Source organism: [Micrococcus luteus] ATCC 49442 (assembly GCF_010367585.1).
Taxonomy (GTDB): Bacteria; Actinomycetota; Actinomycetes; order Actinomycetales; family Micrococcaceae; genus Arthrobacter; species Arthrobacter luteus_A.
Genome location: NZ_JAAAXP010000001.1, coordinates 1,831,599 through 1,889,269 on the forward strand (window position 1 = coordinate 1,831,599; position 57,671 = coordinate 1,889,269).

Annotated in this window: 44 protein-coding genes and 1 tRNA gene (2 of these 45 cut by a window edge); 22 read left to right on the forward strand and 23 right to left on the reverse strand. The window is 65.6% G+C overall.

Going from position 1 to position 57,671, the window contains the following annotated elements:
• From GUV69_RS08205 to GUV69_RS08215, 3 genes are all read left to right on the forward strand, one after another.
• On the forward strand, positions 1 to 190 hold the 3' end of the coding sequence (locus GUV69_RS08205; RefSeq protein ID WP_244292654.1) for an acetyl/propionyl/methylcrotonyl-CoA carboxylase subunit alpha. The gene continues 1,628 nt to the left of window position 1, outside the view; the window shows 190 of its 1,818 coding nt (coding positions 1,629-1,818); the start codon falls outside the window, past its left edge; the stop codon is at positions 188 to 190.
• Between the two features lie 18 nt (positions 191 to 208).
• On the forward strand, positions 209 to 661 hold the full coding sequence (locus GUV69_RS08210; protein ID WP_164201355.1) for a YybH family protein: 453 nt from the start codon (positions 209 to 211) through the stop codon (positions 659 to 661).
• A gap of 131 nt (positions 662 to 792) precedes the next feature.
• On the forward strand, positions 793 to 1,524 hold the full coding sequence (locus GUV69_RS08215; protein WP_164201356.1) for a glutamine amidotransferase: 732 nt from the start codon (positions 793 to 795) through the stop codon (positions 1,522 to 1,524).
• Between the two features lie 137 nt (positions 1,525 to 1,661).
• Here GUV69_RS08215 and GUV69_RS08220 read toward each other — a convergent pair whose 3' ends face one another.
• Positions 1,662 to 3,074, reverse strand: coding sequence for an MFS transporter (locus GUV69_RS08220; protein WP_164201357.1), 1,413 nt, complete (start codon positions 3,072 to 3,074; stop codon positions 1,662 to 1,664).
• 275 nt (positions 3,075 to 3,349) lie between these two features.
• Here GUV69_RS08220 and GUV69_RS08225 point away from each other — a divergent pair, with 275 nt between their 5' ends.
• From GUV69_RS08225 to GUV69_RS08240, 4 genes are all read left to right on the forward strand, one after another.
• Positions 3,350 to 4,825 (forward strand): MFS transporter, encoded by a 1,476-nt coding sequence (locus GUV69_RS08225; RefSeq protein ID WP_164201358.1) that lies wholly within the window; start codon positions 3,350 to 3,352, stop codon positions 4,823 to 4,825.
• Between the two features lies 1 nt (position 4,826).
• Complete coding sequence (locus GUV69_RS08230; protein WP_164201360.1) at positions 4,827 to 7,034, forward strand: molybdopterin oxidoreductase family protein; 2,208 nt, start codon at positions 4,827 to 4,829, stop codon at positions 7,032 to 7,034.
• Positions 7,031 to 8,593 (forward strand): FAD-dependent oxidoreductase, encoded by a 1,563-nt coding sequence (locus GUV69_RS08235; protein WP_164201362.1) that lies wholly within the window; start codon positions 7,031 to 7,033, stop codon positions 8,591 to 8,593. Before GUV69_RS08230 ends, GUV69_RS08235 begins: the two co-directional genes overlap by 4 nt.
• 80 nt (positions 8,594 to 8,673) lie before the next feature.
• On the forward strand, positions 8,674 to 9,381 hold the full coding sequence (locus GUV69_RS08240) for a hypothetical protein (RefSeq protein WP_164201364.1): 708 nt from the start codon (positions 8,674 to 8,676) through the stop codon (positions 9,379 to 9,381).
• Between the two features lie 36 nt (positions 9,382 to 9,417).
• Here the strand turns inward: GUV69_RS08240 and GUV69_RS08245 are convergent, their stop codons facing one another.
• The 3 genes from GUV69_RS08245 to GUV69_RS08255 form a co-directional block, all read right to left on the reverse strand.
• Positions 9,418 to 9,969, reverse strand: a complete 552-nt coding sequence (locus tag GUV69_RS08245) for a flavodoxin domain-containing protein (RefSeq protein ID WP_164201366.1) — start codon at positions 9,967 to 9,969, stop codon at positions 9,418 to 9,420.
• 62 nt (positions 9,970 to 10,031) lie between these two features.
• Positions 10,032 to 10,217, reverse strand: a complete 186-nt coding sequence (locus GUV69_RS08250; protein WP_164201368.1) for a PspC domain-containing protein — start codon at positions 10,215 to 10,217, stop codon at positions 10,032 to 10,034.
• Between the two features lie 23 nt (positions 10,218 to 10,240).
• Entirely contained in the window at positions 10,241 to 11,659 is a 1,419-nt protein-coding gene (locus GUV69_RS08255) for an NAD(P)H-quinone dehydrogenase (protein WP_164201370.1), read from the reverse strand.
• Positions 11,660 to 11,776: 117 nt separating this feature from the next.
• Between GUV69_RS08255 and GUV69_RS08260 the strand changes: the two genes are divergently transcribed.
• Together GUV69_RS08260 and GUV69_RS08265 are read left to right on the forward strand one after the other, a co-directional pair.
• Positions 11,777 to 12,595, forward strand: a complete 819-nt coding sequence (locus GUV69_RS08260; protein WP_164201372.1) for a purine-nucleoside phosphorylase — start codon at positions 11,777 to 11,779, stop codon at positions 12,593 to 12,595.
• Between the two features lie 66 nt (positions 12,596 to 12,661).
• Positions 12,662 to 14,443, forward strand: a complete 1,782-nt coding sequence (locus tag GUV69_RS08265; RefSeq protein ID WP_164201374.1) for a phospho-sugar mutase — start codon at positions 12,662 to 12,664, stop codon at positions 14,441 to 14,443.
• A gap of 9 nt (positions 14,444 to 14,452) precedes the next feature.
• Here the strand turns inward: GUV69_RS08265 and nirD are convergent, their stop codons facing one another.
• On the reverse strand, positions 14,453 to 14,827 hold the full coding sequence (gene nirD / locus GUV69_RS08270; RefSeq protein ID WP_164201376.1) for a nitrite reductase small subunit NirD: 375 nt from the start codon (positions 14,825 to 14,827) through the stop codon (positions 14,453 to 14,455).
• 283 nt (positions 14,828 to 15,110) lie between these two features.
• Here nirD and nirB point away from each other — a divergent pair, with 283 nt between their 5' ends.
• The 6 genes from nirB (at position 15,111) to GUV69_RS08300 (ending at position 22,139) form a co-directional block, all read left to right on the forward strand.
• Entirely contained in the window at positions 15,111 to 17,741 is a 2,631-nt protein-coding gene (gene nirB / locus GUV69_RS08275) for a nitrite reductase large subunit NirB (protein WP_164201378.1), read from the forward strand.
• A 2-nt stretch (positions 17,742 to 17,743) separates the two neighbouring features.
• Positions 17,744 to 18,778, forward strand: a complete 1,035-nt coding sequence (gene cobA, locus GUV69_RS08280) for a uroporphyrinogen-III C-methyltransferase (protein WP_164201380.1) — start codon at positions 17,744 to 17,746, stop codon at positions 18,776 to 18,778.
• 14 nt (positions 18,779 to 18,792) lie between these two features.
• Entirely contained in the window at positions 18,793 to 19,938 is a 1,146-nt protein-coding gene (locus GUV69_RS08285) for a uroporphyrinogen-III synthase (RefSeq protein ID WP_164201382.1), read from the forward strand.
• A gap of 188 nt (positions 19,939 to 20,126) precedes the next feature.
• On the forward strand, positions 20,127 to 21,002 hold the full coding sequence (locus tag GUV69_RS08290) for an FAD-dependent oxidoreductase (RefSeq protein ID WP_164201384.1): 876 nt from the start codon (positions 20,127 to 20,129) through the stop codon (positions 21,000 to 21,002).
• 114 nt (positions 21,003 to 21,116) lie between these two features.
• Positions 21,117 to 21,842, forward strand: coding sequence for a deoxyribose-phosphate aldolase (gene deoC / locus GUV69_RS08295; RefSeq protein ID WP_164201386.1), 726 nt, complete (start codon positions 21,117 to 21,119; stop codon positions 21,840 to 21,842).
• Positions 21,843 to 21,893: 51 nt separating this feature from the next.
• Positions 21,894 to 22,139 carry a hypothetical protein gene (locus GUV69_RS08300; protein WP_164201388.1) on the forward strand — a complete coding sequence of 82 codons (246 nt, stop codon included), beginning with the start codon at positions 21,894 to 21,896 and terminating at the stop codon, positions 22,137 to 22,139.
• 84 nt (positions 22,140 to 22,223) lie between these two features.
• Here the strand turns inward: GUV69_RS08300 and GUV69_RS08305 are convergent, their stop codons facing one another.
• The 4 genes from GUV69_RS08305 to GUV69_RS08320 form a co-directional block, all read right to left on the reverse strand.
• On the reverse strand, positions 22,224 to 23,030 hold the full coding sequence (locus tag GUV69_RS08305) for a metal-dependent hydrolase (protein WP_164201390.1): 807 nt from the start codon (positions 23,028 to 23,030) through the stop codon (positions 22,224 to 22,226).
• A gap of 6 nt (positions 23,031 to 23,036) precedes the next feature.
• Positions 23,037 to 26,735, reverse strand: coding sequence for a transcription-repair coupling factor (gene mfd / locus GUV69_RS08310; RefSeq protein ID WP_164201392.1), 3,699 nt, complete (start codon positions 26,733 to 26,735; stop codon positions 23,037 to 23,039).
• A gap of 153 nt (positions 26,736 to 26,888) precedes the next feature.
• Positions 26,889 to 27,827 carry an AfsR/SARP family transcriptional regulator gene (locus GUV69_RS08315; RefSeq protein WP_244292655.1) on the reverse strand — a complete coding sequence of 313 codons (939 nt, stop codon included), beginning with the start codon at positions 27,825 to 27,827 and terminating at the stop codon, positions 26,889 to 26,891.
• 347 nt (positions 27,828 to 28,174) lie between these two features.
• Positions 28,175 to 33,004, reverse strand: a complete 4,830-nt coding sequence (locus GUV69_RS08320; protein WP_244292656.1) for a peroxidase family protein — start codon at positions 33,002 to 33,004, stop codon at positions 28,175 to 28,177.
• 260 nt (positions 33,005 to 33,264) lie between these two features.
• On the opposite strand from GUV69_RS08320, the gene GUV69_RS08325 reads away from it, so the two are divergent.
• Genes GUV69_RS08325 through GUV69_RS08335 form a run of 3 tightly spaced genes read left to right on the forward strand, consistent with a single transcriptional unit; the run spans position 33,265 to position 35,548 of the window.
• Entirely contained in the window at positions 33,265 to 34,776 is a 1,512-nt protein-coding gene (locus GUV69_RS08325; RefSeq protein ID WP_164201398.1) for an SDR family oxidoreductase, read from the forward strand.
• Positions 34,777 to 34,823: 47 nt separating this feature from the next.
• Positions 34,824 to 35,321 carry a DUF2505 domain-containing protein gene (locus GUV69_RS08330; RefSeq protein WP_164201400.1) on the forward strand — a complete coding sequence of 166 codons (498 nt, stop codon included), beginning with the start codon at positions 34,824 to 34,826 and terminating at the stop codon, positions 35,319 to 35,321.
• A 5-nt stretch (positions 35,322 to 35,326) separates the two neighbouring features.
• Positions 35,327 to 35,548, forward strand: coding sequence for an SCO4848 family membrane protein (locus tag GUV69_RS08335; protein WP_164201401.1), 222 nt, complete (start codon positions 35,327 to 35,329; stop codon positions 35,546 to 35,548).
• 79 nt (positions 35,549 to 35,627) lie between these two features.
• On the opposite strand, the gene sufU is transcribed toward GUV69_RS08335, so the two are convergent.
• The 9 genes from sufU to GUV69_RS08380 all read right to left on the reverse strand — a co-directional run bounded on the left by sufU (position 35,628) and on the right by GUV69_RS08380 (position 47,706).
• Positions 35,628 to 36,077: a Fe-S cluster assembly sulfur transfer protein SufU gene (gene sufU / locus GUV69_RS08340; RefSeq protein WP_164201403.1), complete on the reverse strand. Its 450-nt coding sequence runs from the start codon at positions 36,075 to 36,077 to the stop codon at positions 35,628 to 35,630.
• 22 nt (positions 36,078 to 36,099) lie between these two features.
• A complete protein-coding gene (locus GUV69_RS08345; protein ID WP_164201405.1) occupies positions 36,100 to 37,425 on the reverse strand; it encodes a cysteine desulfurase in 1,326 nt (441 codons plus the stop codon).
• 580 nt (positions 37,426 to 38,005) lie between these two features.
• A complete protein-coding gene (locus tag GUV69_RS08350) occupies positions 38,006 to 40,735 on the reverse strand; it encodes a helix-turn-helix transcriptional regulator (RefSeq protein WP_348272265.1) in 2,730 nt (909 codons plus the stop codon).
• Positions 40,722 to 43,460 (reverse strand): LuxR family transcriptional regulator, encoded by a 2,739-nt coding sequence (locus tag GUV69_RS08355; RefSeq protein ID WP_164201407.1) that lies wholly within the window; start codon positions 43,458 to 43,460, stop codon positions 40,722 to 40,724. Before GUV69_RS08355 ends, GUV69_RS08350 begins: the two co-directional genes overlap by 14 nt.
• A 118-nt stretch (positions 43,461 to 43,578) precedes the next feature.
• The gene (gene pth, locus GUV69_RS08360) at positions 43,579 to 44,169 is read right to left on the reverse strand and encodes an aminoacyl-tRNA hydrolase (RefSeq protein ID WP_164201410.1); all 591 of its coding nucleotides are present in this window, start codon (positions 44,167 to 44,169) and stop codon (positions 43,579 to 43,581) included.
• 78 nt (positions 44,170 to 44,247) lie between these two features.
• On the reverse strand, positions 44,248 to 44,832 hold the full coding sequence (locus GUV69_RS08365) for a 50S ribosomal protein L25/general stress protein Ctc (RefSeq protein WP_164201412.1): 585 nt from the start codon (positions 44,830 to 44,832) through the stop codon (positions 44,248 to 44,250).
• A gap of 231 nt (positions 44,833 to 45,063) precedes the next feature.
• The gene (locus GUV69_RS08370; protein ID WP_164201414.1) at positions 45,064 to 46,044 is read right to left on the reverse strand and encodes a ribose-phosphate diphosphokinase; all 981 of its coding nucleotides are present in this window, start codon (positions 46,042 to 46,044) and stop codon (positions 45,064 to 45,066) included.
• Positions 46,045 to 46,046: 2 nt separating this feature from the next.
• Positions 46,047 to 47,525 carry a bifunctional UDP-N-acetylglucosamine diphosphorylase/glucosamine-1-phosphate N-acetyltransferase GlmU gene (glmU, locus tag GUV69_RS08375; RefSeq protein ID WP_164201416.1) on the reverse strand — a complete coding sequence of 493 codons (1,479 nt, stop codon included), beginning with the start codon at positions 47,523 to 47,525 and terminating at the stop codon, positions 46,047 to 46,049.
• A 109-nt stretch (positions 47,526 to 47,634) separates the two neighbouring features.
• Positions 47,635 to 47,706, reverse strand: a tRNA-Gln gene (locus tag GUV69_RS08380).
• Positions 47,707 to 47,867: 161 nt separating this feature from the next.
• Here GUV69_RS08380 and GUV69_RS08385 point away from each other — a divergent pair.
• Complete coding sequence (locus tag GUV69_RS08385) at positions 47,868 to 48,494, forward strand: TetR/AcrR family transcriptional regulator (RefSeq protein WP_164201418.1); 627 nt, start codon at positions 47,868 to 47,870, stop codon at positions 48,492 to 48,494.
• A gap of 12 nt (positions 48,495 to 48,506) precedes the next feature.
• On the opposite strand, the gene GUV69_RS08390 is transcribed toward GUV69_RS08385, so the two are convergent.
• The 5 genes from GUV69_RS08390 to GUV69_RS08410 all read right to left on the reverse strand — a co-directional run bounded on the left by GUV69_RS08390 (position 48,507) and on the right by GUV69_RS08410 (position 54,781).
• Positions 48,507 to 50,333 (reverse strand): ABC-F family ATP-binding cassette domain-containing protein, encoded by a 1,827-nt coding sequence (locus tag GUV69_RS08390; RefSeq protein WP_164201420.1) that lies wholly within the window; start codon positions 50,331 to 50,333, stop codon positions 48,507 to 48,509.
• Between the two features lie 39 nt (positions 50,334 to 50,372).
• Entirely contained in the window at positions 50,373 to 51,335 is a 963-nt protein-coding gene (locus GUV69_RS08395; RefSeq protein WP_164201422.1) for a 4-(cytidine 5'-diphospho)-2-C-methyl-D-erythritol kinase, read from the reverse strand.
• Complete coding sequence (rsmA, locus tag GUV69_RS08400) at positions 51,332 to 52,204, reverse strand: 16S rRNA (adenine(1518)-N(6)/adenine(1519)-N(6))-dimethyltransferase RsmA (RefSeq protein ID WP_164201424.1); 873 nt, start codon at positions 52,202 to 52,204, stop codon at positions 51,332 to 51,334. The genes GUV69_RS08395 and rsmA overlap by 4 nt, the downstream gene beginning before the upstream one ends.
• Before the next feature lie 219 nt (positions 52,205 to 52,423).
• Entirely contained in the window at positions 52,424 to 53,593 is a 1,170-nt protein-coding gene (locus GUV69_RS08405; RefSeq protein ID WP_164201426.1) for a resuscitation-promoting factor, read from the reverse strand.
• A 282-nt stretch (positions 53,594 to 53,875) separates the two neighbouring features.
• A complete protein-coding gene (locus GUV69_RS08410) occupies positions 53,876 to 54,781 on the reverse strand; it encodes a TatD family hydrolase (protein ID WP_164201428.1) in 906 nt (301 codons plus the stop codon).
• Positions 54,782 to 54,945: 164 nt separating this feature from the next.
• Here GUV69_RS08410 and GUV69_RS08415 point away from each other — a divergent pair, with 164 nt between their 5' ends.
• The 3 genes in view from GUV69_RS08415 to GUV69_RS08425 are tightly spaced (at most 13 nt apart) and all read left to right on the forward strand, a layout consistent with a single transcriptional unit that may run on beyond the window.
• Complete coding sequence (locus tag GUV69_RS08415; RefSeq protein WP_164201430.1) at positions 54,946 to 56,055, forward strand: AAA family ATPase; 1,110 nt, start codon at positions 54,946 to 54,948, stop codon at positions 56,053 to 56,055.
• Between the two features lie 13 nt (positions 56,056 to 56,068).
• Complete coding sequence (locus GUV69_RS08420; RefSeq protein ID WP_164201432.1) at positions 56,069 to 57,505, forward strand: DUF58 domain-containing protein; 1,437 nt, start codon at positions 56,069 to 56,071, stop codon at positions 57,503 to 57,505.
• On the forward strand, positions 57,502 to 57,671 hold the beginning of the coding sequence (locus GUV69_RS08425) for a transglutaminase TgpA family protein (RefSeq protein ID WP_164201434.1). 2,374 nt of this gene lie beyond the right edge of the window; only the first 170 of its 2,544 coding nucleotides appear in the window; its start codon is at positions 57,502 to 57,504; its stop codon lies off the right edge, out of view. Before GUV69_RS08420 ends, GUV69_RS08425 begins: the two co-directional genes overlap by 4 nt.

Sequence of the window (57,671 nt, forward strand, 5' to 3'; positions counted from 1 at the left end):
GGGCACCATCGTCAAGGTTGCCGTGGCCAACGGCGACGTTGTGGCCGAAGGCGACCTTGTGGTGGTGCTGGAAGCCATGAAGATGGAACAGCCCCTCACCGCCCACCGTCCCGGAACCATTACCGGACTCGGTGCCGTGGCCGGTGAGACGGTTTCGGCCGGCGCCGTCATCGCCACGATCGAAGACTAGATCCCGCCGGAGGCACCCATGCTCGCACCCAGTTTTGAAGAAGAAGTTGACCGATACCACCTGGCGGTTCCGGAGATCACCCGCGGCAATCCCGGGCCGGTCAAGGACCTTTACTCCCGGCTTGACGACGTCACACTGGCCAATCCGTTCGGCGGGATAGCCCGCGGCTGGGCCCAGGTGGAGGCCCGGCTGGACCAGGCCTCCCGGCAGTTCCAGGACGGCGAGATGCTGGGCTTTGACACCATCACGTCCTATACCGCACGCGACACCGCCTTCCTTGTGGAGACCGAACACTTCCGGGCCCGCCTGGAGGGCGCCCCGCTGACCGAGGAGTTCGCGCTTCGGGTGACCAGCGTCTTCCGCCGCGAAGAGGGCTATTGGAAGCTGGTCCACCGGCATGCCGATCCCGCCGCCCGGCCGCAGTCCCGGCGGTCCTTCGTTCAGCCGACAGGTCAGCCTGCCGGACACTGACACCACTGTCCATCCCAACTAGGTAGCGCTATCTGTCGTTATGAGTGCTCAAAACGACAGATACCGCTACCTACTTGGGAGGGCGGGGCCGCGCTCTGGCGTTGCACTTCGGCCCGGGGCACACTTAGCGTGTGAAGCCTTTCCTGCTCCTGGCCTCCCGGGCCGAAGACGCCGCCGCCGAGGACGAGTATGCCGCCTACCTCCGGTACGGCGGCCTGGCACCTGAACAGCTCCGGCGCATCCGGCTGGAGGCTGCTCCCCTGCCGGACCTGGATCTCTCGGAATACTCCGGCGTGATTGTCGGCGGCAGTCCCTTTACCTCGAGTGATCCTGCCGACCACAAGAGCGCCACCCAGCACCGCGTGGAGCGGGAACTTGCCGCGCTGCTGGACCGGATCGTGGACCAGGACTTTCCGTTCCTCGGCGCCTGCTACGGGGTGGGGACGCTGGGAACCCACCAGGGTGCGGTCATCGACAGGACGTTCGGCGAGCCCCTGGGCGGCGTGGAGATCGAACTGACGGACGCCGGCGCAGCGGACCCTGTCCTGCGCGGGATGCCCCGCCGGTTTACCGCCTTCACGGGCCACAAGGAGGCCTGCACCTCGCTGCCCCCGCATGCGGTGCTGCTGGCGTCCTCCCAGGCCTGCCCCGTCCAGATGTTCCGGATCAAAGAAAACCTGTACGCCACGCAGTTCCATCCCGAACTGGATGTTGAGGGCCTGGTCACCCGGATCGATATCTACCGCCATGCCGGGTACTTCCCGCCCGAGTCCGCGGAGGACCTCATGGCGGCGGCCCGCCGGTTCACGGTCACGGAGCCCATGACCATCCTGAAGAACTTCGCGGCCCGCTACGCAAGCTGAGCCCCGCACGCAGGGTGCGCCCCGCCGTCGTGCGTTCCTGCCCGGTTGCCTGGCCCCCGGACGCAGAAATGCCCGGCGCGTTCCCCGGAATATCAGGGAACGCGCCGGGCATTTCCGGCACTAACCGGGCTGGAACGTCAGGCTACGTTGTTCTCGTAGTCCGTGTCCTTGGTTTCCTTGCTGACGAACAGCGCGAACAGCGTCAGGACCGACATCGAGGTGAGGTAGACGCCCACCAGCACCGGGCTGCCCTTCGCCATTTCCCACAGCCACACGGCGATGAACGGTGCAACGGCCGCGCCCAGGATGCTGGAGAAGTTGTAGGCGATGGCCGAACCGGTGTACCGGACGTTGGTGGGGAACAGCTCCGGCAGGATGGCGCCCATAGGTCCGAACGTGAGTCCCATCAGCGAGAAGCCGATGATCAGCAGGGCCATGGTGCCCACAAAGCCGCCGCTGAAGAGCGGGACGAACAGCAGGCCGAAGACAAAGATGCCGGCCGTTACGGCAAGCAGCATCTTGCGGCGGCCGTACTTTTCGGCGAGCGGCCCGGAGACCAGGGTGAAGATGCCGAAGAACACAACGCCGGCAATCAGCATCCAGAGGAAGTCGTTGCGGGTGAAGCCCAGCCCCGGAACGAATGCAGCGGCTGCTGCTTCGGACATGGGCTTGCCGGCCTTTTCTGCGGCTGCCTTGGCGGCGTCCAGGCTTGAGGCGCGGGTGCCGTAGGTCAGTGTGAACGTGGTCATCAGGTAGAAGAGCACGTACGTGGCGAGCATGATGAACGTACCCAGGATCAGGCTGCGCCAGCTGGTCTTGAAGACGCGGGCCAGGGGCAGCTTGGCAACTTCCTTGGACTCGAGGACCTTGGTGAAAGCAGGCGTTTCGATCAGCTTGAGACGGACGTACAGCCCGATGATGACCATAACGGCGCTGAGCAGGAACGGCACACGCCAGCCCCAGGCGAGGAAGTCGGCCGGTGACAGGGCGTAGCTGGCCACGAGGAAGATGACGTTGGCGATGATAAAGCCGATGGGCGCGCCAAGCTGGGGGAACGTGCCGTAGATGGCGCGCTTGTTGGCGGGGGCGTTCTCGGTGGCCAGGAGGGCCGCGCCGCTCCACTCGCCGCCGAGGGCCAGGCCCTGGGCGAAGCGCATCACCACGAGGAGGGCCGGGGCCCAGAACTGCCAGCCCGGAACGAGCGCCGTAGGCAGGCAGCCGATCAGGAAGGTCGCGATGCCCATGGTCAGCAGCGAGGCCACCAGGGTGCCCTTGCGGCCGAACTTGTCACCGAAGTGGCCAAAGACAATGGACCCCAGCGGGCGGGCGACGAAGGCCACGCCGAAGACGGCGAAGGAGCTCAGCAGCTGCGTGGTCTCGTTCTGGTTGGGGAAAAACAGCGCCGGGAAGACCAGCACAGCGGCGGTCGCGTAGACGTAGAAGTCATAGAACTCAACGGTGGTGCCGATCAGGCTGGCCACAATCACGCGGCCGCGCGAGTTCACCGCCTTGGGCGATCCTGGCTCCGCGGTGGTTTGTGTGGATGACATTATGAACACTTTCATGAGAACCGGCCCGGGCATGGGGGCAGCCCGGCGCGCGTTTAGTTAGAGTTCAATATTAGTTCCCGGCGTCCAGTCAATGGACAAAAGGTCCAGGATGTGGACTTGTGGGCTTTGTCTCAGTTCTGGCTACTCTACGCCGCCTCACACCGTTGCGGGACCCCCAGATAGGCAAATGTCACAGCGCGTTAACAAAGCGCGACCGTCCGCGAAACGCGCTGTCCCTACCTTGGAAGAACAACATCCCCAAGAGGAGGTACACCGTGACTGTTGATCGCAGCGCAGATGCCGGCACCGGCAATTCCGTAGATATAGACACCGACCCGTTGCACAAAGGCGTGTCTTCATCCGCCAGCGCACAGCCCGGCTCCACCCGCACAACCCATGCACCCGCCCTGGAATTCCTTCCCGGCCGCTGGATCGCCAACTGGAACGCCGAGAACAAAGAGCAGTGGGAGTCCGCCGGCCGCGCGATCGCCCGCCGCAACCTGAACTGGTCCATCTTCGCCGAGTTCCTCGGCTTCGTCGTCTGGCAGCTGTGGTCCATCGTGGTGGTCCAGCTCCCGGCAGCCGGCTTCACCTTCACTACCTCGGAAATCTTCTGGCTGATCTCGATGCCCAGCCTGGTGGGCGCCACGCTCCGCATCCCCTACACCTTTATGGTTCCCCGCTTCGGCGGCCGGAACTGGACCATTGTGTCCGCGCTCCTCCTCCTGATCCCCGCCATCGGCCTGGGACTCTGTGTCTCCAACCCGGAAACCCCGTTCGGCGTCATGCTGTTCGTGGCAGCCCTGGCCGGCTTCGGCGGCGGCAACTTCGCCAGCTCGATGGCCAACATCACCTTCTTCTACCCCGCCCGCGAAAAGGGCTGGGCGCTGGGCCTGAACGCCGCCGGCGGCAACATGGGTGCCGCCGTGGCACAGCTCGCCGTCCCGATTGTCATCACCCTGCTCGCCGTGGGCAGCGTGAACCTGCCGATGGCCGGCTGGATGTGGGTCCCGTTCATCCTGATCGCCGCATTTGGTGCCTGGAAGTACATGGACAACCTCACCAGCGCCAAGGGGGACGTGGCCGGTTCCGTGGCCGCCCTGAAGGAACCGCACCTGTGGATCATGGCCCTGCTCTACATCGGCACGTTCGGTTCGTTCATCGGCTTCGCCGGTGTGTTCCCGAAGCTCATCAAGGACTACTTCCCGGCGTTCTCCTCCATTGGAGTCGGCACCGTGGCACTGTCGCTGGCCTTCCTTGGCCCGCTGGTCGGTTCACTGGCCCGCCCCTACGGCGGCCGGATGGCTGACCGCATGGGCGGCGCCCGGATGACCGTGGCTGCGTTCGCGTCCATGGCCGTGATCACGCTGACCATGATCTGGACCCTTCCGCTGAAGAACTTCTGGCTCTTCCTTGTCCTGTTCCTGATGCTCTTCACCGCCAGCGGCTTCGGCAACGGCGCAACCTACCGGATGATCCCCATCATCTTCGCCACGAACAGCCGTGCCGCCCGGAAGGGTGCCGACTCGGTGGCCACCCAGCGGCTCGCCTCCTCAGCCCTCGGCCTCATCTCGGCCATCGGCGCCTACGGCGGCTTCGTGATCCCGCAGGTCCTCAACGCCTCCAACACCGCCAGCGGCTCCTACACCCCGGCGTTCTACGGTTTCGTCGGAGCCTACGTCCTGATGCTGGCAGTCTGCTGGTTCTTCTACATCCGCAACGCCAACCGAAACGCGATGGGACACGTCTAACATGACCAAAAGCGCCGACACGCACTGCCCTTACTGCGCCCTGCAGTGCGCCATGACGCTGACGTCTCCAGCGGAACTGACCCCGGCTTCCGAGCCGGGGTCAGTTCCCGTGCCCGCCGGGCCGGCTTCCGCACCGGGCCCCGTCCTTGAGGTAGCCGGACGCGATTTCCCCACCAACCGCGGCGGCCTGTGCCGGAAGGGCTGGACCTCAGCCACGCTCCTGAATCACGCCGGGCGCGTCACCGAACCGCTCCTGAAGGGCGCAGACGGCATCCACCGTCCCATCGGCTGGGACCAGGCCCTTGCTTTGGTCACCACAGCGGTCAGGGACACCCAGGCACGCTACGGAAAGGACGCCGTCGGCGTTTTTGGCGGCGGCGGCCTCACCAACGAGAAGGCCTACATGCTGGGCAAGTTCGCCCGCCTGGCCCTCGGCACTTCCCGCATCGATTACAACGGCCGGTTCTGTATGTCCTCAGCGGCGGCCGCCGGGATGCGGGCCTTCGGCGTTGACCGCGGCCTGCCGTTCCCGCTCACGGACCTGGACGCCGCCAGCACCATCCTGATGCTGGGCTCCAACGTCGCCGAGACGATGCCGCCGTTTGTGCAGCACCTCCAGGGCGCCCGCGACGCCGGCGGGCTGATTGTTGTTGATCCCCGCCGGTCAGCCACGGCAAAGTTCACGGCCGACGGCGGCGGACTTCACCTGCAGCCCCTCCCGGGCACCGACCTCACCCTCCTGCTGGGCCTCTCGCACGTGATCATCCACGAAGGCCTGGCGGACGAAGGCTTCATCGCGGCCCGCACCACCGGCTACGACGCCGTGGTCCGCAGCGTCAACTCCTTCTGGCCCGAGCGGGTCCAGTCCATCACCGGCGTCCCGGCGGAGCTCATCCGCGAAACCGCCCGCAGGCTTGCCGACGGCGCCCGCAAGGGCGGCAGCTACATCCTCACCGGCCGCGGCGTGGAACAGCACGTCGACGGCACGGACACCGCCACTGCAGCGATCAACCTCAGCCTCCTCCTCGGCCTGCCCGGCTCACGCCGCAGCGGCTACGGCACGCTCACCGGCCAGGGCAATGGCCAGGGCGGGCGGGAGCACGGCCAGAAGGCGGACCAGCTCCCCGGCTACCGCAAGATCACCGACCCCGCCGCACGCGCTCACATGGCCGGCGTCTGGGGCGTCCCGGAGGAGAGTATTCCCGGGCCGGGCCTTCCCGCCGTCCAGCTCCTGAAGTCTCTGGGACAGCCCGACGGCGTCCGCTGCCTTCTGGTGCATGCCTCCAACATCGCGGTGGCCTCCCCCGACGCGAACGCCGTCATCGCCGGGCTCCGCAGCCTGGACTTCCTGGTGGTGTGCGATTTCTTTATGTCCGAGACCGCCGCCGAGGCCGACCTCGTCCTGCCGGTCCTGCAGTGGGCCGAGGAAGAAGGCACACTGACCAACCTTGAGGGCCGTGTCCTGCGCCGCCGCCGGGCCATCCAGCCTCCCGCAGGCGCCCGCAGCGAGCTGTGGATCATGGCCCGGCTGGCCGAGGCCCTGGATGCCCCCTCCACCTACAGCGAGGACCCGGAAACGGTGTTCGAGGAGCTTCGCCTGGCCTCCGCCGGCGGCCTGGCCGACTACTCGGGCATCGACTACGCCATGCTGGACCGCGGCGAGGCGGCTTACTGGCCGTACCCCGCAGGCACCACCGGCACGCCGCGGCTCTTCCTGGACAGCTTTGCGCACCCCCACGGAAAGGCGGTTATGACCGCGGTGACGCCGCGCCGCCGTCGGACGCCTGCTGCCAATCCCGATCCGGCCGCGACAACCATGACCCTCATCACGGGCCGCCTCCTGGAGCACTACCAGTCCGGCTCCCAGACACGGCGAGTGTCCGAGCTGCTGGCAACCCAGCCCGAGGCGAAGGTGCAGCTGCACCCGGCCGCCGCCAGCGCGATGGGCATCACCGAGGGCTCCTTTGTTTCGGTGGCCAACGAACGCGGCGAGGTGGTCTGCCGGGCCGAACTGAGCACCGCGATCCGCCAGGAGACGGTGTTCCTGCCCTTCCACTTCCCGGAACTCGAAAGCGCCAACCGCCTCACGGAGGCCGCCACGGACCCCGTCTCGGGGATGCCCGAGTTCAAGTTCAACAAGGTCTGGGTCCGGGCCGCGGCTCCGTCCGATCTTCAGCACAACGTTCTTCAAACGACGGAGGCCTCATGAGCGAGCAGATTGTCATTGTCGGATTCGGCCCGGTGGCAGCCCGCCTGATCGATGAACTGCTGCCTGCGGTCCGCGACGGGCACGTCCGCCTGACGGTAGTGGGCGAAGAAGCAGAAGCCGCCTACAACCGCGTCCTTGTTGCCGATCTGGGCGTGGGCCGCACCACGGCCGATGCCCTGGCGCTGTCCGACGCCGCAGCCCTGATCGCCGACGGCGTAGACGTCCGCCTGGGCGTGAGGGTCCGCCGCGTGGACCGGGCCCGCCAGCAGGTGCTCCTCACGGACGGCAGCACGGCCCACTACGAGCGCCTCGTTTTCGCCACGGGTTCCCGCCCCGTCATACCCAACCTCACCGGCATCAACCCGGACCCCGCCTCCCCCGTCCTTCCGGCCGGCGTCACGGCGCTCCGGGACCTGCGTGACGCTTCGGTCTTGCGCGCAGCGGTCGACGGCGGCAAGCGCGTGGTGGTGCTCGGCGGCGGTGTCCTGGGCCTCGAGACAGCCCTCGCCGCGGCCGAGGAAGGTGCCACCGTCACCGTGGTCCACAACGGTCCGCACCCGCTGGGCCGCAACATCGACCGCGGCGGCGGCGCCGTTCTCGCGGCCAGCCTTCGCCGGTGCGGCGTGCGGATGGCCGGCAATGCCCGGTCCACCGGGGTAGAGCACAACGCTCCCGACGGCGGATTCTCGGCACTGCTCCTCGATGACGGTTCCGCAATCGACGGCGACCTCCTGGTGCTGTCGTGCGGCGTCCGGCCGCGGACCGAGCTCGCAGAGGGCTGCGGCCTGTCCACCGGCACGGGAATCCTCGTTGACCACCGGCTCCGTGCGCACCACGAGCCGCACATCTTTGCCATCGGTGACTGCGCCGAGGTGCGCTGCCCGGACCCCGCCTGCAATGAGTGCCGCACCGCGAAGGGCCCGTCCGGTCTGGTGGGACCGGGGTGGCGGCAGGCCGAATGGCTGGCCGAATACCTGACCCTGCTGGCCACCGCCACGCAGGACGAGGCCGACGCCCTGGCGGAGCTGCCCCAGGAACAGGCCGGCGTGATTGTGCTCAAGGCCCGCGGCATGAACATGGCAGTGGCCGGGGACAACGCGGCCGATCCGTGGGACGAGGAAGCCCTGACGGCCGGCGCTGTCAACGGCCGCCCGCGCCTGCAGATCGCCCAGTGGGCAGATCCCGAGCACGGCCGTTATGTCAAAATGACCACCCGCGGCGGCGTGCTCGAGGGCCTGGTGGCAGTGGGAATGCCGCGGACGGCCGCGGAGCTGGTGGGACTGTTCGAACGTGGTGCGGAGCTGCCGGCAGACAGGTCCCTGCTGCTGCGGCTGGACGGTCCGGACCAGCTGGCGTCCGCCGGCCCGGCCGATCCTGCAGGGACGGTGTGTCGCTGCGCCGGAGTCAGCGGGACGAAGATCCAGGGCGCCGTCGAAGAGGGCTGCTCCACCGTGGCCGAGGTGTCCAAGGCAACCCGCGCCGGCACCGGCTGCGGCGGCTGCCACGACGACATCAAGGGGCTCATCGAAAAACACTTCCAGGCGGCCCCCGCCGCCTGACTTGAGCTGAAGTCGGAAAGGCCGGACATGAGTGCGTAACGCGAATCGGCATGGTGGCGTGCGGAAGGTAGCATCGGGCCATGAATGCCGACGAAGACGACGACATCACCGAAGAACTGCTTGCCGACGCGCAGAAGCTGACCGGGCTGAGCCTGGAGCTGCTGGGCCTTGATCCGCATCCGGATGACATGACTGAAGACCAGCGGCTCCTGTTCGATCCGGAGGACCTGGCCGAAATGGCTGCCGTCCCTGCGGGCGAGCGCCAGAAGGCCGTGACGCAGACCCGGCTGCTGGCGGGCCTCCTCTGGAACTCATCCGGCGTTCTCCTCGATCAGCTCTTCCGCGACCTCGAAACGCTGCGCGGGCTGGATGCCGTCACCCCGTCAGATATCACCGGGTCCTCAGTGCTGTCCTCGCTGCCGCCCCAATTCGCGGCCAGCTACGACACGACGTTCACCCAGAAGTTCATCGTGGTCGCCTCCGACGTCGCCGCATCGCTGGGCCGCGGCTGGACCGCCCCCGGATGCCTCGCAGCAGAGCTGGCTGTCCGCTGCCTGCTTGACCAGGCGGAAATTACCGAGGACATCTACGAACTGGAGCTGCCCGAAGACTGGCGGGCACAGGTTGAGGAAGTCCTGTTGGAGGATGCAGACAGCCAGGCGCTGTACACGGGGCCGGACCCGGACGGCCCCGACGTTCCATCAGAAGACCGCGGCGATCTGCACGTCGAGCAGTGGTTCAAGCCCCTTTCACCAGGGGACGTGGTCCCGGCCTACGCCCGGTCCTGACGGGAACTGTCCTCAAGGGAACTGTCCTGACGGGCGCTAAGGCTGTGCCCCTCCCGTTGGTGCGGGCAGCCCCGCCAGGAAGTCTTCGGTGAAATGCTTCACCCCGTCCCACTCCGTGTAGACGTAATCGCGGGACGTATCCAGATCTGTGGAGCCCCTGTCCTTGGCAATCTTCTTCATCATCTGGCGTTTGAGGAAGTTGTAGCGGGTGTAGGACAGCGCCCCGGAGAACATTCCTACGTGGGCGGGATGCCAGTTCGTTTGTTCCTCGAACTCCGCCACATAGCCCTCCCCACCGTGCTCGTCTCCGTGGGCGGCCAGGCTGACTGAGATGAAGGCCGACGGCAACCGCTCCAGTTCTGAGCGGTTCTTCCGGACAAAGTCGACGACATATTTCTCATGCTTGCCTATGTGGACGGACGCTGCCACGATGACGGCATCCTGACCGTCCGGGAGGGAGTCTCCGGCGTGTTTGAGGTCCACGGTTTCCGCTTCGTGCCCGTGGGCCCCGATCAGCTCGGCTATGTACTCCACAATCCGGGCGGTCTGCCCCTCAACGCTTCCATACGGGATGTAGATCTTGGCCATGCTCCACTGTGTCCCCGCTGGAGCAGGGCAAACAGGGCCAAACGTCCCGCAGGAAACTGAGCCTAGGCCGGGGCCTTGGGAATCATGATCCACAGCGCGATGTAGACCAATTCACCGATCCCCACCAGGCCGAAGATGACAAAGCCGAGCCTGACCAGGAACTTCGGAACCCCGAAACGGGCAGACAGCGCGGCACACACGCCACCGATGAGTTTTCCGCTGCGGGGCCGCTCCAGTGCTGTAGTCATGAGGCCACGCTACCGCAGAACGGTCAGATGTGGACGTGCAGGCGCCGCGCCGCTTCCGAGATGGAACCGCTCAGCGAGGGGTACACCGTAAAGGTGCTGGCGACGTCGTCCACATGCAGTTTCTGCTTCACCGCGATGGAGATGGCGAAGATCAGTTCGGAGGCGTTCGGGCCCACCACAACTCCGCCGATGACGGTGCCGGAACCCTTGCGGGCGAAGATCTTGACGAAGCCGTCCTTGTTGTTGCGCATCTTGGCGCGGGCGTTGCTTTTCAGCGACAGCTTCACCACATCGCCCTGGTATTTCCCCGACTGGATCTCGGCCTCGGAGACGCCCACGTTGGCGATTTCCGGTGAAGTGAAGATGTTCGATGCCACCTGGTGCAGCTTGATGGGCGTCACGGCGTCACCCAGGAAGTGGGCGATCGCGATCCTGCCCTGCATCGCCGCAACCGAAGCCAGCGCGAGGACGCCGGTGCAGTCGCCCGCGGCGTAGATGTTCGGCGCACTGGTGCGGGAGACGCCGTCGACCTTGATGTGGCCGCTCTCTGAGAGCTCCACGCCGGCTTCTTCCAGCCCGATGCCGGCGGTGTTGGGGATGGACCCCACGCAGACCAGGCAGTGGCTGCCGGTGACTTTCGAGCCGTCCCCAAGGGTGACCACCACGCCGTCGTCCGTGCGCTCAACGCTCTCCGCGCGGGCCCTGGACAGGACGCGCACGCCGCGGCGTTCGAACACTTCCTCCAGCACCACTGCGGCGTCGGTGTCCGAACCGGGCAGCACCCGGTCGCGGCTGGAAATCAGGGTGACCTTGGAGCCCAGGCCGTTGTACGCGGAGGCGAACTCGGCCCCGGTCACGCCGGAACCCACCACAATGAGTTCCTCCGGCAGTTCGTCGAGGTCGTAAATCTGGGCCCAGTTCAGGATGCGTTCACCGTCGGGCCGCGCCGTGGGCAATTCACGGGGATGCGCGCCAACAGCCAGCAGGATGGTGTCCGCTTCGACGGTTTCAGTTCCGTCGGCCGTCAGCACTTCAATGGTGTGGTTGTCCACCAGCCTGCCCGAGCCCAGCAGGATGCGGATGTTCTGGTGCTGTTCCAAACCGGACGTGATGTCGCGGGACTGCTGGCGGGCCAGGCCCATCAGGCGGTCGTTGATGTGCTTGAGATCGGCCCGCATCACCGGCACGAAGTCCCCGCCGTCAACGTCGAACTTCACTCCCAGCTCCCCCGCCTCACCGACACGGGTCATCAGGTCCGCCGTGGCGATCAGCGTTTTGGAGGGCACGACGTCGGTGAGCACCGCCGAGCCGCCGAGGCCGGCACGTTCGATAATGGTGACCTGCGCTCCGAGGGAGGCCGCGACCATGGCGGCTTCGTATCCGCCAGGTCCACCTCCGAGGATTGCGATCCGGGGTGCGCTGAAGTCTGGGTGCGTAGTCACAATCAACCATTCTCTCCCCAATTGCGCCGGGACAACAATAAAGTGCCTGATTCATGGGGCGCATCACCGGCACCCGTGACGCTGTGCACATCGGTGGCGGCACGATAGTTTGTACCAGTGAGTAATGCAGACTTCCTGACCATGGACCCTTTTGACGCCGCCCGTGAAGCCGCTGAGTACATTGCCGAGAAGACCGGTGTGGCCAGCCATGACGTCGCCCTGGTGCTGGGATCGGGCTGGGCCGAAGCCGCCGACCTCATCGGCGAGACCACCGCGACCCTGGCCGCGGACGAGGTCCCCGGCTTCCACGCCCCGGCCGTGGTGGGGCATGTCGGCACCATCCGCTCCGTGCTCACTACGGAAGGCAAGCGCGCCCTTGTCCTGGGCGCCCGGACCCATTACTACGAAGGCAAGGGCGTCCGCGCTGTCGTCCACGGCATCCGCGCAGCCGCAGCGGCCGGCTGCAAGACCCTGGTCCTCACCAACGGCTGCGGCGGCATCAACGAAAGCTGGGTTCCGGGCACGCCGGTGCTCATCAAAGATCACATAAACCTCACCGGCACGTCCCCGCTGGAAGGCGCCACGTTCGTGGACCTGACAGATCTCTACAGTCCACGCATCCGGGCCCTCGCCCGTGAAGTGGATTCTTCACTGGACGAGGGCGTCTACGTCCAGTTCTCCGGACCGCACTACGAGACGCCCGCCGAGGTGCAGTACGCCAAGCGGATCGGCGCAGACCTGGTGGGCATGTCCACTGCCCTGGAAGCGATCGCGGGCCGCCATGCGGGCATGGAGGTCTTCGGCATTTCGCTGGTGACCAACCTGGCCGCCGGTATCAGCCCCATGCCGCTCAGCCACCAGGAAGTCCTCGAATCCGGTCAGGAAGCCGGGCCGCGCATCTCCAAGCTACTGGCAGGCATCATCGCCAAACTCTAAGCCAATGCGGGGCCGCCACCGAGTGTTCAGGACCGTTCCGGGAGCAATGACGATACCGTGGACCCCATGACGTCCTCCGATGCCGCCTCCTTGTACAGCCACGCCCGCGAATGGGCTGCCAAAGATCCGGATCCCGCCACAGCCGCCGCCCTCACGGAGCTGCTGCAGCTCGCCGAGGACGGTTCCCCCGCCGCCATGCAGGAACTGGCCGAGAGCTTCAGCGGCACCCTGCAGTTCGGCACCGCAGGCCTCCGCGCCGCCCTCGGACCCGGCCCGAACCGGATGAACCGCGTGGTGGTGCGCCGGGCCGCCGCCGGATTTGCTGCCTTCCTCGCTGATGCCGTAGGTGAGGCTGCGCCGGGAACACGGCCACGCGCCGTCGTCGGTTACGACGCCCGCCACAACTCGGACGTCTTCGCCGAGGAATCGGCAGCCATCTTCACCGCTGCCGGGATTGACACCTTCCTGATGCCTGCCGCGTTGCCCACTCCCCTGCTCGCGTTCGCCGTGCGGGCGCTAAATTGCGACGGCGGCGTGATGGTCACAGCCAGCCACAACCCGCCGCAGGATAACGGCTACAAGGTTTACCTTGGCCGCCACGCAGTGGAGGAAAGCGGCCGCGGCGCGCAGATCGTGGCGCCCTATGACGCACGCATCGCCGCGCGGATCGAGGCCGTGGGAGCGCTCGAGTCCATCGGCCTCGCCGCGGACGGCTGGACGGTGCTGGACCAGTCAGTTGCCGCTGACTACGAACGCGCGACGGCGGCGCTCGCCGACCCTGCCCGCTTCCCTTCCCGCGACCTGCGGATTGTCCTGACCCCCATGCACGGCGTCGGCGGTGAAACGGCCGTGGCGGTGCTGAAGGCGGCCGGCTTTGGTGATGTCACGCTCGTGGCGGAGCAGGCCGAACCGGATCCGGACTTTCCCACGGTGAGCTTCCCCAACCCGGAGGAACCGGGCGCCCTGGATCTGGCGCTGGAGACAGCCGCCCGGCTGGATGCTGACATTGTCCTGGCCAACGATCCCGACGCCGACCGTGCTGCCGTGGCGGCAAAGGATCCTGACACCGGCGCCTGGCGGATGCTGCGCGGGGATGAAGTGGGGGCACTGCTGGGGGCGCACATCGTGGCCCGGCTCGCGGCTGACAGCCCCGACAAGGCCGGCGACACCGGCCAGGCAGCCGCCGACACGGTGACCACGGAGACTGCCGGCGTGTTCGCCAATTCCATTGTGTCCTCACGGCTGCTCGCCCGGATTGCCGCGGCGGCAGGCTACGCGCACGAGGAAACGCTGACCGGCTTCAAGTGGATTTCCCGCGTGCCGGGGCTGCTGTACGGCTACGAGGAAGCGCTGGGCTACTGCGTTGCGCCGGACCTGGTCCGGGACAAGGACGGGATCTCGGCCGCTGTCCTCATCGCCGAGATGGCTGCGGCCGCAAAGGCTGAAGGCAAAACCGTCTTCGACACGCTGGATGAGCTCTCTCTCCGCCATGGCCTGCACGCGAGTGACCAGCTGAGCATCCGGGTGGCGGACCTGGGCCTGCTCGATGCCATGATGAACCGGCTGCGGGTCAGCCCGCCCGAAGCGTTCGGATCATCGGCGGTTGAATCGTTTGTGGACCTGGCCGAAGGGAGCGGCCAGTTGCCGCCCACGGATGGCCTGCTGTATTTGACCCGGGACCAGACCCGCGTGATCATCCGGCCCAGCGGCACAGAGCCGAAGCTCAAGTGCTATCTGGAAGTCCTCCACCCGGTGGAGTCCGCGGCCGAACTGCCGGAAGCCCGGCAGGCGGCCCGCCTCGCCCTCGATGCCGTGATCAGTGATGTCCGTGAGGCCCTCGGGCTGTAACGGATCCTGCTAGACCGCTACTTCGATGAAGCCGTCGGCAATGCGGGTGCGGAACGTCTCGAGGCGCACGGCTGCTGTTCCGAAGCATTCGCCGGTTTCCAGGTCGTAGACCTCTTTGTGCAGCGGCGATGCGATGGTGGGCCTGGTGCCGCGGGACCCCAGGATACCGCGCGCCATCACGTGGGCACCCGTCGCCGGGTCCTCGTGGGCGACGGCAAAAACCTCACTGGGGCCGGTCCGGAACAGCGCCACCTGGCGGCCCGCAATAAGCGCCGCTTCGCCCCAGGCGAGCTCAAGTTCGGCAACGGCACAAACCCGGTGCCAGCCGGCAGCGGTTTCGGTGGTGTCGGCGGTGAGCGCCCCAATTTCCAGTGTTGCCGTCATGTCCGGTTCAACTCCCCGTGCTTGTCTGTCTGTTTTGGCTGTCTGCCCAGCCACGTTTATGGCCGCACTAACAACCTAGGCAGCGGGTGTTTCAAAGGCGTGCAGTAAATGTGTCCGGCGGGTAAAAGAGACCTCACCCGGTCGGAAACGCGTTCGTGATGCAGAAGTTAAGATCACGAAACAATTGGGAAACTGAAGCGAAACTGCGTCTCCGTAGTCTGAATGCATACCTCGTCAGAGAAGGTCGCAGAACTCCGTCTGCGGCCCATGCGAAAGGCCCACAGTGACCGAACAGACTTCACGCACAGAGAACACGCGCCGCATCGTCGTCGCCGGTGGCGGTCCAGCCGCCCACCGCTTCGCCGATGCCATGCACTCCCGTGGCCTCGAAGGCTGGCATGTCACGGTCCTCACCGAGGAAGCCCACCTCCCCTACGACCGCGTGGCGCTGTCCAAGGCCCTCACCGACACCGACGTCGACCTGACGCTTGGATCAGCGTCCATGTGGGACCACGCCTCCCTGGACCTTAAGACCGGCGAGCGCGTTGTGAAGATCAACGCCGGGGCCAAGACGGTGGAAACCGCCGCCGGCAGCACCTTCGAATACGACGACCTGGTGGTCGCCACCGGTTCGAATGCTGCGCGGCTCCCCATCCCCGGCAACGAGCTCACCCACGTCTACCGCACCCTCGAAGACGTCTGGGCCATTAACAAGACCATCACCGAACTCACTGAGAAGCTCGGCCGCAAGGTCAACGCCGTCACCATCGGCGGCGGCCTCCTCGGGCTCGAATCGGCCGCAGGCACGGAGCAGCTCGGGGCCACGCCGATCGTCATCGACGGTTCGCAGTGGCTGATGGCCACCCAGCTGGACGAAGGTGCGGGCCAGGCAATGGGCCGGCTGATCAAAGCCAAGGGCTTCGAAGTTCACGGCGGCGTCTTTCCTTCGGAAGTCCTCTCCGACGACGAGGGCCAGGTTACCGGTGTCCTGATGGCGGACGGCCGCATCATCGACGCCGACATGGTGATCGTTGCCATCGGCGTCCGGCCCCGCGACGAACTCTTCCGCGCTGCCGACGGCGAAGAACAGGTGTTCAGCCTGGGCCAGCGCGGCGGTGTGGTCATCAACGATTACTGCGCCACCGAAGTAGACGGCATCTGGGCCATCGGTGAAGTGGCCAACTTCGAAGGCATGTGCCTGGGCCTCGTTGCCCCCGCCAACACCATGGCAGAGATCGTGGCCGACCGCCTGCACGGCGGCGGGGCCACCTTCCCCGGTTTCGACACCGCCACCAAGCTCAAGCTCTCGGGCGTGGACGTCGCCAGCTTCGGTGACGGCTTCGCCAGGACCGAGCACTCGCTCGAGATCGTCTATGCCGACCCCGCCCGCGGCGTCTACCAGAAGATTGTCACCACCGACGACGCCAAGACCCTCCTGGGCGGCATCTTCGTGGGCGACGCCAGCCCCTACACCAGCCTCCGCCCGCTCCTGGGCCGCGAACTGAGCGCCGAGCCCGGCGCGTACCTCACCGCGGCCGGCGGCGGCGAGGCCCCGGAAACCGAGCTCCCGGACGACGCCATCCTCTGCTCCTGCAACAACGTCTCCGCCGGAACCATCCGCGATACCGTCAACGGCTGCGGCGCCTGCGACGGCAACGCACCGGTCCAGGAACTCGGTGAGCTGAAGGGCTGCACCCGCGCCGGCACCAGCTGCGGTTCCTGCGTGCCGATGCTCAAGAAGCTGCTGGAAACCGAGCTCACCAAGTCCGGCGTCGAGGTCTCCAAGGCCCTTTGCGAGCACATCGAACTCTCCCGCCAGGAACTGTTCGACGCCATCCGCGTCCTGGAACTGACCTCTTTCGAAGAGATCATGGCCAAGTACGGCACCGGCGCCGGCTGCGACATCTGCAAGCCCACCATCGCCAACATCCTCGCCAGCCAGAACAGCGCCTACGTGCTGGACGCCGGCCGCGGTACCCTGCAGGACACCAACGACCGTGCCCTCGCCAACATGCAGAAGGACGGCACCTACTCGGTGGTCCCCCGCATCGCCGGCGGCGAAATCACCCCGAAGAAGCTCGGCGTCATCGCAGCGGTGGCCGAGAAGTACAACCTGTACACCAAGATCACCGGCGGCCAGCGCATCGACATGTTCGGTGCCCGCCTCGAAGAGCTGCCGGAAATCTGGAAGGAACTGGTGGACGCAGGCTTCGAGTCCGGCCAGGCCTACGGCAAGAGCCTGCGCACGGTGAAGTCCTGCGTTGGTTCCACCTGGTGCCGCTTCGGCGTCCAGGACTCGGTGGCCATGGCCATCCAGCTTGAGCTGCGCTACCGCGGCCTCCGCAGCCCGCACAAGCTGAAGATGGGCGTCTCCGGCTGTGCCCGCGAATGCGCCGAAGCCCGAGGCAAGGATGTTGGCGTGATCGCCACCGCCGACGGCTGGAACCTGTACGTCGGCGGCAATGGCGGTGCCACCCCGGCCCACGCCCAGCTGCTGGCCAAGGACCTGGACGACGAGACGCTGATCAAGTACATCGACCGGTACTTCATGTACTACATCCGCACCGCCGACCGCCTGCAGCGCACCGCACGCTGGCAGGAAGAGCTCGACGGCGGCATCAAGCACGTCGAGGACGTGGTGGTCAAGGACACCCTGGGCATCGCCGAGGAACTCGAAGCAGCCATGGCCAAGCACGTGGACACCTACGTCGACGAATGGGCCGACACCCTGAAGGACCCCGAGCGCCTGCGCCGGTTCCGGTCCTTCGTCAACGCCCCGGACCAGAAAGACGACTCCATCACGTTCGTCTCCGACGAGCGCGGCCAGTTCCGGCCGGCCACCGCTGAAGAAAAAGGGAAGGTCCTCATCGGCGCTTCCATCCCCATGCGGCCCCGCGACGAGAACGAGGTATAGCCATGCAGCTCAGCATTGATCTGACCGGCCGGGAAGTCCTGGTCACCGGCTCCGACCACGCCGCACGCCAGGCGGTGCGCCGCTACGAAGCCGCGGGCGCCGTCGTCTACCGCCTCAGCACCCCGCAGGGTGCCGCGCATGACGGCCCGCTTCCCGAACGTCCCTTCCTGGTGGCAGCAGTCGACGACGGCCAGCCGGGCTGGGAGGCCCTGCTCGGCCGGTGCCGCGTAACCGGTATCCCGGTCGCGGCCGAACCGGCCGCCGGCCCCGTAGGCCACGTAACCCTGGTGGGTGGCGGTCCCGGCACCACGGACCTGCTGACCGTCGCCGCGGTCAACGCCCTCCGCGATGCCGATGTGGTGTTCTACGACCGCCTCGCGCCGTGCCAGGACCTGCCTGTCCTGACCTCGGCCGAACTGGTGGATGTGGGCAAGAAGCCCGGCCACCACAAGGTCAGCCAGGCTGACATCGAAAAGCTGATGGTCGCGTCCGCCTTGGAAGGCAACAATGTGGTCCGGCTGAAAGGCGGCGATCCCTACGTCTTCGGCCGCGGCGGCGAGGAAGTTGCCTCCTGCGTCGCCGCCGGCGTACCCGTCCGCGTCATCTCGGGCGTTACCAGTGCGATTTCCGTCCCGGCGGCGGCAGGCATCCCGGTCACGCACCGCGAGGTCAGCCACATGTTCACCGTGGTTTCAGGCCACGCCCCGCTCACCGAAAAAGAACACATGCATCTTGCCGGCCTGGGCGGCACCATCGTGGTCCTCATGGGCATCGGCACGCTGCACCAGCTCGCCGCCGGGCTGCGCAAAGCCGGCATGCGCCCCGATATGCCCATGGCCGTCGTCGAACGCGGTTACCGTCCCGGCCAGCGCACCACCATCGCCGACCTGGGCACCATCACCTCCGCAGCTGCCGGGTGCAGCAATCCCGCCGTGCTGGTCATTGGCGAGGTGGTCCGGGTGGCTGAAGCCAACCGCGGGCATGCTGAGGCCGCCGCTGACCTGGACAGGCTGGCGGCCTCGCTGCTGGGTTCGTGAAAGGATTGACCCCCATGAACGCACTGGCACCAGCTGAACCCGAGGCAGACGAAGCATCGGATGCCGGAAGCTCCCCCTTGGAGGGCTTCCGCATCGGGGTGACCTCGCACCGCCGGTCCCGCGACCTCATCGAGGCCCTGGAACGGCGCGGCGCTGAAGTACTGCACGCCCCGGCGCTGAAGATCGCGCCCGTCCAGGAAGACATCCGCCTGATTGAGGACACCAAGGCCGTCATCGCGGCCCGCCCTGACCTCTGCATCGCCACCACCGCGTATGGCATGCGCCGCTGGTGCGAGGCGGCCGACTCGTTCGGGATTGGCGAGGAACTGCTGGAAACACTCGGCGCCTGCCGGATGTTCGTCCGCGGCCCCAAAGCCCGCGGCGCCGTCCGCGCCGCCGGTCTCGCCGACGTCGGAATCAGCAGCGACGAAACCACCGCAACGCTGGTGGACATGCTGCTCGCCGAAGGCGTCCGCGGCAAGACCGTGGCCGTGCAGCTGCACGGCTACACCGACGTCCGTCAACTCGAGCGCCTGCGCATGTCCGGGGCAACCGTCCTCACCGTGACCCCCTACCGCTGGGTAAAGCCCGACGGCGAAGACCGGCTTCCGCGCCTCATTGAGGCCGCGTGCAGCGGCAACCTGGACGTGCTCACTTTCACGAGCGCGCCGGCCGTGGACGCGATGTGGAGCACCGCGCACGAGATGGGCCTGTACAAAGAGCTGATCCACAGCCTGAAGACCAACGTCACTACGGCCGTGGTGGGCCCCGTAACGGCACAGCCGCTCCTTGACGCCGGTGTCACCCCGCTCATTCCCGAGCGGTTCCGGATGGGCGCCCTGATCCGCCTGGTGTGCGAACACCTCGCCCTGAACCATGTGCGGCGCCTCGACACAACCTCCGGCAACATCGAACTCCGCGGCCGCAGCCTGCGGATCGATGGCCAGCCCGTTGAGCTGGCGCCCGCGCCATTGCTGCTGCTGCGTGCGCTGCTGGGGGCCGGCGGGGCGGTCCTCTCCCGGGAGGCCCTCTCCGACCTGCTCGAACTCAAAGGCTCCGTCCACGCCCTCGACATGACTGTCAGCCGGCTCCGTTCCTCGCTGCCGGACGGCCGCCTGGTGGAGACGGTAGTCAAGCGCGGCTACCGGATCCGCGTCTGAACCGTTTCCACGGGAGTTTTGTCCGAATAATGTGACCAAGGCCATACGGTAAGCACATCATCTGGACAAAAACTCCCGCTCCCGTAATTGGGGCGAAACACGCTGGAAAAACGGGCACCCTACGCTGGGGAACATCACGAACTTCCCGGCCGGGGCTAGCCTGCGGCCGCCAGCGAAAGGGCCAGCACATGTCCGCTCCGGCATCCTCCATCTCCCACTCCGCCGCCATCTCCAGCACCGCGCCACGCATCGTCATTGCAGGTGCCGGCCCGGCGGCCCAGGCCCTTGCGAGGCAGCTGGACCGTGCACGGTTCACCGGAACCATCACCATCCTGAGCAACCGTGACGACGTGACTGAGGAACTCCTGGAGGTGGCAGCCCTGCCGCAGGTCTCGCTCCGGTTCGGCCAGCCCGCCAGCTTCATCGAGGCCGCAACGCGGACCGTGACCACGGCTGACGGGATGGCATTCAGCTACGACCAGCTGGTCATCGCAACGGGTTCCGCGCCGGAGGAAGCCCCTGTTGAGGGTTCGGGCCACTGCCTGAGCTACTCCACAATCGATGACGCCGCCCGGATCGGCGAAGCGGTGAAGGACCTGACCAGTGAATTGGGCAGGCGGCCGCTGGGAATCCTGGTGGGCACCGGTGCCGCTGCGGGGCAGGCCGAGGCGGTGCTGCGCGCCCGCGGCGTCCGCCCGGTCCGGACCACGGTGCGGCCTGCCGTGGTGAAGCCGCGAAAGCCCGGCCCGGAGCTGAACACCGCAGGGATCGTCTTCGCCGACGGCAGCAGCATGAACGGCGACATTGTGGTCCTGGCGGAGGAACGCGTCTCCCGGGACGGGCTCGCTGCCAGCGCCGGCCTCCGCACGGCTCCCGGCGGCGGCATTGCCATCAGCCAGGACTTCCGGACCTCCGTACCGGGGATCTGGGCCATTGGTGACGCCGCAACGTTCGACGGCGTCCGGCTGGGCCTGTTGGTGGCCGCGGCCTCTGCAGCCGGTGCCTGCGCCGCGCAGCTGATGTCGGCGTCCTCGGCCGGAACGGACCTGCAGGCAGCGGCCTGAGCTCCTGCGCGCACCCCTCATGGCGGCAACAGCGTGTGGCAAGATGGTTCCCGAAAGAGCCCTGCACGCTGCAGCCCGCCGACGGCCCGCAAGGCCACGAGGAAAAGGACCACCATGAGCAACGAAGCCACTTCTGCCGGCCAGCGCGGAGCCGGCACGGACTCAGCACCGGGGAACATAGCGTCCTACATTGACCACACGCTGCTGAAGCCCGAAGCCAGCGAAGCGGACATCCTGAAGGTGTGTGCCGAGGCCGCCGAATACCATTTCAAGTCGGTCTGCGTGAATCCCCTGTGGGTCAAGACGGTCAAGACGGCCCTCAAGGGTTCCGGGGTGCTGACGTGTTCGGTGATCGGTTTTCCACTGGGGGCCACACCCACCGATGTGAAGACATTCGAAGCCCGCGGTGCCGTACTCGACGGCGCAGATGAAATCGACATGGTCATCAACATCGCCGCTGCACGGGCCGGGGACAAGGGCGCGCTGGTGGAGGACATTTCGGCGGTCGCCGAGGCTGTCCATGCGAGCGGGGCCGCCTTGAAGGTCATCATCGAAACTGTGTTTCTCTCCGACGACCAGAAAGTCCTTGCCTGCGAGGCTGCGGTTGAGGCCGGGGCAGACTTTGTGAAGACGTCCACCGGCTTCAGCGGCGGCGGTGCCACGGCCGAAGACATCGCTCTGATGCGCCGGACCGTCGGCCCTGATCTGGGCGTCAAGGCTTCCGGCGGCGTGCGCTCCCTGGCTGACGCTCAGGCTATGATTGCTGCTGGTGCAACACGTATTGGTGCCAGCTCCGGCATTGCAATCGTCAAGGGAGAACAGGGTTCAACCAGCTACTGACGCTGCCGGAGCCGCCCTAGATTTGAGCCCCCAGGGGCCGAGGAGGAACGAATGTCCAGCAAGACCACAGCGTCCGGCGTTACGAAAGTCCAGACCCCGGAGAACGAGAACAGCCTCGTCACGAGCATTGGCCTGTTTGTGGTCATGATTGCCCTGTTCCTGGGCTCCGTCTACTCGCTGTCCTTCCTCACCCTGGACAACCCGTGGCCGATGGCCGTCTGCCTGGGCCTCTTCTTCCTGGCGTACTGGATTCCGCAGACCATCCTGGGCCGCTCCGATTCAGCGGGCGAGAAGTAAGACCTGCTTTCCACAGCAACGCGGGGTCACATAATGCCCATCCTCAAGGATTTATTGGGCATCATGTGACCCCGCGTTGGTTGTTTAAGTGCGGATCACGTTGCCGAGGGCGGCGAGAACTCCCGGGCCATGCTGCTTTGCCGCAGACCAGGCCGCCACGCACATCCCCACCATGGCGTAAGCACTCACGGGGATCAGCACCAGCCACTCCCGCCGTGATCCTGCCCGGCCGAGGAGAGGCAGGGAAAACGCGCCGTTGGACTTCCAGATGTCGTTGAACACCGGGAGTTTCCGCAGGAACCGGGGTGGCTTGATGACGATCGGCCAGAGCAGAGGCACGCCGCCGGTGGTGATCATGTCCCCCACAATGTGGACCACCACGCCGGTCAGCATGGACACCGGCAGCCAGGTCCACTGGTGCGGGGCAAACCACGTCACCAGCCCGGCCATTGTGAGGGCGAAAATCCAGTTGCTGATGAAGCCCGACCTGGGGAACAGCTTCAGCGCCTGGGCGGCGATGTTGATCATGAACATACACAGCAGGCCGGCACCGACGGACAGCAGGCCCCAGTCGGTCTGGAGCTGGATCTGTCCCGCCATCATGGCCAGCACCACAAAGAAGGCCGCTCCTAGGATGGAGTGGGTGCCTTGACGGTGTCCGCCGCTGGCGTTCTCAATTCCCCTGGCAATGACGTTGGACAGCGGGGGCAGCGAGTTCGCCACTGTGCTGTGCCGGTGGTCCCAGTCGCACACCAGGGCTGTGCCCGCTGTCGCCATGCCCCCGATCAGGATGCCGGTCGCATCCAACGGATACCAGCCCAGGGTGTACGGCCCTGTCGAGGCAATAGCTACCCACGCCGCGGCTCCCGACGCGGCGTGATGTCCTCCCATCAACGGTCAGCTCACCGCCTGCGTGGCTGATAAAGGAGTGTCGGAGAAGATGTTGCGGATGACGCCGTTGGCCCATTCCAGGATTTCGGCGTCCTGGAGGTCCCGGCCGCCGATCCTGGCGGTCTTGGGCTTTGGAATCAGCACGGCGTCCAGGGCCGGCTTGGACTGCGAACCCGGGTACATCCGAGTCAGCCGCATCTGCTTCGACTCAGGCAGTTGGGCAGGTGAGAACTTGATGAAGTTCCCCTGGAGCGCGACGTCGGACAGGCCGGCCTCGCGGGCCCCTACCCTGAAGCGGGCCACGGCGATCAGGTTCTGGACGGGCAGGGGCGGCTCCCCGTAGCGGTCCACGAGCTCGGCCAGGACTTCCTCGATGGCTTCGTTGGTCAGCGCTGAGGCCAGCTTGCGGTAGGCCTCCAGCCGCAGCCGCTCCCCCGGTACGTAGTCGTGCGGGAGGTGGGCGTTGACCGGCAGCTCGATCTTCATTTCGGCGGCCTTTTCCTCGGCGTCGCCGCGGTAGTCCGCCACGGCCTCGCCCACCAGCCGGATGTACAGATCGAAGCCCACCCCCTGGATGTGCCCGGACTGCTCGCCGCCGAGCAGGTTGCCGGCACCGCGGATCTCGAGGTCCTTCATGGCCAGCTGCATGCCGGCTCCCAGCTCGTTGTGTGTGGCGACGGCCTTGAGCCGTTCCAGCGCCACTTCGCCCAGCGGCTTCTCGGACGGGTAGAGGAAGTAGGCGTAGGCGCGTTCGCGGCCACGGCCCACACGGCCCCGGAGCTGGTGCAGCTGGGAGAGGCCGTACTTGTCCGCCCCGTCCACAATCAGGGTGTTGGCGTTGGAGATGTCCAGGCCGGTTTCGATGATGGTGGTGCACACCAGCACGTCAAAGCGCTTCTCCCAGAAGTCCACGATGATCTGCTCCAACCGGCTCTCGGACATCTGCCCGTGCGCCACTTCCACGCGCGCCTCCGGAACCAGTTCGCGGACCTTCGCGGCGGTCCGTTCGATGGTGGACACTCGGTTGTGCACCAGGAACACCTGGCCTTCCCGCATGAGCTCACGCCGGATGGCGGCCGAGGTCTGCTTGTCCGTGTACGGGCCCACGTAGGTCAGCACGGGGTGGCGTTCCTCCGGCGGAGTGGCCAGGGTGGACGTTTCCCGGATGCCGGTCAGGGACATCTCAAGCGTTCGCGGGATCGGTGTGGCGCTCATGGCCAGGACGTCCACGTTGGTGCGCATCTTCTTGAGCGCCTCTTTGTGCTCGACGCCGAAGCGCTGCTCCTCATCCACGATCACCAGGCCAAGGTCCTTGAATGCGAAGTCCTTGGAGAGCAGCCGGTGCGTGCCGATGACCACGTCCACGGAGCCGCTCTTGACACCTTCCACGGTTTCCTTGGATTCCTTGGCGTTCTGGAATCGGGAAAGGGCCTTGACCCGCAGCGGGAAGCCGGAGAAGCGCTCGGTGAACGTCTCGTAGTGCTGCTGGGCGAGCAGGGTGGTGGGCACCAGCACCGCCACCTGCTTGCCGTCCTGGACCGCCTTGAAAGCTGCGCGCACGGCGATCTCGGTCTTGCCGTAGCCCACGTCGCCGGAGACGAGCCGGTCCATGGGGATCTCGCGCTCCATGTCCGCTTTGACCTCGTTGATGGTGGTCAGCTGGTCCGGCGTTTCAACGTACGGGAAGGCTTCCTCCAGCTCGCGCTGCCACGGGGTGTCCGGACCGAAGGCGTGGCCGCGGGAGGCCATCCGTGCGGAGTACAGCCGGATCAGCTCGCCCGCGATCTCCTTGACGGCCTTGCGTGCCTTGGACTTGGTGCTGGCCCAGTCCGAGCCGCCCATCTTGCTGAGCACCGGGGTATCGCCGCCGACGTACCGGGTCACCTGGTCCAGCTGGTCGGTGGGAACAAAGAGCCGGTCCCCCGGCGCACCGCGCTTGGACGGGGCATACTCCAGGACCAGGTATTCGCGGACGCCGTCCCCGCCGCCGGCAACCTTGCGCTGGATGAGTTCAACGAACCGGCCGATGCCGTGCTGTTCGTGCACCACGTGGTCTCCGTTGACCAGCTGCAGGGGGTCCACGGCGTTCCGGCGCTTGGACGGCATGCGCCGCATGTCGTTGGTGGAGCCTGCAGACGTCCGTCCCAGCAGATCGGCCTCGGTGAGCAGCCCGAGTTTGAGGCTGTCCAGGACAAAACCGCGTCCGACGGCGGCAGTGGTCACCTCGATGATGCCCGCCTGCGGTTCCTTCTCCAGGGTGTCCACCCGGGCACACGGAATGTCGGCGTCGTGGAACAGTTCCGCCAGGCGCTGCGCGGGACCGGGGCCCTCGGTGACCACAACGATCCGCCACTGGTCCCGGACGTGCGAGCCGATGAACTCCATCATCTCGGCGACGTCGCCCTGGTATCCCCGGGGTTCCCGGGCATGCAGGTTCAGGACGTCGATCTCCGGCAGCAGCTCCTCATCAGTGGCCAGCGACGTGATGGACCACCAGGACACCTCATGGTTCAGGGAGAAGCTGCGGGTTTCGGCAAGGGAGCGGAAGCTGGCGGAGTGCAGGGCGGCGGACGCCTGCGAGCTCAGATCCAAGGGAGCCGTGCCTCCGTCCGAGGCTGTGGACCAGGCCGCTTCCAGGAACTCCTCGTTGGTGGCCGCGAGGTCATGCGCCCGGGTGCGGACCTTTTCCGGTTCAATGACCACGGAGATCGATCCGGCGGGCAGCTGCTCCACAAAGGGAACCATGGCGTCCACCAGCACCGGCGCGAGCGACTCCATGCCTTCCACGGCAATGCCCCCGGCGATCTTCTCCAGCATGTCCGCGGCGGCCGGGAGCTGGGCCTTCAGGGTGGCCGCCCGTGACATCACCGACGGCGTAATCAGGATTTCGCGGCAGGGCGGCGCGTGCAGTTCCGTGGGGTGGTGGATGCCCGGAGCCGACAGCGAGCGCTGGTCCGCGACGGCGAACCAGCGCATCTGGTCCACCTCGTCGCCGAAGAACTCAACGCGGACGGGGTGGTCCTCGGTGGGCGGAAACACGTCGATGATGCCGCCGCGCACGGCGAACTCGCCGCGGTGGGTGACCATGTCCACACGTGCGTAGGCAGCGTCTGCCAGCCGGCGCACCACATCGGTGAACGGCATGTCCTGGCCAACCTTCAGCGTCACGGGAACCAGCTCACCCAGCCCGGCGACAATCGGCTGCACCACCGCGCGGACCGGGGCAACCACCACCCGCAGCTGACCCGCTGTCGAGCTTTCCAGGTGTGCCAGCCGGCGCAGGACGGACAGCCGCCGGCCCACAGTGTCCGAGCGGGGTGAGAGCCGCTCGTGCGGCAGGGTTTCCCAGCTGGGGAACTCGGCCACAGCATCCGCCGGAAGGTAGGCCCGGAGGGCCGCCGTCAGGTCCTCAGCCTCACGTCCCGTAGCGGTGACGGCGAGCACCACGGCCGGGATCCCGCCGTCGGGCGTTCCGTCCGCAGCACTGGCGCCCGCGGCGGTGAGGCCGTCTGCCATTTCCGCCAGCAGCGCGGCGCGGAGGCCGGCCGGCGCGCTGATCTGGTAGTCCTGGCCGCGGACATCGAACCCCCGTGCTGCCTCGGCTCTGACCCGGGCGAAGGTGTGGTCCTCGGCCAGGGCGCTGCGCAATCCGGCAAGCGACGGACCGGAAAGGGAGGCACCAGTGCGGGAGGCGCTCGGGCTCATGGCAGAAACTCCTGTGGGATTCGTGGGCAGCGCAGGCAACGCGAAAACCCGAGATTCGCTGCGAATACCGGGTCCTCCCAGCCTACTCCTGCCCCGGCGCCCACTCGGAACGCGTCTCTGCTTCCACGGACGACCCGCCCCACCTGTTGTAGGTCAGACTGCGGCCCTGGCCCTCTGGAGAAATGAGGCGAGAATCCTGCCCGCATCTTCATGGGTGAAGCCGTAGTCAGTTGTGGACCGGCGGGTGTGACCTTGGCCGGACAGTCTGTCCCCCAGATATACCAACGCCGCCATCGCCTCCGCGAGCTCAGTATTTGCGTCAGCGCGCTGGTGCAGAAGCCTCAGGTGCGCGGCCTGCAACGACGGACCGGGCGCGCAGCCAAGGTCGCGGTCGAAGATCAGTTGGCACCGCGCGTAAGCGGACAGTCCCTCTGCCGGCAGCCCGGACTGCTCGTAACCTGTCACCAGCACTGTCCAGGCCCGCTCGTTGAGTGGATCGGAGGCCACTGCCAGCCGTGCCCAGCCGACAGCATCCAATGCGAGGCCCAGCAAAGCAGCAGTCTCCGCGGCCTGGATTTGCGCGGCCAGCCGTTCTGCCCCTTGGTGTGCCCTTGCCTCGTCGGCCCAGTCGGAGGCCAGTTCTGAAGCAAGAAAGGGCTCAGCAGCGAGTTCCAAGGCCTCCGTCAGAAATGCGTATCCTTCGCAGGGCGATGCCTGAGTCGCCTTCCCAACTAACTGGCGGAACCGGAAGAGGTCCAGGTCCACAAGCGCCGGGTCGATAACATAGCCCCCGTTCGCGGTGCGGAGCGGTCCGGTCTTGGTGTTTCCCGGCTGAATTGCGCGCCGAATACCGCTGATATAACTTTCGAGCGTTGCGACTGTCCCCTTGCCGGCCCCGGAGCCCCACAATGTTTCAATGATTCGGTCCTTGGACACCGGGTTGCCCAGGTTCAGCAGCAGTATCTCCAGTATCTGCCTTGGCTTGCGTCCGCCGATGTCTGCCGCGGAAAGTGCAACTCCCCTGCGGCGCAGTTCGAACGTGCCGAATAGACGGGCGGCGACCACTTCTTTTGGTACAAGAGTATTCCCCACGATTGTCCCCATATCCCCCAAGCCACCCAAAACTGAGTGCGGCTTTCCGGTCGGAAGAGCAGAAGTGCGTGCTGCTGGTTCCGGCTTTCAGAACCACCGTGACACGGGGAGATGTGGCCAACAAGGTTCGCCAGTACCTGTTTTTTCCGGGAAGCCAAAGACACGTAGACGGTCCCTGAGCACCCGTAACCCGCCCGTAGCCCCGGCAGGTACTCATTGCTCCGAACAAGTACCGTTGCCGCCTATCACCGCTGGCAGGTAAGTAGCCCGCTAAGTACAAAAAGTGGGTGAAAGCGGCAAAAGGCAGGCCCCGGATTTCTCCGGAGCCTGCCTGTGCCTGCTGTTTATCAGCCTGCCGTAGGGTTGCTCATCCGGTAAAGGAAGGCTGCCATCTGGTCACGGTTGATCTGTTCTGCGGGACGGAAGGTCCGCACTCCGTTCTCAACCCATCCTTCGGAGATGCCCTGTGCCCTCAGCCACGAAATCTGCCTGTAGAAGGTGTGGTCCGTGGACACGTCCGCGAACGGCGAGACCGCAGGCGGCGTGTACTGGGCGTCGGTGGTGCCGCTCATCCGGTAGAGGAACGCCGCCATCTGGTCCCGGTTGATCTGCTCTGCAGGACGGAAGGTCACCTGGTTGCCCTCGACCCATCCCCGGGAGATTTCCTTGTCCCACAGCCATGCAATCTGCCTGTAGAAGGTGTGGTCCGTTGACACGTCCGCGAACGGTGAGACTGCAGGCGGGGTGTACTGGGCGTCGGTGGTGCCGCTCATCCGGTAGAGGAAGGCTGCCATCTGGTCCCGGTTGATCTGCTCTGCAGGACGGAAGGTCACGACTCCGTTTTCACTCCATCCCTGCGAGATTTTCTGGTCCCACAGCCACGCAATCTGCTTGTAGAAGGTGTGGTCTGTGGCCACGTCCGCAAACGGCGAGACCGCAGGCGGAACGAATTCGGGAGGAACAACCACGGATGCCGTTGGCGTCACCGCGTTGGATGCGGCCGAAGCAGGGCTTTGACCGCCGGCATTGACCGCAATCACCTGGAAATTGTAGGCCGTACCATTGGTCAGGCCTGTCACCGTGAGGCTGGACTGCGTCGACGCGATATCCGCGATCGTTCGGACAACCGTCTCCCCCTCACGGACCAGGATGGTAAATGTGTCGGCAGCGAACTCACCGGCAGTAGCCGAGAAGCGCACTGTGGCGGTGGTGTCACCGGCTTCAGCCGTCCCGATGGCAGGAGCCAGCGGAGCCTGAACTTCGACGGGCACAACGTTCACAGTCTGGTCGGTGAACCGCAACCGTTCGACGTTGGTGATCCGGTCCGTACCGTCGTCACCTGAACCGCGGGCATGCACCACCGTGGTCACCCCGTTGGCAGTGGTGATGTCGTACTCGGTCCGCGCTCCGGAGAAAACAGCAGTATCGACGTCGGAAGCGCCCGGTGTGGAGAGGATTTCCCGAACGATCACCACGTTGCCAGGGTCGATTTTGCCAGCCATGATGTCTGCCTGGATCTCCGTCAGGGATGTTGCTGTCCTGATCTGCTGACCCGCTGCATCAAGGACGCTGAGACGGACATTGAGCCACTTGTCGCCGTCGATGATGTCGTCGGCGCCATTGCCCCAAATCTCGTCACTGCCTGAACCGCCGATGATGATGTTGCCTGCACCGAAGCTGGTGGCTCCGGAAGGAAGGAGGTCGGCCAGGCCCCTGATGCGCGCAATTCCGGCGGCATCCAGTTCATTTGTCAGGCCAGGGACGTTGACTTCCCCGTTCGGTTCGGACGGCACTTCGTCGTCGCCCCGGAGCACGTCGTCCTTGTCCCAGCCCGAGAGTGCTTCAACCAGGAGGAAGCGGTCCTTGAGGGCGTTGGGCCCGTCCACGATGATTTGGCGCATGTCCGCATCGGCCCTTTCGACCGAGCGGGCGTGCGTGACCCAGTCAAAGCCGAAGACGCCGTGGTTGCGTTCGATGCCCGGCCCGGCAACCATCACGTCGTCGCCGCCCTCGGCGTCATAATCGTCCTCACCCGAATCACCGATCAGCACGTCATGGCCCGGAGCATTAATATCGTCGAAGAACGGTGCTCCACTGTCGCCCTGCAGCAGATCGTTGGCGTTTCCGCCTTCCTGCCAGTCATCGCCGCCACCGCCGAACACAGTGTCGGGGCCGTCGCCGGCGATGACAAGGTCATTACCCTCTCCAGCGAAGGTCTCATTGCCGTTCAGGCCGCCATTGGAGAAGTCATGGCCTTCACCGGACATGATGATGTCCAGTCCCGGCCCGGCGTCGATGGCATCGTTTCCGTTGCCGCCCTTGAGGACGTCGTCACCATGTGAGTCGGTGATGCGGTCGTTGCCGTCGCCGCCCAGAACCGTATCGGCGCCGTCGTTGCCTTCGATGATGTCGCTGCCACCGTTGCCCCAGAACGTATCGTTGTCGATACCGCCCCAGATCCGGTCCCCCAATTCCGTTCCGTTGAACGTGGATTGGGCGTTAAGACCCGGCCGGTCCACCGAGTTGGTGAGGCGGTATCGGATGGTGCCATCGGACATCCTCATCAGGAGCGCGGACTCGTCGCAGGCGGAGAGCAAGTCGTCAGCCACGGAGTTACCGGTGCTGGCGGAAATCCTGCCGATCTCAAACTCACAGTCCGCCACGCCGAAGACGTCAGCTTTGAGCGCTGCGGCGTCCGTGTTGCGCATGATGAGTTCGGCCATGGAGTTACCTTCCAGCTGCGTACGCAGGTTCAGGCCGGAAGTGCGTGACAGATAGTAAAGCCTGTCCCCGTCCTGCAGGTCCGTCATCTGGCGCTCGAAGATGTAGTTGAAGGTCGAGCCGAGCAAGCCGCCAAACAGGTTCTGGTATTCGGCCAGGCCTCCGACCCACAGGTCAACACTGTCAAGGCCGGTGGCAGTGCCCGCCCACGTTCCCGTGGCGTTGACGAAGTCATAGGCGTCTGCCGGTGTGGCCGCGTCCTTGGTGTCCATGTCGAACAACCGCTGAGCAGCGATGCGCTTGTCCGCAATGGAGGCTGCCGCCTTGATCGTGTCGTGCTCGCCGTAGGCAGCCATGAAGTTCACCACGGAATCCGGGTGCTTCAGGTTCTGCCCGAAGTCGACCCAGCTCGTGTAAGGCTTCAGGGAAGATTCACCGGTGGATGCGTACAGCTGCGTACGGAAGTTATTCAGTGACGGGACGCCGGTTTCCCTGCCGCGGGCAATGTTCAGTGAGGCGAGGTCCAGCGGCAGGCCCAGGACGTTATTGCGCAACGTATCGGTGACGAACTCGTCGAGTTCAGCTCCGACCTGGTCCGTCATGCCCATGGCGATGGCACCGGCCGCCGCCTCCGGGGTCAAGGGGCCAGTTGGACTTGAGTAGTAGGCTGCCGGATTCAGGAAGGCATCCAGCAGTGGCATCCCAATGTCCGTGCCATTGTTCGTCTTCCGGTCAACAGTTTCAGTCAGCATAGAGTGGCCGAACCGGTATGTGGCATGTGCAAATTCCGCCATAATAGCCGGGTCAATCGCCGTGTCTGACTGGGTGAAGGGGTTGAACGCGTTGATGCCGGGCTGGATCTTGCGGGCGAAGTCCTCGAACACAATGTGTTGGTATTGCATCTCGGTCACGTAGCGTGCAGCCTGGAACAGCCTCTCACCGTTCCACTGCCCGTTCGGAAGCTTCCACTCGTTGACGTCGATATTCTCCGACGTAACAAGAGTCTGCATGTAGTCCACCAGCCGGTTGTGCTCTGAATGGAAGATCTGGTGAATAGCAGTAAGGCCGATGTTTTCGTTGACTCGTCCATCACCGGCAACAAAGTGCGCTTCCAGCGTCTCATTGTCGTAGACCCCGGGCTCTGTGAGCGGCTGGGCTACCGGGTTAGCAAGTTTGTCTGTGTCTGCCGGCAGAGGCCGGCCGGTCTGCGAATTGAACGGAGCCGCGTTGTGGGCGATGTCGTCCAGGAATGCGATGCCAATCCGTTCCACATCGGCCGGTGGCGCCACGGGTGCCTGAAGGTTGCCTTCAACGCGACCGCTGGCGGTTTCATACTGTGGCAGGCCGCTCGGGCCACGCAGGAAGCGGCCGTACTGGTCCGTCGCCAGCTTGGGAATATCGGCAATGTCGTAATCGGACAGCTCCAGACCAAGCAGTGTCCTTGCCTGCTGCTTGACGTCGGCCCAGGTGGCCATTCCTCCCGGTCCTCCTTCGAGGAGTTCGCCCGTTGCAACGGGGTCGCCGGCTTCATTCAGGGAATATTCGCGCAGGAACACCTGGTGCGACGAATGTGACGAGTAGGTCTGGCTCTGGTCCACCCATGGTGAGTCGGTGTTGGTTGCGTTTTGCACGTCGTCGACGGTACCTAGGATGCCGTCGGGACCGGGCTGGTTTTCCGCACGGCTGAGCAGCATGAAGTTGGTCCGGCCACCCTGAACAAAAAGGGGGTCATCTTCGGACAGCGGCATCATGATGTAGTTGCTGGTCTTCTTGGTGAAGTCGACACCGTGGTCGAAGAACTGACCGAATAGCGCAAACATGCCGTTGTAGGGCGGCGACAGGCCGAAGTCGGTAGTGACGTTGGGGATATCAAGGGTCTCACCTTCCGGAACGCAGTTCTCCGGCACGCCCTCGCTTTCGCACGGTACAGCGGTGGGACCGTCATTAACTGTCCGGTGGGCCTTGCCGGCTGCTGCTACTGCAGCCGGGTTAGTGATGGTCTGGTCGACGATCGCGTTGCTCACAAACCGCGGACCGTTGTCAGTGACGCTGGTGTTGACGGATTCGTAGCTTTGGCCGTCAGGCGTGGTGCGCCACTGCGGCTCTGCCAGCCGGGGGAATTCCCGGCTCGCGGAGCCATAGTCCTCCTGACCGGCGATGAGGTTATTCTCAGTCCCGTCTACCGTTCGAAGGCCGTATGGCAGGAGCGGGTTGGCTATCTGATTGGCGCCAGGCCCGACGAGCGGCTGGCCCGGAACATCCTGGCCTTGCGCGTTCTCCTTAGTGGCGTGGTTTTCTGCAATCTTGATCTGCTTGAGGATGAACCGCATATCGCCGGCGTTCAGCGTAAAGCCCTGACCGGTCGGAGCGGCGTAAGCAGCGGGCGCCAGCACAGAGGGTATGACCCCCGCCCCGATGATGAAAGCTAACGCACTCGCCGTGACTTTACGCGTCACTGCCGTAACTGAAGCCTTTGAACCCGGCATGCTGCCCCCCTTTCGAGACTTGCGATGTTGTGCCATGATCTTTCCTCCATCGAATACCCACCGGCTTCCCCCTCATCGTGGTCGCTCAGCTTGCTTACTGGATGCGCCCAGCTTCGACGACCGGCCTTTGGAAAAACTTGGGCCGCCCACTTCAACGTCTGGCCCTCCCAGTTGGAATTGCTACGCTGGCTCAGCAATTCCGCCTTGAACCAGCTTCCGAGGAGATCAACATGAACGGCATCCGCAGGACCGTCCTGGTGACCGGCGCCACCGGCTACATCGGTGGCCGTCTGGTTCCACGGCTGCTTGAGGCAGGGCACACCGTAAAGGTGCTGGTCCGGACGCCGGCCAAGATCTCCGGCGTGCCATGGCTGGACCAGGTGGAGGTGGTCCAGAGCGGCCTCGACGACGGCGCCGCCCTCCGCGATGCGCTGGAGGGCGTGGATGTGCTCTACTACCTCGTCCACTCCATGGCCGCAGGGTCAGGGTTTGAGGCCAAGGAAAAAGCGATGGCGGAGACGGCCGCGAAGGCTGCAGCCGAGGCAGGCGTGGACAGGATCGTCTACCTGGGCGGCCTGCATCCGTCCAACGTGGAACTGTCCACGCACATGCGGTCCCGGGAAGCTGTGGGCAAGGTGTTTCTGGACAGCCCGGTTGACGCGATAGTTTTCCAGGCCGGGGTGGTGATCGGTTCCGGCTCCGCGTCCTTCGAAATGATCCGGCACCTCTCCGAAACCCTTCCCCTGATGCCGGCCCCGAGCTGGGTGCGGAACAAAATTGAAGCCATTGCGGTCCGGGATGTGCTGCACTACCTGGTGGGAGCCGCGTCCCTGACAGGGCCCATCAACCGCACGTTCGACATCGGCTGCCGCCAGGTCCTCAGCTATGCCGGCATGATGAAGGAGTACGCCGCCGAAGCCGGGCTGCCGTACCGGGTGGTGCTCGCACTGCCGGTTCCTGCGCCGAAACTCGCAGGCTTATGGGTGGCCCTCACGACTCCGATTCCCCTGTCCATGTCGCTTCCGCTGGTGCAGTCATTGCAGCACGACGCCGTGTCCCGGGAGCACGATATCGACTCCGTCATTCCCGCACCTGAGGGCGGCCTGACACCGTACCGCCGGGCCGTTGCTCTGGCACTGGGCAAGGAACGCGACGGCCAGGTGGAAACCACGTGGGCCAATGCCGGCGCCGATGCCGATCCGCTGCCCAGCGATCCGGACTGGTCAGGGCACAAGGTCTTCGTGGATGAGCGGACGTTCCACGGGGACGTTGATCCCGCGCACGTCTGGAAGATCATCGAGGGAATCGGGGGCCGGAACGGCTGGTACTCCCTGCCCCTGGCCTGGCAGGTCCGTGGCTGGCTGGACAAACTCACCGGGGGCGCAGGGCTCCTGCGGGGCCGGCGGCACCCCGGCAGCCTCGTTTCCGGCGAGGTGGTGGACTGGTGGCGCGTTGAGCGGATTGACCGCGGGAAACTGCTCCGCCTGCGGGCCGAGATGCGCGCGCCCGGACGGGCGTGGCTTGAGCTGTCCGTGGAGCCCGACGGCGGCGGGAGCCGCTACCGGCAGCGTGCCATCTTCTTCCCGAAGGGACTCAGCGGCAGGCTCTACTGGCTCGCTGTCCTGCCCTTCCACAGCCTTATTTTTCCGGCGATGGCACGCAACATCACAACTGCCGCGCAGAAGTTGGTAGAAGCCGAGCGTGCGGAGGCCGGTTCTGGAATCACGCCGGGCTCCCCGTAGGATGTGGGGAGCAAAAAGCGTACTGACCCCGTATCACTGGAGGATCCATGGCACTGAGTGCAACCACCACCCTTCCGCATGCCGTCGACAGCGTCGCTGCTGTTTTTATTAACGAGGACTTCCAGCGGCACACCAGCGAATACGTTGGCGGCACGCTGGAGTCCTTCGCCGTTGACGGCGACATTGCCGGCGCCTTCAGCACCACCTCGGTCCGCACCCTCCCCACCTCCCGCCTGCCGGAGATCGCCCGCAAGTTCGTAGGCGAGAACCTTACGGTGACCCAGGTTGAAAACTGGGATGCCCCGGCCGCGGACGGATCCCGGCAGAGCAACATCACGCTGAAAATAGCCGGCGCTCCCCTCGACGTAACCGCAGTCCAGCGGCTCGTTGCCGAGGGCGGCAGCACCCGGGTTGAGCTTGAAGGGAATGTGACCTCCTCCGTGCCGTTCCTGGGCAGCAAGATCGCCGAGGCGGCCGAGCCCATGGTGGCCAAGGCCCTGAACATCCAGTCGCAGCGGGCCCAGGCCTGGCTCGAAAGCCACTGAGCCCGATGCAGCTTCCCCTCTTCGCAGCCTTACTGCTGATCATCGCCGGCGTCTGGTCGCTGGTGGTCTGGCCGCAGTTCCTGCGCCGGGTCATGAAAGATCCCCGGGCGCGCGATTCCCACGGCAAAGCCACAAAGTTCCTTACGGTCCACGTGGTCCTCGTCAGCATCTCCATGGTGCTGGGGGCTGCCACCGCGGTGATCGGCGTTCTAGGGCTGCTGGGCTAGGGCTTAACGCGGGCGCCTCCCCTGCCGCTGGCAGAGGAGGCGCCTGTCTGTTTAAGCTGCCTGGCTGATGAGTGCCGGGCTAAGCCGCCTGGTTGAGCGCGTCCTCGGCCGCTACCCACGAGATCATGGCGCATTTCACGCGTGCCGCATAGCGCGCCACACCCTCGAACGCGGCAGCGTCACCCAGGATCTCGGGATCAGCATGGATCTTCCCGCGCGAGCGCAATACTTCGCGGAAATTGCCAATGATCGCGTGGAGTTCGTCCACGGTCAGCCCCTCACCGAGTTCACTGAGGACCGAGGCCGAGGCCATTGAGATGGAACACCCCGCTCCGTCCCAGGAAATCTGCGCCACTTTACCGTCTTCCACGGCTACCCGGAGGGTGACTTCGTCCCCGCAGACAGGGTTCAGCTGGTGTGACTGGCCAGTGGACGCCCCTGCCGGGGCGTCCATGCCGGCCAGGCCACTGCCGTGCCGGGCTTTGGAGTGGTCAAGAATGATCTGCTGGTACAGCTGGTCAAGGCTCATGTGTATACCTTCGGTTCCCGCGTCAGACGCGGAAGTAGGAACGGACGCCGGCGACTGCTTCGAGGAAGGCGTCGACGTCGTCGGTAGTGTTGTACAGGTATGCGCTCGCCCTGGTAGTGGCCGTCAGGCCCAGGCGGCGGTGAAGCGGTTGGGCGCAGTGGTGCCCCACCCGGACGGCGATTCCGCGGGAATCCAGGAACTGCCCGACGTCGTGCGCGTGCACACCGTCGACGTCGAACGCGGCAAGGCCAATCCTGTCCTGGCCTGCCGCCGGCCCCAGAACGCGGATTCCCGGAATGGCCTCCAGCCCGGCCACCATGCGCTGGCCCAGTTCTGATTCCCAGCGGTGAACCCGGGCCAGGCCGGTTTCGGTGAGGTAGCTCGCAGCCGAGGCCAGGGCGACTGCCTGGGAGATGCGCTGGGTGCCGGCCTCGAAGCGCTGCGGCGCGGGCAGGTATTCTGCCCGTTCCATTGTGACGGTGGTGATCATGGATCCGCCGGTCAGAAAAGGCGGCAGCGTATCCAGGAGGTCCTGCTTGCCGTACAGCACACCGATTCCGGTGGGCGCCAGCATCTTGTGGCCGGAGAACACGGCGAAGTCGACGTCGAGTTCCTTGACGTTCAGGGGCAGGTGGGGCGCACTCTGGCAGGCGTCCAGGACCACCAGCGCTCCCGCCGCCCGCCCTAGGGCCACCAGTTCTCTCACAGGGTTGATGGTGCCCAGGACATTGGACGCGTGCGTGAAGGCCAGCACCTTGGTCCTGCTCCCGAGGATTTCAGCGGCGATGTCCAGCCGAAGCGATCCGGCGTCGTCGATGGGGATATAACGCAAAGTTGCCCCGGTGCGGAAAGCCAGTTCCTGCCACGGGATGAGGTTGGCGTGGTGCTCCATTTCGGTGACCACAATCTGGTCCCCCGGTCCAACGGCGAGTTCCTTCAGCCGGTTGTCACCGCGCCCTTGGGCAGCCCACAGCGTGGCATTGGATAGCGCGTAGCTGACAAGGTTCAGGCCTTCGGTGGCGTTGGAGGTCCACACCGTCTCTTCATAGTTCGCGCCGATGAAGTCCGCGACGGTCTGGCGGGCATCTTCGAAGACCTCGGTGGCCTCCACGGCAAGGTGGTGTGCGCCGCGGTGCACGGCGGCGTTGCGCTGTTCGTAGAACTCCTGCTCAGCCTCGATGACGCTGAGCGGATTCTGGGATGTGGCGCCCGAATCCAGATACACCAGCGGTTGCCCGTTCACCAGCTGGTTGAGTATGGGGAAGTCATTCCTGATTCGGAGAACCTCGGCGTTGTCCATGGCAGGAACGGCACGTTCCAGCGTGGCGGGCGTTGAAACTAAGGCCAAAGTGAACTCCTTGAGATGCCAACAGATTGACATTCAATTGTCCCACAACACCTCTGTGGCGGCCGCCGGGGGCGTCCGCCACAGTTGCTCCGGGCTTCACCCGCGGATAGGAGGGCCGGCGACGGCTGGGGGGAGAGCCTCGGTCTCAGAAGACTCTGACGTCGCCGGCCCAGTCTCGTTCCGGCCCACGGGCCGGAAAATCACTAGTGAGACAAGACCTGGAAAGTCTGTTTGGCTGGGTTAGCGGACCTTTGCGGCCGCTTCTTTCTGCCTCTTCAAGTTAATCCCATGCGGACACCGGCGGCACGAGTAGGCAGTACTCTACTTCGACGGCCCGACTACGGGGTACGCCCGAAGTGATACGCGTATCCCGGCCGCCTCCCCCTGGGGTCAGGCCGGCCAAGGCCTGGGCGGCAGAAGGGCATGGCGCCGCCAAGAGGCGTTGTGGGGCGGTTCCGCGCCATTCCGGGTCGGTTCTACGCTGTTCCGGGGGCGGTTCAGCGCCGTTCCGGGGGCAGCACTGCGCAGGAAATGGCAGGGGTACCGTCAGCCCTGCCGATCAGGATGAGCTGGCGGCTGGCTAGTGGGCCAGGGCAGTGGACAGCTCGTCCCTGCTCCGCACCCCGAGCTTCACGTAGGTACGGTACAAATGGCCCTCCACCGTCCGCACGGATACCATCAGCCGCTGGGCGATTTCCCGGTCGGTGAGGCCCTGGACAGCCAGTTCCACAATGTCCTGTTCACGCCGGGTGAGGTGTACCGTGGGTGCTGCGGCGATGAACTGGCCCTCGCGGAACCGCTCCCCCAGTTCATGGTCGCATTTCTCCCGCAGGGCGACTGCCTGGCGGGAACGACGGCGTTCGCCGGCGCTCTCCAGGACAGAGCTGGCCCGCGCGTAGGCTTCCCGTGCCACGTTGACGAATCCCTCGGTTTCCAGCTTTGCTGCCGTCTCCATGAGGGAATCAGCGTCCCCGGACTCCCAGTGCTCCGCCAGAGTGAGCATGGCCGCCGCCCACCGGCCTTCGACGTTCCCGGCCAGGGAGTGAACGAGGGGGATGACGGAATGGTCGCCCAAGTCCCAGCAGAGGGACAGAAGTTCCAGGAGCGTGCCCGACCTGGCAGATACCTCCGGGATGGTTGCCAGGGTGTGGAGGGCTGCCAGGCCTTTCCCGTCACGGGCGACGTACTCCGACCCCGCGGCCGCATAGGCCGTCGCCAGGAGCTCCTGGACCGCCGAACCCTGGGCCGCATCCTTGTAGTCCAGCTCAAGCCGGCTGGACTGGGCGGCATCGCCCAGCCTTGAGGCCACATAAAATGCCAGCGAGGAGCCAAAACGGAAAAACTGCAGTGGATCGCTGAGCCTGAGCGTCTCCACGGCCGGCAGCAATGTTTGATAGGCCCGTTCTATCCGCCCCTGGCGCAGCAGTGAATACCCGCGGAGAACCTCAAGGCTGCCGCCAAAGGCAGCTGCGGCCCTCGGGTGTTCTGTGGCGTAGTCCGCCAGTTCCCGTTCCGCCGATTCCCAGTCCCCCGTGGCTAGGTGGCCGGCAACCAGGCGGCCCAGCACGTATTCGTTGAAAAAGAAGACTCCACCTTCCAGAGCCGGAAGCTCCGCGGCCGCCTTCAGCGCGGCATCCAGGCCTTGGACGGCCCGCCCGGACGCAGCGAGGGACTGAGCCAGCAACGCACCCCCGACCGCCCGCAGTGCGCCATCAGTGGTGCTCCCGGGAGTCCGGATCCGGAGGTCCTGAACCTCGCGATCCAAACCTTCGCAGTTACCGGCTTCCCCGAGCTCCAGGAGGCGCAGCAGCTGCTCCTGCCAGGCCGTGCCGGGGCGGGCATCAGCATCGGAGTCATTCTGGGGAGCATCGTCGTGCCGGGTTTCGGCACTGTCTTTGGCACCAAAGCCGCCGAGCGATTCCCGGGACCCGGCTGCGAACACTGCCAGCGGTGTTCCCAGGGCCTGGTGGGCCAGAGCCCTGAGCATCAGGACAGGTGCGGCCCCGGCGCCGCTTCCCAGTTCCAGCCAGCAGCCATCAAGGAGCTTTGCCGCGCCGGTGAAGTCGCCTTCATTGTAGAGAGCCCTCGCATGGATGGCGTGCGCCTGCGGCACGAGGGCAGGGCTCACTACTTTGGCTGCCATGGTCCGGCTGCTCCGGCTCCTGAAGTGGTCGAGGGCAGTGTGTGCTGCCTCGAGGAGCTCGGGCTCGGGTGTCTTCAGCCCGCATTCGAGCGCCCATTCAACAGCCCTCAGCTTGCCCTCGGAACCGGTGGGTGAACTGCCCAGGTGCCCTTGGATCCTTTCCCGGAGCTGCAGGCTCCGCGACACCGAGATGGTCAGCCGGAGGGCATCACCGAACAGGGCATTCCAAATCCGAAGATCAGCGGGGCTGCCCTGGCTCTCCACTACCATTTGCTGGTCCAGCAGGGACCGCACAACTTCTGCACCGCTGATGTCCTCAATGACCTTGCGGCTCACCGGCCCGGCAAGGGAAATCAGCTTCAGAGCCTCCTGTTCCTCCGGGGTGCGGCGAAGCATGTCCTTCACCACAACGTTGTAGAGCCTGGGCCCATCGGCCGGCAAGGGCCCCAGCAGCATCCAGATTCCGTTCCGCTTTGCGAGCTGGCCGCCCTCGGCGGCGTCGTGGAGCAGGGCATCGAGAATTCGCGGGTTACCCCCGGAAGCGTTCCAGATGGTGTCAACGGTTCCGGCCGGAACGGTGCCGTCCAGGGCATGGGCGAGGACTTCCTCAATCTGTTCCCGGTTCAGAGGACGCAGATCCACGCGATCGGCCAGGCCGTCGTACCAGAGCTGTGCGAGGGCCTGCGGCAGCCCGGGCCGCGGCCTGCCGGCTGCGACCACACTGGCCCAGCCCGCGGAAATCATGTCTGCCACGATTCCGGCGGTCGCCTCATCCAGATGGTGGGCGTCATCCATCATGAGCAGCAGAGGGGTGTCTTTGCCTGCTTTGAGCTTCTCGAAGTAGCTCCAGACCGACCTCAGGACAGCCACGGGTGACACCGAGTCTTCTGCGGTCAACTCCGCCGTGTAGGGCGCCAGGATACCGAAGGGAACGCGCGACAGCGCCGAGCTTCCGTGGATCTGGACAACGATCATCTCGGCGGACAGACGCTCGGTAATGGCCTCGATCAGGGTGCTCTTGCCGATGCCCGGGCCCGCCATCAGGAACACGGCCTGGCTGGTGCGGGTCCGGATGATGTTGCAGATCCGGTCCAGCGGCTGCCGACGGCCTGTCAGCGGACGGTGTGCGGTTCCGGGTTTCGGTGAGTATCCGTTAGACGAGTCCAGTCAGATCACCCCTGGACGTTACTCCCAGTTTTGTGAAGACCTGGTAAAGGTGGCCCTCCACAGTGCGGACGGAAACGCCCATGTCCAGCGCAATATCGCGGTTGGACGCGCCACGGCCGGCCAGCCGCGCGATCTGCCGCTCCCTGCTGGTCAGGAGGGGGCTGCCGCTGCTCGGCACGATTGGCAGGCTGGCCACGGTGGCTGCAAGGACGTCAAGCCGGGCCTGGGCGGTCCTGGCTGAGGCCGGGTCTCCGGCCTGGCGTGCGGAGTCAACGGCAAGTGCCATGCAGCGGGCCTCAACGGCGTCCAGCTCAAGCGTGGCGGCAAGCTCTCCGCCGGCGAGAAGAATTTTGGCATCCCGGGTCCTGCTCCCGATGGCAATGAGCCGCGAGATTTCCGCGAGAGGGCCTTGGCGGTGGCCGGCCACTTCTTCGAGCAGGCGGAAGTCAGCTTCCGTACCGTGGACCGTTGCTCCGAGCAGGCTAATCCCGGCAAGCGTGTACCTGCCGGCCGCGATGTCGCGCCGCGCCGACTCCTTCAACCGGGTGACCGCATCGACGTCGCCCAGCCACCGGCCGGCCATGTCAGCGCAGAACTCCGTGATGTTTTGCGTGGCATGATCTGCGGCGCCCCCGGTCCGCTGCAACTTGTCCAGGTATTTCCGGGCCTGCCCGGCGTTGCCAATCTGGGCATAGGCGAAGGCAACCGCGGCGTAGGCTGCCCGGCGGATGCCCTGGGCCGGCCTCAGCTCCAGCTGGGCTGCGGCTGAAAGCAGTGAATCAAGTGCTACCGCACCCCTCCCGGCGTACGCGTAGGCGATGCCCGCTGCCAGTTCAGCGGCGGCACTCCGGTAGGGAAGCTGGTGGATGTCACGCCCCGGAGGAGGACTCAGGAGATCGATGCAGCGGCGCCACTGCCCGGCGGTCAGGAGGACGTTGAATGCCCTTCCGGTGAACTTTTCCCTCAGGCCCACAATCTCTCCGGCGTCGGAAATCTGCCCGCCCAGCTGCCGCATCAGGCTCAGGGCGTCCATTTCGCGGCCCGTCATGGAGAGGGCGCTCATAAGGATCAGGGCTGAGTTCATCCGGAACCAGGTATCGGGGTTCTGCGCGGGGTCGGCAGCGGCTTCCAAGGCCGGGATGGCGGCGGCGTAGTCGCCCACAAAGGCCTGATATTCGAATTCGCAGAGGCTGATCCGGTTGGCCGCTACGGCCAGCGGATCGGGCCAGCCCTTTGCGATGCCTGGCTCGGCGCCAAGCCGTTCCCGCGCAGTCTGCAGCAGTGCCGGCACCCTGTGGGCGTGTTCGGGGAGCCAAACCATCACCTGCGATTTAGCTGCAATGACCTGGGCGTATTCGTCGGCCTCCAGGTTGTCGAGCTGCGGCTGTGAGATGTCATCCAGGGCCGCCATGGCCTGCCCGGGGAGGTCCAGCAGCAAGTATGCGGCGGCTTTCTGCCGCTGGCCGGGCACCCATTCCGGGTCAGTGCGTTTCAGCGACTCGGCATATTTGAGGGCAAAGCGGGGGTCAAAGACCTGGACGGCGGCTTCGGCTGCAGCCAGCGCCATGGGCGGACTCAGCTCGGCTTCGCATTCGTGGGTCAGGGCGGCGAAGGCCATGAGCTCGTCGATGGTCATGGATGAGGGGTCCTGCACCTGGCCGTCCAAGAGCAGGCTCCGCAGCTCCCGGCGCCGGGTGATGCTCAGCCAGGACCGGACGACGTCGCCGAGGTACATTTCCCGGAGTGACACCCAACGGTTTTCCGAGTCATCGATCTCCAGCAGGCCCGCATCTTCCATGTCCGCAATGATGCCGGCACCGTAGACAGCGGTCAGCCTGGACAGCTCCACGCTCCGTGCGCAGGACAGCATTTCGATGACTTCGCGCTCCTGGGGAGACTGCCGGGACCAGCGTGACCGCACGATGTCCTCAAGGCTCGCCGCTCCGTCAAGCACTACTTTGTCCCGCAGGGTCCAGACCGAATCCGACAGGACAAGGTTCCCGGACTGCTGCTGCTCCGCCACGAGCGCTTTGAGCAGCAGCGGGTTTCCGCCCACCATGGTGTGAAAGGTGCTGACGAGGGAGGCGGACACGCGGTGCCCCAGCAGCGAAAGCAGCACCTGGCGGGTCTGCAGCTCGTTGAGGTTATCCAGCCTCACCTCAGTCAGGCGGCGATCGGTGAGCAGCCAATGGAAGTCTGCTGGAAGGTCGCTGATCCTGGGCGCCACGGCAACGATGCGCGCAGTGCCCGTGAGGAGGATGTTGAGCAGCACGCCGGCGCTCATGTCATCGATGCTGCCGGCGGTGTCCAGGGTGATGACACACTGGCGCCCGGCGGCGTCACTGCGGATCAGCGAAGTTATGCCCCGCAGAATGGCGGTTGGGGAACCCATGTAGGCCTGCGGAAGGCGTGCCAGCAGGAAGGCCAGACATCCGTACGGGGTGTCACCGGTTGTGGACCCGCACCGCAATTGCAGCGTCCAGACATCCGGGCCAAGCTCGGACACGGCCGTCCGTGCCAGGGATGATTTTCCAACACCGCGTCCGCCGGTAACTACCACGCCGAGGGAGTCTGGGCTGGTCAGGGCGTTACGGACGGCTTCAAGGTTGGCGCTGCGGGCAGGCACAGACCAGCGCTGCGGCTCGGACGTACCGCCGGCTTCTGTCCGCAGCTCAAGGTCGTTTCGCGGTGACCCACGTCCCCAGCTGAGTGGCTCAATTGACATGAACTTATCCCCTACATCCCCTAAAGCGGGAACAAGCCCCATCGCTCCCCCGCTTAGGAAGAAGACTACCCCTTGGCAACGAACGGTGAACAGGGAAACCGCATTTTTAGTCCTATTACTACACGTCTGTTTTTGCGGGGTGGAATTTCTGCTGGGTGGCGGTCAACCCCTCCCTGACCAGCATCTCCACGGCATCAGCGGCCTCGTCCAACAAAAACGGGACGTCTTTGCGTTCGGCGGTGCCAAAATCTTTTAAGACGTAATCCGCTGTATCCATCCGGCCCGGCGGGCGTCCCACACCCACACGAACCCTGAGATAGTCCTTCGTGCCGATTGCCTTGGAGATGTCCCTGAGTCCGTTATGGCCGCCCTCGCCACCACCGCATTTCAGCTTTACCGTGTTAAACGGGATGTCGATCTCATCATGGACAGCCACCACGTGGTCCGGTCCGATGCCATAGAAATTTGCCAGGCCGGCCACCGGTCCGCCGGAAACGTTCATGTAGGTCAGCGGCTTGGCCAGCACCACGCGGGGACCGCCAATCCCCAGCCGCCCCTCGAGGACCTGGGCCCGGGCTTTGTGGATTTTAAAGTTCCCGCCCAGGCGGCCCGCGAGTTCGTCCAGAACCATCTGGCCGACGTTGTGCCTGTTGCCCCTGTATTCGGCCCCGGGGTTTCCGAGCCCAACGATCAGCCAGGTGTCAGTCATTGTTCAATCCTAAGGTGGTCCGGACATGGCTGTGGCCGGACCCCAGGAGGGCCCGGCCACGAAAACTACTGTGCCGTATTACTCGGCTGCGGCTTCAGTGGAAGCCTGGGCCTCTTCGTCAGAAACCTCGGTGGCCTCGGAGATGTTGACAACCAGTGCGTCGGCGTCGGCCAGCAGGGTGGCGCCCTTCGGCAGAACCAGGTCGGAAGCGTGGATGTGCTGTCCGGCGGTGCGGCCTTCGATGTTCACCTCGACGGCGGTGGGCAGGTGGGTTGCCTCAGCCTCGAGGGAGATGACGGTCAGTTCCTGGTTGAAGACGTTGCCCGGAGCAAGCTCGCCAACAACGTGGACGGGGATGTCCACGGTGACCTTCTCGCCCTTGATGACGGTCAGCAGGTCGATGTGCTCGATGATCTGCTTGATGGGGTCGCGCTGTACGTCCTTGACCAAGGCCAGGTGCTCTTCGCCGTTGACGTCCAGGGACAGCAGGGCGTTGGCGGTGCGCACTGCCAGCGTGGTGGCCTTGGCCGGAAGGGTGATGTGGATCGGCTCGGCGCCGTGGCCGTAGATAACGGCGGGGATCAGGTTGGCCATGCGCGCGCGGCGGGCAAAGCCCTTGCCGAATTCGGTGCGTACTTCTGCTGCGAGCTTCTGCTCAGACATGTGTATCTCCTCGGAAGAATGAATGGTGTTCAGCAAGGGCGGAGGTCTGGTACGACCTTCAACGCCGGGCGGCCGTATGTGGCGCCCTTCCGAAGGGAGATGCAGACCCAGTCGATAACGGAGACTGCTCTCCCTCGCCAAGGTATCGTGAAGAAGCTTACCAGCGCCGGACCCCATTACTGAAACCGGCGCTGGCCGGCCTGCCGAATTCGACAGGCTCAAGTAGCAGGGTCAGGCGTTGCCGTCGAACAGGCTGGTGACCGAACCGTCGTCGAACACTTCATGGATGGCGCGGGCAATCAACGGCGCGATGGACAGCACCGTGAGCTGCGGGAAGTGCTGGTGGGCACCGAGGGGCAACGTGTTGGTGACTACCACTTCGCGGGCTCCCGATTCGGCCAGCCGCTGCGCGGCGGGCTCGGAGAACACAGCGTGGGTTGCAGCGATGATGACGTCCTTCGCCCCGGCGTTCTTCAGGACCTGGACGGCGCCGGAAATGGTGCCGCCCGTGTCGATCATGTCATCGATCAGGACGCAGGTCCTGCCTTCGATCTGGCCCACCACGGTTTTGGACACAGCCTGGTTGGGAACGGTGAGGTCACGGCTCTTGTGCACAAACGCCAGCGGCGCCCCGCCCAGGCGCTCGGCCCACTGCTCGGCGACGCGGACGCGGCCGGTATCCGGCGACACCACGGTGACGTTATCGGCGGACACCCGGGTCCGGATGTAGTCCGCCAGGAGGGGGATGGCCATCAGGTGGTCCACCGGGCCGTCGAAGAAGCCCTGGATCTGCGAGGTGTGCAGGTCAACGCTCATGATGCGGTCGGCGCCGGCAGTCTTATAGAGATCTGCCACCAGCCGGGCGGAAATGGGTTCGCGGCCGCGGCCCTTTTTGTCCTGCCGTGCGTACGGGTAGAAAGGCGAGACCACCGTGATGCGCTTCGCGGATGCCCGCTTCAGCGAATCGATCATGATCAGCTGTTCCATCAGGTGGTTGTTCAGCGGCGCCGGGTGGGCCTGGATGACAAAGGCATCGGTACCCCGGACGCTTTCGCCGGCGCGGACGTAGATTTCCCCGTTGGCAAAGTCGTAGGCATCAATGGGGAGCAGTTCGGTCCCCAGCTCTTTGGCGATTTCCCGCGCCAGCTCGGGATGCGCCCGCCCGGCGGCAAGCACCAGCTTCTTCTCGCCGTGTGCGGTAATTTCGCTCATTATTACTTGCCCTCTTCTGTTGATGCTGGGGTATTTGAGGAGTCTGACATGGCTGCCTGGGCCAGTTCCGCCGAGCGCGAGCCGGGGCGGTTGGCAACAACCCAGCCCTCGGTATTGCGCTGGGCAGCGACAGACAGGACGAGCGCCCCGGCCGGGACGTCCTTGCGGATCACCGCGCCGGCGCCACTGTAGGCACCGTCCCCCACGGTGACCGGTGCAACAAACACTGTGTTGGAACCTGTACGGACACCCGAGCCGATCACCGTGCGGTGCTTCTTCTCGCCGTCGTAATTGGCTGTGATGTTTCCACAACCGATATTGGTGTCCTCGCCGATTTCGGCGTCGCCGGCGTAGCCGAGGTGGGACAGCTTGGAGCCGCGGCCGATCGTGACGTTTTTGGTTTCGTAGAACGCACCGATTTTGCCCGTGTCGCCGAGCACAGTGCCCGGCCGCAGGTAAGTAAAGGGGCCGACGGAGGCTCCCGCGCCGATGACAGCGCCGGAGCCGTGTGTGCGGGTCACCTTGGCGCCCTCACCGATGCGGACATCCGTCAGGGTGGAGTCGGGGCCGACGACGGCGTCCCTCGCCACGGTGGTGGTGCCGTGCAGCTGCGTGTTGGGAAGGATACGGACATCCTCGTCCAGGGTGACCGTGGAGTCGATCCAGGTGGTGGCGGGGTCAACAACGGTGACTCCTGCCCGCATCCACGCTTCAACTGTCCGGCGGTTAAGTTCAGCGCCGAGGGCTGCAAGCTGCACGCGGTCATTGGCGCCCTCCACCTGCCAGCGGTCTTCGGTGACGACGGCGGCAACCCGGCCGCCCGACTGGCGGGCGAGGCCCAACACGTCGGTGAGGTACTTTTCGCCCTGCGAATTGTCCGTGGTGACGTGAACCAGCGCGTCGCGAAGGACTGCGGCGTCGAAGGCGTAAATGCCGGAGTTGACTTCGCGGACCAGACGTTCGGCTTCGGTGGAGTCCTTGTGTTCGCGGATGCCGGTGACGGAGCCGTCTTCGCCGCGGAGGATGCGGCCGTAGCCCGTGGCGTCGTCGAGCAGCGCGGTGAGCACCGTGACGGCGTTGCCTTCGCGTTCGTGGGTGGCCACCAGGTCTGCCAAGAGGCTCCCCGTGAGGAGGGGCACATCGCCGTAGGTGACCACAACGGTGCCTTCGAGCTTCTCCTGGGCATCGAGGGCCTCCAGTGCGACCTCCACGGCACGTCCGGTACCGGGAATGTCGTCCTGGTCCACGATGAGGGCCTCAGGGTCGAGCCCGTTCAGGTGGCCGGCAACCAGGTCGCGCTCATGGCGGACTACCAGGGCCAACCGGCCGGGGTTGATGCTGCGGGCCGCGAGGAGGGCGTGGCCCACCATCGAGCGGCCGCCGATCTCATGCAGGATCTTGGGGGTACGTGATTTCATCCGCGTACCGGCGCCTGCTGCCAGAACTATGACGGCGGCTGGGCCGGTATTCTCGGGGATCACGTACGGGTTCTCCTTGCTTCGTTGCGCGTGGCGCTGGGCGCGGTGCCTGTCCTGCCGTAGGCCTGGCGGGGCACCGAGTTCATACTACTGGACGCTCTTGGCGCAGCAGTTCCGCCCATAGGATTCGAACCTATACTCCACGGCTCCAAAGGCCGGGGTGCTGCCATTACACCAGGGCGGACCATGCCACCGGCGCAAGGCCAAGGCACAAGTAGTTATTTTGCCATGGGTTCAGGGCAGCCCGCGACATGAGCAGAAATCGTGGCGTCCACGCCGCCCGCCCGGCACCCGATCCGGCCGATTCAACGGCGCCGGTGACCAGCCCTGGGGCATGATGGAAATGTGAGTAACAACGCACCCCGGACACGGATGACCAGCGTCCAGCGGCGCCGCCAGCTGATCGACGTCGGCCGTGGCCTGTTCGCCGCACGCGGACTCGACGGAACCACAATCGAGGAAATTGCGGCCTGCGCAGGCGTTTCCAAACCCGTCATCTACGAGCACTTCGGCTCCAAAGAGGGCATGTACACGCAGGTGGTGGATTGTGAGTTCCACATTCTCCTGGACGCCATCACGGCTGCGCTGACCGAGGAAGCCAAACCGCGTGTCCTCGTCGAACGCGCCGCCCTGGCCCTCCTCACCTACATCGAAAACCACACCGAGGGCTTCCGCATCCTGATGCGCGACGCTCCCCCGTCCCAGCCGGAAGGCGCGTTCTCGACCCTCCTGTCCCACGTCACCGCCCGCGTGGAACACATCCTGTCCGACGAATTCGACCGCCGCGGCCTCAGCGCCGATGACGGCGCCATGTACGCCCAGATGCTCGTCGGCATGGTTGCCATGACCGGCCAGTGGTGGCAGGACAGCCGCCAGCCCGACAAGCAGACCGTTGCCGCCCACCTGGTCAACCTCGCCTGGAACGGCCTCACCGGCCTTCAGAAGGACCCGGAGCTGCGCGGGGAAGGCTGAGTGGTTACGAACTTACTCGCCGAGGACTTCCAGGGCTTCGAGCCATTCAAGCTCGAGGGCTTCGCGTTCTCCGGCGAGGTCCTTGAGCTTCTTGTTTTGCTCTGCCAGGGCGTCGAAGTCGGAGCCGGCCGTACTCTTGACCATTTGGTCGTGGATCTTCTTTTCGGCCTGCTCGAGTTTGCCCATCTGGCGTTCGATGCGGTTCTTGGCCTTGCGGGCGTCGCGCTTTTCGGCCTCGGAGGCGCCCGTTGCGGCCGGTGTCGCGCTGCCGCTCGCGCCCGTCACGGGGTTACCGCCGCCGGTGATGGTGGAGCCGGCGAGGGCGGATTCGCGGAGCTCGAGGTACTGGTCCACACCGCGCGGCAGGGCGCGGATCTTGCCGTCGCCCAGGAGCGCCATCTGGTGGTCGGTAACGCGCTCCAGCAGGTAGCGGTCGTGGCTGACCACAACGAGGGTTCCGGGCCAACCGTCCAGGACGTCTTCGACGGCGGCGAGGGTATCGGTGTCGAGGTCGTTGGTGGGCTCATCGAGCATCAGGACGTTGGGTTCGCCCACCAGCAGGCGCAGCAGCTGGAGGCGGCGGCGCTCACCGCCGGAGAGGTCCTTCACCGGCGTCCATTGCTTTTCGTTGGTGAAGCCAAGCTGCTCCACCAGCTGGCCGGCCGTGAATTCCTTGCCGCCCACGTTGAAGGACCGCTTCTCGCGTTCGATGACCTCGATGACGCGCAGGTCGGAGACGTCGTCGAGCTCTTTGACTTCCTGGGTGAGCACCGCGGTGACCACGGTCTTGCCGCGCTTGACCTTGCCGGAGCTCGGCTGGATCTCGCCGTTCAGGAGCTTCAGCAAGGTGGTCTTGCCGGCGCCGTTGACGCCCACCAGGCCGAGCCGCTCCCCCGGGGCGAGCCGCAGGGTGATGTTGTCGAACAGCTTTTGGCCGGCGTCGCCGCCGAGGAAGTCGAGCGATACGTTCTCGAGGTCCAGGACGTCCTTGCCGAGCCGGGCGGTTGCCATCTTGCTCAGGGCCGTCGAGTCACGGGGTTCGGGGACGTCGGCGATCAGGGCGTTGGCGGCCTCGATGCGGAATTTGGGTTTGGCCGTGCGTGCCGGGGCGCCCCGGCGCAGCCAGGCGAGCTCCTTTTTAACGAGTTGCTGGCGTTTGCTTTCCATCACGTTCGCCGCGCGGTCCCGTTCGGCGCGTGCGAGCACGTAGGCGGCGTATCCGCCGTCGAACGGGTCCATGATGCCGTCGTGGATTTCCCAGGTCTTGGTGCAGACTTCGTCGAGGAACCAGCGGTCGTGGGTGACCACCAGGAACGCGCCCTGGTTGGGGCGCCAGCGGGTCTTCAGGTGCCGCGACAGCCACGCGACGCCTTCGACGTCGAGGTGGTTCGTGGGCTCATCGAGCATGATCACGTCATGGTCCTCGATGAGGAGCTTGGCCAGCGCCACGCGCCGTTTCTGCCCGCCCGAAAGGGCGTGGACATTGGCGTGCCAGTCGACGTCGGACACCAGGCCGCCCATGACTTCGCGGATCTGGGGGTTGCGGGCCCATTCGTAATCGGCCTGATCCCCGACGATCGCGGCACCGACGGTCAGGTCGCCGTCGAGCACGTCGCTTTGGTCCAGGTAGCCGATGTTGACTTCACTGCGCTTGGTCACCCGGCCGGAGTCGGGGGTGGACCGCATGGCCAGCAGGCGCATGAGCGTTGACTTGCCGTCACCGTTCCGGCCCACCATGCCGATCCGGTCACCCTCCTCGAGTCCAAGGGTGATGCCGTCCAGGACGGTGCGCGTTGCGTACGAAACCGTGAGGTTCTCGCCGCCAAGAAGGTGTGCCAAAGGGGACTGCTTTCTGCTGCTGGGTAAAGAAACGGTCGCTTAAAGGAGGGTATCGGACATGATGCGGGCGCCATGCACGGGCCCGTGCACAGGGAACGCCGTCATGCCGTAGTGCCGCAGGTCCTCGGCCAGGTTGTCGGCTGCGGCCGGACTGCGGGCCAACAGTGCCACCGTGGGTCCGGAACCGGAGACGATCCCGGCCAGGGCGCCGAGCGCTTCGCCCCGTCCCAGCGTATGGCGGAGCTTGGGGGCAAGTTCAATGGACGCCCGCTGGAGGTCGTTGACGAGTACCCGGCTGAGGGCCACGGCATCACCGCCGCGGAGCGCCTGCAGGATCCTGGGGTCAACGGCCGTGGGCTCTGCCGCTTCGAGGCCTTCCGCGTCCCGGAGCCGGTCCAACGTGCGGAAGACCTCCGGGGTTGGCAGGCCGTAGTCTGCGGCCACAAGGACCCAGTCCGTCCGGGCCTTGACGAGCGCCGGTGAGAGTTCATCCCCCACGCCGAGTCCGACGGCCGTACCGCCGAGGAGTGAAAACGGGACGTCGGCACCCAGGTCAGCGGCGATGTGTGCCAGTTCGTCCTTTGACAGCCCGCTGTTCCAGAGTGCATCGCAGGCCAGGAGGGTGGCGGCGGCATCAGCCGATCCGCCGCCCATCCCGCCAGCCACGGGGACGCGCTTGGTGATCTCCAGGTGGACGCCGGTGGCATGTTCTGAGACATCAGCCATCATGGCCGCGGCTTTGTACGCCAGGTTGTTTTCGTCCAGCGGGATGTCCACATCGTCCAGGTCGAGCGTGCTCTCCGGACTGATGCTGAGGGTGATTCCCGGCGTCTGCGTGCTGGTGGCTGAGACTTCCTCATAGAGTGACACCGCGAGGTAGACGCTGGCCACGGAGTGGTAGCCGTCGGGCCGCAATGGTCCCACATCCAGGGAAACGTTGACTTTGCCGGGCGCCTTTACCCGGACCGTCCTTGCGGAAAACCGGCCCGCGGGTGCCCTCATGCCGTGGCCTCGCGGGCTTCCGCTATCCGGGCAAACGCGTGGATGTCGATCACTTCGCCCCGGGCCGTGGGGTCCACACCGGCGGCAACGAGGCAGCGTTCGGCCTCGGACGCTCCGCCGGCCCAGCCTGCCAGTGCGGCACGCAGTGTCTTGCGGCGCTGGGCGAAAGCGGCATCAATAACGGCGAACACCTGCTCGCGGGTAGCTGTTGTGACGGGCGCTTCCCGGCGGGTGAAAGCCACAAGGCCGGAGTGGATCTTCGGTGCAGGCCAAAAGACGTTCATGCCAATGACCCCGGCTTTGCGCATGCTGCTGTACCAGGCCGCTTTGACGGACGGTACGCCGTAGGTCTTTGACCCCGGGCCGGCGGCCAGCCTGTCGGCCACTTCGTCCTGGACCATCACGAGCCCGTGCTGCAGGCTCGGGAAATGCTGGAGCAGGTGGAGGACCACCGGAACGGCAACGTTGTAGGGAAGGTTTGCCACCAGCGCGGTGGGCTCGACCGGGAGGGAGGTCACCTTCATGGCGTCGGCTTGAACGAGGTGGAAGTTGTCCGCGGCTTCCGGCCGCCAGGAGCGAACGGTTTCGGGCAGCTTCGCTGCCAGGACCGGATCGATTTCGACGGCGACCACGGCCTTCGCCGCATCCAGCAGGCCCAGCGTGAGCGAACCGAGGCCGGGCCCCACTTCCAGTACCGTCTCATCGGACCCGATGCTGGCCACCGAGACAATCCGGCGGATGGTGTTGCCGTCAATGACGAAGTTCTGGCCAAGTGTCTTAGTGGGCCGGATGCCTATTTCCTCTGCCAGCCGGCGGATGTCGGAGGCGCCGAAGAGGGGTGCGGGCGCGGCGGCAGTCGGTTCAGTCACTTAGGTATCCTATCGCGGCGGCCTTATCCGACCGCCCGTCCCATCGCCGGTCCTGTGACTTTCCGGTCATGACTGTTGCCCGGGGATGACTGTTTCCGCGAAGACATTCCGGGTTAACGCCAGTGGCCGGCCCCGGATTTCCCGGGCCGGCCACTGATGCCTGCGAATCTGGCGGCTGTGGTCAGCTGCCGCCGGCACAGACAGGTGCCTGGCGGGTGGCTAGCTGGTAGCGGCCCAGCCACAGCCCCACGGCTGCAGGCCACGCTGTGCATAAACGCGGTTGGCGATGTCGATCTGCTGGGCTTTGGTGGCAAGGCTGGCGTTCGGGGCGTACGCTCCGCCGCCCGCGCCGATCCAGGTACGGATGTCGAACTGGAGTCCGCCGTAGTATCCGTTGCCGGAGTTGATGGACCAGTTACCAGTGGACTCGCACTGCGCGATCTTGTCCCACATGGCTTCGTTCATCATTGCCGGAGCCGCGGCGCCGGTGTTGGTTCCCGCAGGTGCTGCGGCGGGTGCTGCGGCGACCGGCTTGGCTTTGGTGCCAATGGTGACCTTCTCGGTCACGGGCTGGACCGAAACGGATTCGGAAACCAGTGTCCGTGAGGCCTCGCGGCCGTCCACGAGAACCAGCTTGAAGGTCTTGTCGACCTTTCCGGCGACGCCGGCCTGGGTGACTTCCGTCTCGCCCCTGAGCAGTTCGGCGCTTTCCGTTTTGAGGACCTCGAAAGCGACGTCTTCGCTGGTGGCGGCGGTCTGGCTGGTGTCCACGCGGGAGACCTTGACAACCATGTTGTTCACCACATGTGCGTTGCCGGGCTGGGACGTCCGGTCGTCGACGCCGAGGGTGATGCCGGCATCTTCGAGCACCTGCGCGACGGTCCCCGCCGTTGTGGTGGCCGTGGAGACCTTGCCGTCAGCAACAATGCTGATGTTCTTGGGGGTGGAAATGGAGACGAATGAGCCTGCGACTGCGAGCTGGGCTTCCTTGGGTACGGAAACCGAGGAGGCGCTGGCCACTCCGAGTTCAGTGACGAGGCCCGCGACATCCGGAGCCGTGGTGCTGACGGTTTTCTCCGCACCGTCCAGGCTGACCTTTACGGCCTTGGCCATGTTGACGTTGATGACCGTGCCGTTCTCCACTTTGACGTCAGCCGAGGGCGAGACGCGGTCGGCGGCTTTCAGTTCCACGTTTGCGCTTTTGACGACCTGTCCCACGGTGCCGCCGAAGGACTGGACAGTGGTCACTTTGCCGTCCACGTTGAGGGTAACGGTTTTGTTATTTCCCACGAAGGCTACGAGGCCTACGACGAGCGCACAGAGCACCACGAGTTGGGTGCCGATCTTGATAAAACTGAACTTGCCGTCCGTTGTGAAGAGCTTGACCACGATTGCCCGTAACTTTAGATCCTTCCGGGCACGGGGAAAAACGCAGTGAAATAGCCGGCGCATGACCCTGGGGACAGCTCCGGGCATCGTTGCGCCGCCACACTTCGCTCTGCAGGCAGGAGGCAGTGAAGCTCGTCCATGACCTGCCAAGAGTGAAGTGAAATTATTCGAAGGCCTTCCCCGACCCCGGCTAATAGTTACCCACTGTAACCGTAGCGTTATAAAGCGGCCAAGAAACTTGCATACGAAGTATGGCCGGGAATGCCTCCGAGAGGGGCCGGGTCAGTCCCAGGATCCGTATGCCCGCACGGTATTTTCGGCGATTGTGGTGCAGAGCTCCGCGAGGTCCGTACCTGTCAATTCGGCCATGGCCCGGACGGTGTACGGGACCATGTAACTGGCGTTGGGACGGCCCCGGTGGGGATGGGGTGTCAGGAACGGAGCATCGGTTTCAACCAGCACAAGCGCCGGGTCAGCCACGGCGAGCGCAGCCCGGAGGTTCGCCGCGTTCTTGAAGGTCAGCGTTCCGGCGAAGGACATGTTCCAGCCCGCCGTGTTACAGATCCTGGCGAGCTCCCCGTCACCGGAGAAGCAGTGGAACACCACCCGCTCCGGAGCCCCCTCTTCGCGCAGGACCTGCACCACGTCGTCGTGCGCTTCCCGGTCGTGGATCTGCAGGGTGAGATTCAGCCGTTTGGCAATCTCGATGTGCCGGCGGAACGAATAGCGCTGGTGGGCGAGGCCCTCCCCCTCTGTGCGGAAGAAATCCAGGCCCGTTTCGCCGATGGCACGGATTCGCGGATGCGCGGCAAGCCGCTCAATCTCCGCCAGCGCCTCCTCCAGCTCTCCGCGTTGCGCGTACTCCGGGGCGTCGTTGGGGTGGAGCGCCACAGCCCCCAGGAGCCTGGTGTCCAGATCGACTGCCTGGACGGCGAAGCGGGAGGACTCGAGATCGGTACCCACCTGGACCGCCCCCTGCACGCCAACAGCCTGGGCGGCATCCAGCGCCTCGCCGATCGCTACCGGGCTATCGCCGTTGGGGAAATCGAAGTGTGTGTGGTTGTCCATCACGGGGACCGGCAGCGGTTCCGGTGCCGGCGGGTAATTCGGCCGCTTCTGCCGGCCGGAAGAAGCTTCGGTTTCCGCACCGGCAGCGCGGTAAGCGGCGGGAATCAGCGAATTGCACATTCTTCCAGCCTAGCGTCGCCGAATGCCCGCAGAATTACAGGAACTCTCTGTCAGCGCGGGCAGTTGTGTTAGTAGTCTGGTACGAACAGATGCGAACGCCCACCGCCGGGCGAAGGCAGGCCGGCTGTCCCGTCCCAGGTGATCCCCGGGCTGAAAGGTTGCAGATGGACCCCCACCGCCGCACCGCCGTCAACGAGGTGACCCCCGCCGGCCGGAACTTCACCGCCGTCTCGGAGCACGTGGGCCAGCTCAACGGACACCGGACAACCGCCATGGACGCGGCGTCATTCCACGCCGCCAGCCGCAGAATCCTGGACTCGATCAACACCGTCATCGACGGAAAATCCGACGCCGCCCGGCTGGCCCTGACCGTCTTGCTCGCGCAAGGTCACCTCCTGCTTGAAGACGTCCCCGGCGTCGGCAAGACGCTGCTGGCCAAGAGCCTCGCCCGGACCATTGACTGCACGGTCAGCCGGATCCAGTTCACCCCTGACCTGCTGCCCTCCGATGTCACAGGCGTCTCGATCTATAACCAGTCGACGCGCCTCTTCGAGTTCCGCCCGGGCGCCGTCTTCGCCAACATTGTCATCGGTGACGAGATCAACCGTGCCTCCGCCAAGACCCAGTCGGCGCTCCTGGAATGCATGGAGGAACACCAGGTCACGGTGGACGGAGATTCGTACAAGCTTGATGAGCCTTTTATGGTGGTGGCCACCCAGAACCCGATCGAGATGGAAGGGACGTACCCCCTGCCGGAGGCCCAGCGTGACCGCTTTATGGCCAGGATCTCCATGGGCTACCCGGACAAGGAATCCGAGATCGAAATGCTCGAGACCCACCAGGCAACCTCGCCGCTGGCCAGGGTATCTGCCGTGGTCACCGCGGCGGACGTCGCGGCCATGATCGCCACCGTGCAGCAGGTCTACGTTTCCCAGGCGGTGAAGGAATACACGGTCTCCGTGGGCCGGGCCACGCGCGAAAGTCCCCTGCTCCGGCTGGGCGCCAGTCCCCGCTCCATGCTTCAGCTGCTCCGGGCCGCCAAAGCGACGGCAGCCCTGGACGGCCGTGACTTCGTGCTGCCCGACGACGTGGTGGGTGTGGCGGAGTCCGTGCTGGCCCACCGCATCATCCTGGACCGCAAAGCTGCCGGCGCCGGGGAGACTCCGCACAGCGTCATCCGGGGAATCCTGTCCCGGCTCCCCGTGAACCAGGAGCCGGTCAACAGTCCGGCCCGGTCTTCCGTCCCGCAGGCCGGGTTACGGCGGAACCACTAGGCGGGGCCGTTCCGTGGCGCTCCTTGACCGGATTCCCCGGCACCTCTTCAGCCAGCGCGGCTGGGGGCTCCTCGCTGCGGGCGCGGTTTCCCTGCTGGCAGCGCAGATCATGGGACGCCGGGACCTCCTGAGCCTCAGTGTCCTGTTGATCGTCCTTCCCCTGGTTGCCCTCGCCGGGATCAGGCTCGTGAGGCCCCGCTTCCAGGTGTACCGCGAGTTCAACCCCACACCGGTGGAGACCTCCGCACCCACAACCGTCCGGCTGGCGGTTGCCCGAAGCGGCGCGGGCGGCGGACGGGCGATCATGGAGGAAAAGCTGCCGCCGAAGTTCGGGCAGTCCCCCGCCTTCCGTTTTCCGGCACGCTCGGCCACGGGCGGGACCAGCAGATACGAATACCACCTGCGTTCCAGCAGACGGGGGCAGTACCTGATCGGCCCGGTGACAGCAGAGTTCACTGATCCGTTCGGCCTGTCGCTGCACCGCCAGGCCATCGACGACGGCGACATCCTCACAGTCACTCCTGCCGCCGTCGAACTCCCGGTGACGGGGCTCGCCGGCGCCCGCGGCAACGATGGCATCACCGCCACTCGTATCCGGGCCAACCCCAGCGACGATGATGTGATGACCCGCGAATACCGGCCGGGAGACCCCATGCGGCGGGTCCACTGGGCGGCAACGGCCCGCCACGGTGAGCTGATGGTGCGGCAGGAAGAATCGGTCACGACGCCGGAAGCCACTGTCATCCTGGACCAGCGGTTCGTGGCCTTCCCGGCTGGCTCCGGCTCCGGTCACGGGGGGACGGCGGCCCGGGACAGCGACGACGTGGTCAGCAGTACGTTTGAGTGGGCTGTGGTGGCAGCGATCTCCGTCTGTACTCACCTCGCGGAACGGAACTATGCGCTGCGCCTCCTGGACCCCCGCGGCGAACCGGCCTTCCTCCGATCCCCCTCCGCACCGGAGCCGGAGACAGAGGAGTACACCGGGGCGTCAGGGCTGCAATCCATCGCCGAGAGCCTGGCCGCCATCCACCTGTCCGGCGCGCATCACGGCGTCCGGGAACGGCATGGGGCCAGGGAAGGGTCCGCCGCGCGGGAGCACGGCAGCCAGGACTCCGGTCCGGACGTGTTCGACGACTACCTGATGGACAAGCTCTCAGCCCACCGGATGCGCGGACCCATCATTGCCCTGCTCGGCAGGATTTCCACGGCCGAAGCCAAAGCTCTGGCTCCCGCCGCCGGGTACGGGGCAAACGCCTTCGCCATCATGGTGTGCGACAGGCCCGCAGATGCCGAAGAAGCGCTGGAGGCCCTCCGCCGGGGCGGCTGGCGGGCCGTGGCCGTGCAGGCTTCGGTGCCCGTTCCTGTGGCCTGGAGCCACTTTGACGAGGGCGGAGCTGCGCCGGCCACCGCTGCAGCCGACGTCCGCCGCGGGGCGGGGGTGGGACGATGACGCTCGCCCCGGAACGCAGCACCCCCCGCGACCCGCGGCCCGCTTCAACCTCCCCGGGCGGCACCGGACAGGCTCCTGCACGGAACAGGGCGGGACCGTACCCGTGGGCCATGGCCGGGGCTGTCGCCCTGTCGGTGGCCGGGGCTGCGTTGTCCCTCAACGGCGT

Bases quoted from the DNA above. Each gene is read 5' to 3' on its own strand.
- GUV69_RS08355 (WP_164201407.1), bottom strand. From the start codon at position 43,460: ATGTCAATTGAGCCACTCAGCTGGGGACGTGGGTCACCGCGAAACGAC.
- GUV69_RS08285 (WP_164201382.1), top strand. From the start codon at position 18,793: ATGAACGCACTGGCACCAGCTGAACCCGAGGCAGACGAAGCATCGGAT.
- GUV69_RS08210 (WP_164201355.1), top strand. From the start codon at position 209: ATGCTCGCACCCAGTTTTGAAGAAGAAGTTGACCGATACCACCTGGCG.
- pth (WP_164201410.1), bottom strand. From the start codon at position 44,169: ATGACTGACACCTGGCTGATCGTTGGGCTCGGAAACCCCGGGGCCGAA.
- deoC (WP_164201386.1), top strand. From the start codon at position 21,117: ATGAGCAACGAAGCCACTTCTGCCGGCCAGCGCGGAGCCGGCACGGAC.
- GUV69_RS08335 (WP_164201401.1), top strand. From the start codon at position 35,327: ATGCAGCTTCCCCTCTTCGCAGCCTTACTGCTGATCATCGCCGGCGTC.
- mfd (WP_164201392.1), bottom strand. From the start codon at position 26,735: ATGAGCCCGAGCGCCTCCCGCACTGGTGCCTCCCTTTCCGGTCCGTCG.
- GUV69_RS08265 (WP_164201374.1), top strand. From the start codon at position 12,662: ATGACGTCCTCCGATGCCGCCTCCTTGTACAGCCACGCCCGCGAATGG.
- GUV69_RS08300 (WP_164201388.1), top strand. From the start codon at position 21,894: ATGTCCAGCAAGACCACAGCGTCCGGCGTTACGAAAGTCCAGACCCCG.
- GUV69_RS08330 (WP_164201400.1), top strand. From the start codon at position 34,824: ATGGCACTGAGTGCAACCACCACCCTTCCGCATGCCGTCGACAGCGTC.
- GUV69_RS08395 (WP_164201422.1), bottom strand. From the start codon at position 51,335: ATGAGGGCACCCGCGGGCCGGTTTTCCGCAAGGACGGTCCGGGTAAAG.
- GUV69_RS08245 (WP_164201366.1), bottom strand. From the start codon at position 9,969: ATGGCCAAGATCTACATCCCGTATGGAAGCGTTGAGGGGCAGACCGCC.
- GUV69_RS08250 (WP_164201368.1), bottom strand. From the start codon at position 10,217: ATGACTACAGCACTGGAGCGGCCCCGCAGCGGAAAACTCATCGGTGGC.
- GUV69_RS08290 (WP_164201384.1), top strand. From the start codon at position 20,127: ATGTCCGCTCCGGCATCCTCCATCTCCCACTCCGCCGCCATCTCCAGC.
- GUV69_RS08220 (WP_164201357.1), bottom strand. From the start codon at position 3,074: ATGTCATCCACACAAACCACCGCGGAGCCAGGATCGCCCAAGGCGGTG.
- GUV69_RS08305 (WP_164201390.1), bottom strand. From the start codon at position 23,030: ATGGGAGGACATCACGCCGCGTCGGGAGCCGCGGCGTGGGTAGCTATT.
- nirD (WP_164201376.1), bottom strand. From the start codon at position 14,827: ATGACGGCAACACTGGAAATTGGGGCGCTCACCGCCGACACCACCGAA.
- GUV69_RS08365 (WP_164201412.1), bottom strand. From the start codon at position 44,832: ATGTCTGAGCAGAAGCTCGCAGCAGAAGTACGCACCGAATTCGGCAAG.
- GUV69_RS08410 (WP_164201428.1), bottom strand. From the start codon at position 54,781: ATGTGCAATTCGCTGATTCCCGCCGCTTACCGCGCTGCCGGTGCGGAA.
- GUV69_RS08240 (WP_164201364.1), top strand. From the start codon at position 8,674: ATGAATGCCGACGAAGACGACGACATCACCGAAGAACTGCTTGCCGAC.
- cobA (WP_164201380.1), top strand. From the start codon at position 17,744: ATGCAGCTCAGCATTGATCTGACCGGCCGGGAAGTCCTGGTCACCGGC.
- GUV69_RS08230 (WP_164201360.1), top strand. From the start codon at position 4,827: ATGACCAAAAGCGCCGACACGCACTGCCCTTACTGCGCCCTGCAGTGC.
- GUV69_RS08370 (WP_164201414.1), bottom strand. From the start codon at position 46,044: ATGAGCGAAATTACCGCACACGGCGAGAAGAAGCTGGTGCTTGCCGCC.
- GUV69_RS08235 (WP_164201362.1), top strand. From the start codon at position 7,031: ATGAGCGAGCAGATTGTCATTGTCGGATTCGGCCCGGTGGCAGCCCGC.
- GUV69_RS08415 (WP_164201430.1), top strand. From the start codon at position 54,946: ATGGACCCCCACCGCCGCACCGCCGTCAACGAGGTGACCCCCGCCGGC.
- sufU (WP_164201403.1), bottom strand. From the start codon at position 36,077: ATGAGCCTTGACCAGCTGTACCAGCAGATCATTCTTGACCACTCCAAA.
- GUV69_RS08325 (WP_164201398.1), top strand. From the start codon at position 33,265: ATGAACGGCATCCGCAGGACCGTCCTGGTGACCGGCGCCACCGGCTAC.